General features: G+C 60.6%; 50 protein-coding genes and 1 tRNA gene (1 of these 51 only partly in view). 24 read left to right on the top strand and 27 right to left on the bottom strand.

Annotated elements, in window-relative coordinates; all coding sequences use genetic code 11:
• Positions 1 to 270 precede the first annotated feature (270 nt).
• Together ACHPFG_RS02685 and hutC are read right to left on the bottom strand one after the other, a co-directional pair.
• Complete coding sequence (locus ACHPFG_RS02685) at positions 271 to 831, bottom strand: HutD/Ves family protein (protein WP_431701542.1); 561 nt, start codon at positions 829 to 831, stop codon at positions 271 to 273.
• Positions 828 to 1538, bottom strand: a complete 711-nt coding sequence (hutC, locus tag ACHPFG_RS02680) for a histidine utilization repressor (protein ID WP_237683111.1) — start codon at positions 1536 to 1538, stop codon at positions 828 to 830. The genes ACHPFG_RS02685 and hutC overlap by 4 nt, the downstream gene beginning before the upstream one ends.
• Positions 1539 to 1685: 147 nt before the next feature.
• Here hutC and ACHPFG_RS02675 point away from each other — a divergent pair, with 147 nt between their 5' ends.
• Positions 1686 to 3050, top strand: coding sequence for a formimidoylglutamate deiminase (locus ACHPFG_RS02675; protein ID WP_340053389.1), 1365 nt, complete (start codon positions 1686 to 1688; stop codon positions 3048 to 3050).
• A gap of 54 nt (positions 3051 to 3104) precedes the next feature.
• Here ACHPFG_RS02675 and ACHPFG_RS02670 read toward each other — a convergent pair whose 3' ends face one another.
• The 6 genes from ACHPFG_RS02670 to ACHPFG_RS02645 all read right to left on the bottom strand — a co-directional run bounded on the left by ACHPFG_RS02670 (position 3105) and on the right by ACHPFG_RS02645 (position 12732).
• Positions 3105 to 3674: a lipocalin family protein gene (locus ACHPFG_RS02670; RefSeq protein ID WP_027605060.1), complete on the bottom strand. Its 570-nt coding sequence runs from the start codon at positions 3672 to 3674 to the stop codon at positions 3105 to 3107.
• Between the two features lie 30 nt (positions 3675 to 3704).
• Positions 3705 to 3959: a hypothetical protein gene (locus ACHPFG_RS02665; RefSeq protein WP_131696901.1), complete on the bottom strand. Its 255-nt coding sequence runs from the start codon at positions 3957 to 3959 to the stop codon at positions 3705 to 3707.
• A gap of 176 nt (positions 3960 to 4135) precedes the next feature.
• Positions 4136 to 5146 carry a class 1 fructose-bisphosphatase gene (locus ACHPFG_RS02660; RefSeq protein WP_131696902.1) on the bottom strand — a complete coding sequence of 337 codons (1011 nt, stop codon included), beginning with the start codon at positions 5144 to 5146 and terminating at the stop codon, positions 4136 to 4138.
• 110 nt (positions 5147 to 5256) lie between these two features.
• On the bottom strand, positions 5257 to 6609 hold the full coding sequence (locus ACHPFG_RS02655; RefSeq protein ID WP_431703430.1) for a DUF3999 domain-containing protein: 1353 nt from the start codon (positions 6607 to 6609) through the stop codon (positions 5257 to 5259).
• Positions 6609 to 10124, bottom strand: a complete 3516-nt coding sequence (locus ACHPFG_RS02650) for a DUF2339 domain-containing protein (RefSeq protein WP_431701541.1) — start codon at positions 10122 to 10124, stop codon at positions 6609 to 6611. The genes ACHPFG_RS02655 and ACHPFG_RS02650 overlap by 1 nt, the downstream gene beginning before the upstream one ends.
• A gap of 157 nt (positions 10125 to 10281) precedes the next feature.
• A complete protein-coding gene (locus tag ACHPFG_RS02645; protein WP_131696904.1) occupies positions 10282 to 12732 on the bottom strand; it encodes a glycogen/starch/alpha-glucan phosphorylase in 2451 nt (816 codons plus the stop codon).
• A 239-nt stretch (positions 12733 to 12971) separates the two neighbouring features.
• On the opposite strand from ACHPFG_RS02645, the gene ACHPFG_RS02640 reads away from it, so the two are divergent.
• Positions 12972 to 13406 carry a YkgJ family cysteine cluster protein gene (locus ACHPFG_RS02640; protein WP_024072902.1) on the top strand — a complete coding sequence of 145 codons (435 nt, stop codon included), beginning with the start codon at positions 12972 to 12974 and terminating at the stop codon, positions 13404 to 13406.
• Between the two features lie 187 nt (positions 13407 to 13593).
• On the opposite strand, the gene typA is transcribed toward ACHPFG_RS02640, so the two are convergent.
• Positions 13594 to 15414 carry a translational GTPase TypA gene (gene typA, locus ACHPFG_RS02635; protein WP_024072901.1) on the bottom strand — a complete coding sequence of 607 codons (1821 nt, stop codon included), beginning with the start codon at positions 15412 to 15414 and terminating at the stop codon, positions 13594 to 13596.
• Between the two features lie 139 nt (positions 15415 to 15553).
• A complete protein-coding gene (thiI, locus tag ACHPFG_RS02630; RefSeq protein ID WP_431701540.1) occupies positions 15554 to 17008 on the bottom strand; it encodes a tRNA uracil 4-sulfurtransferase ThiI in 1455 nt (484 codons plus the stop codon).
• 334 nt (positions 17009 to 17342) lie between these two features.
• Between thiI and glnA the strand changes: the two genes are divergently transcribed.
• From glnA to ntrC, 4 genes are all read left to right on the top strand, one after another.
• On the top strand, positions 17343 to 18749 hold the full coding sequence (gene glnA, locus ACHPFG_RS02625; RefSeq protein ID WP_024072899.1) for a glutamate--ammonia ligase: 1407 nt from the start codon (positions 17343 to 17345) through the stop codon (positions 18747 to 18749).
• A 111-nt stretch (positions 18750 to 18860) separates the two neighbouring features.
• Complete coding sequence (locus ACHPFG_RS02620) at positions 18861 to 19397, top strand: chorismate mutase (protein WP_145335877.1); 537 nt, start codon at positions 18861 to 18863, stop codon at positions 19395 to 19397.
• 311 nt (positions 19398 to 19708) lie between these two features.
• Positions 19709 to 20794, top strand: coding sequence for a nitrogen regulation protein NR(II) (glnL, locus tag ACHPFG_RS02615; protein ID WP_131696908.1), 1086 nt, complete (start codon positions 19709 to 19711; stop codon positions 20792 to 20794).
• Positions 20791 to 22227 (top strand): nitrogen regulation protein NR(I), encoded by a 1437-nt coding sequence (ntrC, locus tag ACHPFG_RS02610; RefSeq protein WP_027605069.1) that lies wholly within the window; start codon positions 20791 to 20793, stop codon positions 22225 to 22227. Before glnL ends, ntrC begins: the two co-directional genes overlap by 4 nt.
• 615 nt (positions 22228 to 22842) lie before the next feature.
• On the opposite strand, the gene ACHPFG_RS02605 is transcribed toward ntrC, so the two are convergent.
• Complete coding sequence (locus ACHPFG_RS02605; RefSeq protein ID WP_431701539.1) at positions 22843 to 23283, bottom strand: hypothetical protein; 441 nt, start codon at positions 23281 to 23283, stop codon at positions 22843 to 22845.
• Between ACHPFG_RS02605 and ACHPFG_RS02600 the strand changes: the two genes are divergently transcribed.
• On the top strand, positions 23282 to 23737 hold the full coding sequence (locus ACHPFG_RS02600; protein ID WP_010563141.1) for a tRNA (cytidine(34)-2'-O)-methyltransferase: 456 nt from the start codon (positions 23282 to 23284) through the stop codon (positions 23735 to 23737). The genes ACHPFG_RS02605 and ACHPFG_RS02600 overlap by 2 nt on opposite strands.
• A gap of 126 nt (positions 23738 to 23863) precedes the next feature.
• Here ACHPFG_RS02600 and secB read toward each other — a convergent pair whose 3' ends face one another.
• Genes secB through ACHPFG_RS02585 form a run of 3 tightly spaced genes read right to left on the bottom strand, consistent with a single transcriptional unit; the run spans position 23864 to position 25055 of the window.
• Positions 23864 to 24343, bottom strand: coding sequence for a protein-export chaperone SecB (gene secB / locus ACHPFG_RS02595; protein ID WP_014716520.1), 480 nt, complete (start codon positions 24341 to 24343; stop codon positions 23864 to 23866).
• Between the two features lie 42 nt (positions 24344 to 24385).
• Complete coding sequence (gene grxC / locus ACHPFG_RS02590; RefSeq protein WP_033896917.1) at positions 24386 to 24640, bottom strand: glutaredoxin 3; 255 nt, start codon at positions 24638 to 24640, stop codon at positions 24386 to 24388.
• A gap of 1 nt (position 24641) precedes the next feature.
• Complete coding sequence (locus ACHPFG_RS02585) at positions 24642 to 25055, bottom strand: rhodanese-like domain-containing protein (RefSeq protein WP_131696911.1); 414 nt, start codon at positions 25053 to 25055, stop codon at positions 24642 to 24644.
• 151 nt (positions 25056 to 25206) lie between these two features.
• Here ACHPFG_RS02585 and gpmI point away from each other — a divergent pair, with 151 nt between their 5' ends.
• From gpmI to ACHPFG_RS02565, 4 genes are all read left to right on the top strand, one after another.
• Positions 25207 to 26733 carry a 2,3-bisphosphoglycerate-independent phosphoglycerate mutase gene (gpmI, locus tag ACHPFG_RS02580; protein WP_131696912.1) on the top strand — a complete coding sequence of 509 codons (1527 nt, stop codon included), beginning with the start codon at positions 25207 to 25209 and terminating at the stop codon, positions 26731 to 26733.
• A gap of 249 nt (positions 26734 to 26982) precedes the next feature.
• Positions 26983 to 28278 (top strand): murein hydrolase activator EnvC family protein, encoded by a 1296-nt coding sequence (locus tag ACHPFG_RS02575; protein ID WP_065940745.1) that lies wholly within the window; start codon positions 26983 to 26985, stop codon positions 28276 to 28278.
• Positions 28279 to 28308: 30 nt separating this feature from the next.
• Entirely contained in the window at positions 28309 to 29625 is a 1317-nt protein-coding gene (locus ACHPFG_RS02570) for a S41 family peptidase (RefSeq protein WP_131696914.1), read from the top strand.
• Position 29626: 1 nt separating this feature from the next.
• Positions 29627 to 30406 carry a divergent polysaccharide deacetylase family protein gene (locus ACHPFG_RS02565; protein ID WP_431701538.1) on the top strand — a complete coding sequence of 260 codons (780 nt, stop codon included), beginning with the start codon at positions 29627 to 29629 and terminating at the stop codon, positions 30404 to 30406.
• On the opposite strand, the gene ACHPFG_RS02560 is transcribed toward ACHPFG_RS02565, so the two are convergent.
• The 7 genes from ACHPFG_RS02560 to ACHPFG_RS02530 form a co-directional block, all read right to left on the bottom strand.
• Entirely contained in the window at positions 30397 to 31155 is a 759-nt protein-coding gene (locus tag ACHPFG_RS02560) for a substrate-binding periplasmic protein (RefSeq protein WP_167655943.1), read from the bottom strand. The two genes, ACHPFG_RS02565 and ACHPFG_RS02560, sit on opposite strands and share 10 nt — an antisense overlap.
• Before the next feature lie 66 nt (positions 31156 to 31221).
• Entirely contained in the window at positions 31222 to 31992 is a 771-nt protein-coding gene (gene hisF / locus ACHPFG_RS02555; protein ID WP_003171107.1) for an imidazole glycerol phosphate synthase subunit HisF, read from the bottom strand.
• A 9-nt stretch (positions 31993 to 32001) separates the two neighbouring features.
• On the bottom strand, positions 32002 to 32739 hold the full coding sequence (gene hisA / locus ACHPFG_RS02550) for a 1-(5-phosphoribosyl)-5-[(5-phosphoribosylamino)methylideneamino]imidazole-4-carboxamide isomerase (RefSeq protein ID WP_407693535.1): 738 nt from the start codon (positions 32737 to 32739) through the stop codon (positions 32002 to 32004).
• A 38-nt stretch (positions 32740 to 32777) separates the two neighbouring features.
• Positions 32778 to 33035: a DUF2164 domain-containing protein gene (locus tag ACHPFG_RS02545; protein WP_010213888.1), complete on the bottom strand. Its 258-nt coding sequence runs from the start codon at positions 33033 to 33035 to the stop codon at positions 32778 to 32780.
• Entirely contained in the window at positions 33036 to 33674 is a 639-nt protein-coding gene (gene hisH, locus ACHPFG_RS02540; protein WP_131696918.1) for an imidazole glycerol phosphate synthase subunit HisH, read from the bottom strand.
• Positions 33674 to 34267, bottom strand: coding sequence for an imidazoleglycerol-phosphate dehydratase HisB (hisB, locus tag ACHPFG_RS02535; RefSeq protein ID WP_003218037.1), 594 nt, complete (start codon positions 34265 to 34267; stop codon positions 33674 to 33676). The genes hisH and hisB overlap by 1 nt, the downstream gene beginning before the upstream one ends.
• A 169-nt stretch (positions 34268 to 34436) precedes the next feature.
• Positions 34437 to 36098, bottom strand: coding sequence for an OFA family MFS transporter (locus tag ACHPFG_RS02530; RefSeq protein WP_431701537.1), 1662 nt, complete (start codon positions 36096 to 36098; stop codon positions 34437 to 34439).
• A gap of 325 nt (positions 36099 to 36423) precedes the next feature.
• Here ACHPFG_RS02530 and ACHPFG_RS02525 point away from each other — a divergent pair, with 325 nt between their 5' ends.
• From ACHPFG_RS02525 to ACHPFG_RS02510, 4 genes are all read left to right on the top strand, one after another.
• On the top strand, positions 36424 to 38634 hold the full coding sequence (locus ACHPFG_RS02525) for an AsmA family protein (RefSeq protein ID WP_431701536.1): 2211 nt from the start codon (positions 36424 to 36426) through the stop codon (positions 38632 to 38634).
• Entirely contained in the window at positions 38631 to 39698 is a 1068-nt protein-coding gene (gene mutY, locus ACHPFG_RS02520; RefSeq protein WP_431701535.1) for an A/G-specific adenine glycosylase, read from the top strand. Before ACHPFG_RS02525 ends, mutY begins: the two co-directional genes overlap by 4 nt.
• Positions 39695 to 39967, top strand: coding sequence for an oxidative damage protection protein (locus ACHPFG_RS02515; RefSeq protein WP_027605083.1), 273 nt, complete (start codon positions 39695 to 39697; stop codon positions 39965 to 39967). Before mutY ends, ACHPFG_RS02515 begins: the two co-directional genes overlap by 4 nt.
• A 103-nt stretch (positions 39968 to 40070) precedes the next feature.
• Positions 40071 to 40146, top strand: a tRNA-Phe gene (locus tag ACHPFG_RS02510).
• 121 nt (positions 40147 to 40267) lie between these two features.
• On the opposite strand, the gene ACHPFG_RS02505 is transcribed toward ACHPFG_RS02510, so the two are convergent.
• The gene (locus ACHPFG_RS02505) at positions 40268 to 41872 is read right to left on the bottom strand and encodes an ArnT family glycosyltransferase (protein WP_431701534.1); all 1605 of its coding nucleotides are present in this window, start codon (positions 41870 to 41872) and stop codon (positions 40268 to 40270) included.
• A gap of 85 nt (positions 41873 to 41957) precedes the next feature.
• Complete coding sequence (locus ACHPFG_RS02500; RefSeq protein ID WP_431701533.1) at positions 41958 to 42923, bottom strand: arsenic resistance protein; 966 nt, start codon at positions 42921 to 42923, stop codon at positions 41958 to 41960.
• A gap of 169 nt (positions 42924 to 43092) precedes the next feature.
• Here ACHPFG_RS02500 and ACHPFG_RS02495 point away from each other — a divergent pair, with 169 nt between their 5' ends.
• Positions 43093 to 44031 carry an alpha/beta hydrolase family protein gene (locus tag ACHPFG_RS02495; protein ID WP_431701532.1) on the top strand — a complete coding sequence of 313 codons (939 nt, stop codon included), beginning with the start codon at positions 43093 to 43095 and terminating at the stop codon, positions 44029 to 44031.
• 17 nt (positions 44032 to 44048) lie between these two features.
• Positions 44049 to 44462, top strand: a complete 414-nt coding sequence (locus ACHPFG_RS02490) for a hypothetical protein (RefSeq protein WP_259244530.1) — start codon at positions 44049 to 44051, stop codon at positions 44460 to 44462.
• Between the two features lie 140 nt (positions 44463 to 44602).
• Here ACHPFG_RS02490 and gabP read toward each other — a convergent pair whose 3' ends face one another.
• Entirely contained in the window at positions 44603 to 45994 is a 1392-nt protein-coding gene (gabP, locus tag ACHPFG_RS02485) for a GABA permease (RefSeq protein ID WP_431701531.1), read from the bottom strand.
• 556 nt (positions 45995 to 46550) lie between these two features.
• On the opposite strand from gabP, the gene ACHPFG_RS02480 reads away from it, so the two are divergent.
• From ACHPFG_RS02480 to ACHPFG_RS02460, 5 genes are all read left to right on the top strand, one after another.
• Positions 46551 to 47324: an ABC transporter ATP-binding protein gene (locus tag ACHPFG_RS02480; protein ID WP_431701530.1), complete on the top strand. Its 774-nt coding sequence runs from the start codon at positions 46551 to 46553 to the stop codon at positions 47322 to 47324.
• Between the two features lie 13 nt (positions 47325 to 47337).
• Positions 47338 to 48090, top strand: a complete 753-nt coding sequence (locus ACHPFG_RS02475) for an ABC transporter substrate-binding protein (protein ID WP_431701529.1) — start codon at positions 47338 to 47340, stop codon at positions 48088 to 48090.
• Positions 48091 to 48164: 74 nt separating this feature from the next.
• Positions 48165 to 48857: an ABC transporter permease gene (locus ACHPFG_RS02470; RefSeq protein WP_145335859.1), complete on the top strand. Its 693-nt coding sequence runs from the start codon at positions 48165 to 48167 to the stop codon at positions 48855 to 48857.
• Positions 48857 to 49546 (top strand): ABC transporter permease, encoded by a 690-nt coding sequence (locus ACHPFG_RS02465; protein WP_131696929.1) that lies wholly within the window; start codon positions 48857 to 48859, stop codon positions 49544 to 49546. Before ACHPFG_RS02470 ends, ACHPFG_RS02465 begins: the two co-directional genes overlap by 1 nt.
• A complete protein-coding gene (locus ACHPFG_RS02460; protein WP_431701528.1) occupies positions 49527 to 50714 on the top strand; it encodes a methyltransferase in 1188 nt (395 codons plus the stop codon). The genes ACHPFG_RS02465 and ACHPFG_RS02460 overlap by 20 nt, the downstream gene beginning before the upstream one ends.
• A gap of 241 nt (positions 50715 to 50955) precedes the next feature.
• Here ACHPFG_RS02460 and bcsQ read toward each other — a convergent pair whose 3' ends face one another.
• A complete protein-coding gene (gene bcsQ, locus ACHPFG_RS02455) occupies positions 50956 to 51915 on the bottom strand; it encodes a cellulose biosynthesis protein BcsQ (RefSeq protein WP_431701527.1) in 960 nt (319 codons plus the stop codon).
• A 290-nt stretch (positions 51916 to 52205) separates the two neighbouring features.
• Between bcsQ and lapG the strand changes: the two genes are divergently transcribed.
• Positions 52206 to 52898, top strand: coding sequence for a cysteine protease LapG (gene lapG / locus ACHPFG_RS02450; RefSeq protein WP_431703429.1), 693 nt, complete (start codon positions 52206 to 52208; stop codon positions 52896 to 52898).
• Between the two features lie 11 nt (positions 52899 to 52909).
• The gene (gene lapD / locus ACHPFG_RS02445; protein ID WP_431701526.1) at positions 52910 to 54868 is read left to right on the top strand and encodes a cyclic di-GMP receptor LapD; all 1959 of its coding nucleotides are present in this window, start codon (positions 52910 to 52912) and stop codon (positions 54866 to 54868) included.
• Positions 54869 to 54912: 44 nt separating this feature from the next.
• Here the strand turns inward: lapD and ACHPFG_RS02440 are convergent, their stop codons facing one another.
• Together ACHPFG_RS02440 and ACHPFG_RS02435 are read right to left on the bottom strand one after the other, a co-directional pair.
• Positions 54913 to 55251 (bottom strand): hypothetical protein, encoded by a 339-nt coding sequence (locus ACHPFG_RS02440; protein WP_017849960.1) that lies wholly within the window; start codon positions 55249 to 55251, stop codon positions 54913 to 54915.
• 123 nt (positions 55252 to 55374) lie between these two features.
• Positions 55375 to 57317, bottom strand: partial view of a retention module-containing protein gene (locus ACHPFG_RS02435; RefSeq protein ID WP_431701525.1) — the end only. It continues 12508 nt past the right edge of the window; 1943 of the gene's 14451 nt are visible here — the last part of the coding sequence; its start codon lies off the right edge, out of view — the gene reads right to left on this strand; its stop codon occupies positions 55375 to 55377.

Here is a 57317-nt window from a genome sequence, read left to right as displayed (position 1 = left end):
GGAAAGCGTGTGCGAGCCTCGGAAATTAAGGCTTCGAGGCATGATGAAATTTCTTACGAAGGCGTTTTGTAGCGCGGGAGGTTTGTCACCACAGTGCGGTTTTGCGCCACGCTGGGGCGTTCGGTAACAAATTGGTGCGGGAGCTGGAAACAGATCGCAAGAACAGTGAGAAACAAATGTGGGAGGGGGCTTGCTCCCGATTGCGGTGTGTCAGCCCAGGATATACCCACTGATCCACCGCTATCGGGAGCAAGCCCCCTCCCACATTTTTTAACCCTGCGGGGTCAGTTCGATGATGCAGCAGCGACCCGTGACGGAAATATCCAGCAGACCGCTGTTACCGTCCACTTGCAGGCAATCGTGATGGCCCAGTACCTCGTCCAGCACCTTCACTTCATCCGCCACGCTGAACACCAGCACCGTCTGCGCCGTGCTGAAAAACCGCTGCACACCATCCACCCACTGCAACCGCGCATGGTAACGCTGAGGCGAGTAGATCAGGTTGAAGTCGCGGATCGGCCCGGTAATCAGGCGGCATGACACCTGGCTGTCGCCCTTGAAGGCGAACGGTTGCAGCGGTAACAGTCCGCGCTGTTCCTCGCCATCCACGGTCAGCACCATGCCTGCGCCTTTGATCACGGTGATCACGCGCTGGTAGCCGGCGAAGGTGGAAAACCCGCCAGACTCACCGATATCGGCAATCGACAGGCGCCAGCCGAAACCTTCCAGGCCCTCGCCCGCATCGCGGGTGATTTCTTCGGTGCTGCCGCCGCCGTTTTTCCACGGCATGCGCACGTAATCGGCGGCGCGCCAGACTTTCACTGCACTCATTTACTGAACCGTCCTTCCAGGCTGTGGCGGGAACCGGGGTGGATCAAACGCGCGGCAGTCACCGGCTGACGGCCGGACCAGGTGCGTCGACGAATCAACAGGCACGGCTCGCTCGGCTCGATCTGCAGCAACTCGCACTCGGCAGCGTCGGCGAGAATCGCTTCGACCACGTGCTCGCCTTCGGTCAACGGCGCCACCTGGTTGAGATAGGCATAGGGGGTTTGCAGGGTGAAGTCCTGTTGCAGGTATTCCGGCGCGACCAGGGCGTTGACGAAACGGTCCTCGATTTGCACGGGAATATCGTTTTCGTAATGCACGATCAACGAGTGGAACACCCGCCCGCCTTCGCGCATTTCCAGGGCGACGGCGCGCTCGGAACCGGCGGCCTCTTCGCCCAGGTGGATGACGCGGCACGTATGCCGATGACCGCGGGAGGCGATCTCATCGGCAATGTTGTGCACTTCAAACAGCGCTGACTGGCTCTTGGGCTCGGCGACGAACGTGCCGACGCCTTGCATGCGCACCAGCAAACCTTCGGCGGTGAGCTCACGCAGGGCGCGATTGATGGTCATGCGGCTGAAGCCCAACTGGCTGACCAGTTCGCTTTCCGACGGTACACGGTAATGGGGTGGCCAGTTGCCGTTGAGGATCTGCTGGCTGATCATCTGTTTGACACGGGCGTACAAGGGCGCCGGACTTTCGTCCATGTGGGCAGCCAGTGAAGACTTGGCGGGCGGAGTCGGCACAGGGAATCCTTGCAGGGGGAAAAGATGCATAGATTGCCGGAGTTTACCGAGCAGGCAAACGTCTGTATATGTATATACAAATAAACACACGACCGGGGTGCTCTAATCATGTCCGCTTTCTTTGCCGAACGCGCGCTGCTGCCTAATGGATGGGCCAACGATGTACGTCTTGAAGTCAGCGCCGATGGCCTGCTGACACAGGTTGAGGCCAACGCCAGCGCAGACGGTGCCGAACGGCTCAGGGGCCCGGTGCTGGCGGGCATGCCGAACCTGCACTCCCACGCTTTCCAGCGCGCGATGGCAGGGTTGGCCGAAGTGGCCGGCAACCCGAATGACAGTTTCTGGACCTGGCGCGACCTGATGTACCGCATGGTCGGCAAGATCAGCCCGGAGCAACTGCAGGTGATCGCCCGCCAGCTGTACATCGAGATGCTCAAGGCCGGTTACACCTCGGTGGCCGAATTTCACTATGTGCATCATGACGTCAGCGGCCAGCCCTACGCCGACCGTACGGAACTGTCCCGGCAGATCAGCCAGGCGGCCGCCAGCAGCGGGATTGGCTTGACCTTGGTGCCCGTGCTCTACACCCACTCAGGTTTTGGTGGGCAGGCGCCGAACGAAGGCCAGCGACGGTTTATCAACAGCACCGAAAACTACCTGGACCTGCAGTCGCGCCTGCAACCGATCCTTGCGGCACAACCGGCGCAGCAACTGGGCTTGTGCTTCCACTCCCTGCGCGCGGTCACGCCACAACAAATCAATGAAGTCCTGGCTGCCAGTGACAAGACTTGCCCGGTGCATATCCACATTGCCGAACAGCAAAAGGAAGTCGACGACTGCCTGGCCTGGAGCGGAAAACGCCCATTGCAATGGCTGTATGACAATGTCGAGGTCGATGAGCGCTGGTGCCTGGTGCACGCCACCCATGCGGATCCTGAAGAAGTGACGCGCATGGCCAAGAGCCGCGCGATTGCCGGCTTGTGCCTGACCACCGAGGCGAACCTGGGCGACGGGATTTTCCCGGCCGTGGATTTCCTCGCCCAGGGCGGACGCCTGGGCATCGGTTCCGACAGCCATGTGTCACTGAGCGTGGTGGAAGAACTGCGCTGGCTGGAATACGGCCAACGCCTGCGCGATCAACGGCGCAACCGCTTGTATCGCAGCGACCAGCCGATGGTCGGCCGTACGTTGTTCGATGCGGCGCTGGACGGTGGCGCACAGGCGCTGGGACAGCCGATAGGTCGACTGGAAGTGGGCAAGCGTGCGGATTGGATCGTGCTGGACGGTAACGACCCTTACCTGGCGACAGCGACAGAAGACGGCATCCTCAATCGCTGGCTGTTTGCCGGCGGTGATCGGCAGGTGCGCGATGTGCTGGTCAACGGCAAGTGGGTAGTGCGCGATGGGCGGCACGCCGGCGAAGAAGAAAGCAGCCGGGCGTTTACGCAGGTCTTAAGAGAGTTACTCGGTTAAAAAATGTGGGAGGGGGCTTGCCCCTCCCACAATTGGATTTGTGGCGATCCAGAATTATTGCGAGGTCTTCGCCATCTGCTTATCCGACGTACGCCAGATCAAACGCGTGGTGTCATACCCTTGTTGCCGCGCCCTGCTCAACAGGTCTTCGCGGGTGTCCGCACTGACCGTCGGCGTGCGTGACAGGATCCACATATAGCGCCGGCTCGGGCTGCCGACGATGGCGGTCTTGTAGTCGTCGCTGACATACAGCACCCAGTAGTCGCCCTTGGCGACGCCAGGCAGCAGTGACGTAAACCAGTTATTGAATTCCACCCAGAGCTTGTCGGTCTTGCCAGGCACCTGCGGCGTGGCCGTGCCCTTGGCTTCTTCCCACTTCCACTCGGTGGTGAGACAGCGGTTGAATACCGACATATCGCCATCAGGCAGCAATGTGTAGCGGGCTTCGGATTGCGCGCAGTTGCGCTGGAAGTACATCGGCAATCGAGCCAACTCATACCAGGTGCCCTGGTAACGCTTGAGGTTGACGTTGCTCGCTGTCTTGGGTTGCAGATCATCGCCAGAATGGCTGGCGCAGCCCGCCAAAAACAGGCTGGCGCAAAGGAACAAAACAAAACGCATCATTCTTCTTCTCCCGCAGGCTCTCGCCCCGGTTTACTTCAGGCCTTGCCCGGAAAACATCAGAACTTTGTCACCGGCATATTGAACGCTGATAAAGCTGTTTTTATCGCCCCACGTGCAGCTGGACATGCCCAGTGCGCCTGAGCAATCGGTCGGCTTACCCAACAACGACTCGACTTCTGTCTTGGCCATGCCAGCCGACAATTTTTCGTAGTTTTCTTGATTGACCTTGCTGCAAGCGGCCAACAGCACGCAAAAAGCCAGCAAAGCGAGACGGCGTAACGACATGGAATAACTCCTGGAGGGACGAAGCAGCCTGGGTATCTGCCAGAAGCTTAGAAGGGAAAAGAGGTGTCTGGTTCCCGACGAACGAAAACAAAAAAGCCCCGAAAACGCTGAAACGTTTCGGGGCTTCTTTAAGGGTGAACCGGCTCACAACAATGCCGTTCACTTATCGCAGCAGGTTACTTCTTGTGGTAAGCGGTCACACGCTCAACTTCTTCCTTGGACCCCAGGAACACCGCCACACGCTGGTGCAAGCCGTCGGGCTGGATATCGAGAATGCGCTGGTGACCGTCGGTGGACGCACCACCCGCCTGTTCTACCAGGAAGGACATCGGGTTGGCTTCGTACATCAGGCGCAGTTTGCCCGGCTTGGACGGCTCGCGGCTGTCGCGTGGGTACATGAACAGGCCGCCACGGGTCAGGATACGGTGCACGTCGGCCACCATCGCGGCGACCCAACGCATGTTGAAGTTCTTCTTCAACGGGCCTTCTTCGCCTTCCATCAACTCGTTCACGTAGCGCTTGACCGGTTCTTCCCAGTGACGCTGGTTGGACATGTTGATCGCGAATTCCTGGGTGGAAGCCGGGATGGTGATGTCTTCATGGGTGAGGACGAAGCTGCCCATTTCACGGTCCAGGGTGAAGCCTTTGACGCCATCGCCCAAGGTCAGCACCAGCATGGTCTGTGGGCCGTAGATCGCGTAGCCGGCAGCGACCTGCTCGGTGCCTGGCTGCAGGAAGGCCTTTTCGTTCAGGGCTTCGTTCTGGCTCAGGTATTCGCTCGGGCAACGCAGTACCGAGAAGATGGTGCCAACCGGGGCGTTGATGTCGATGTTGGACGAACCGTCCAGTGGGTCGAACACCAGCAGGTAGGCGCCCTTCGGGTATTTGCCCGGGATCTGGTAGGCATTGTCCATTTCTTCGGACGCCATGCCGGCCAGGTGACCGCCCCATTCGTTGGCTTCGAGCAGGATCTCGTTGGAGATCACGTCGAGCTTCTTCTGGACTTCGCCCTGCACGTTTTCAGTGCCCATGCTGCCCAGGACACCACCCAATGCGCCTTTGGATACGGCGTGGCTGATTTCCTTGCAAGCACGCGCCACCACTTCGATAAGGAAGCGCAGATCGGCAGGCGTGTTGTTGCTGCGGGTCTGCTCAATCAAATAGCGACTCAAGGTAACGCGGGACATGGAAGGCTCCGATGAATGGGGGGGGCTAAAAACCCGCGCAGTTTAACGCGAGTCGGGGCGTATTTCCTCCTATCAGAGGATTAAAACCCAATAGAGTTCATGGACTTTATTTAACGTGCCACCGGCGGCTTGCGCAGCAAACTGTAGGCCATGGCTCCCAGTGCTGCCACGCCGAGCAGTAACACGGCCCAGAGTCCGAATGTTTTCCAGTTCGGCCCGCTGTCGACAGCCGCTGTGACCACCGGCGAAGTGACCACGACGGCCCCGGCCACCTTGGCCTGACCCATCGTGTTGAGGCGCTCGGCGTTGTAATCGGGGATCAGCGTCGACAGCGGCAGGTTCGCCGCCTTCGCCGAGGCATTCCCCAAAGCCAGCGTGAACGGTGGCTCGCCCCGCGCCAGGAACACCAACTGCGTGGCGCGCACCGCGAAGTGCAGGGCCGGCGCTTCGACGCCCAGGCCGCCGCCGCGCTCGTCGACCTGCAACTTGAGTTCGGTGACCGTCTGGCCGGGCAGCTGCAATTCGTCCTGCACCACGTCCTGGCCATTCTGGGTCAGGCGATACAGCAAACCATTGCTCAACGGCTGCCAGGCCTGATTGCCATCGCGTCGCCCCGCCAAGGTCACCGGCGCCAGCGTATTGGGCTGCTTCAACTCGATACGCAAGCGCTCGACACCCAGCCCGGTGGGCAGCTTCCAGCTGTACTCGCCCGCCTTGAGCCGCGCGCCCGAGAGCGGCTGCGACCATACCAGCGGCATCGGCAGGCTGCTGCTGGTTGCACTGGCCAACTTGGCCGAGGTCAGCAACGGCGCCGCTTGCCCCTTCCACACCAGGCGCAGGTAACGCGCGGATTGCCCCGGCAAGCTGACGTCATGCTGCTCGACCCGCTCGTCGGCAAACGACAAACGCGCCACTTGCCCATCCCCCCAGGATTCCCAGTGCTGCAAGTCATCACTGGCTTCAATGCTGAAGCGCTGGAAGCCCTCTTGCTCGCGACTCCAGTCCAGGCTCAACTGCTGCAACGGCGCCTTGATCCTACTGGCGTCGAGCACCCAGCCGCGCAGCACCTGCTTGCCCGGCTTCGGTGCGGTGGACGGTTTGATTTCCACCAGGGTGCCTTCGGCCGTGGTTTTCATCACGACACCGGGCAAGGTTGCCTGGGTGTCGGCGGCGTACAGCGGAAACCACTTCACGTCGGTGACTTCACGACGTTCGGTGCGTTGCGACGCTTGATGCGACAGCGCGTAGGCCTGGGGTTCACCGGCAGCGTTAAAAACGCGCACATCGCTGAGGTCAGCCTGGCGCGCATTCAGTTGCACGGCCAACGGCAACTCAAGGCGATACCAGGGGCCGTTGCCGCTGACGCTCAGCGGCACCTGGCTGCTGAAGTCGGCCGGCGTTTCCTGCGCCCACACCGAAAACGTCGTACACATGCCCAGCACGACCACGCTCAACTTACCGATCAAGAGGATGCTCCTTCAGTTTCCAACACAGGTTCGGCACGCTTGGGCGGCAGCGGCGCAAAGTAGCCCACCACCAGCAACAACCCGCCTACGCCGATAAACGACACGATCCGCGCCAGGCCGCCACGGTTGCTCAGCTCGACAAAGAACAGCTTGGCCACCACCACCGCGATCAGCGCCGCGCCGATCAGCCACACTTCGCGGCGATGGCGCAGGTGGCCGCCGATCATCAGGCCGAGGGCGATCAAGGTCCAGACAATCGACAGGCCCGCTTGCACCAACATCGACTCCAGCAACGCATCCAGATGGAACGGCACGCCGCCCCAGTGGTGTGCGGTGCGCATCACCAGGGCCGTAAAGAACGCGAACAACGAGATACCCGCAATGCCTTGGGCGATCAATTCAGCGCGTGGCCCTCGCTGCGGCGCCACGCTGCGCGACCACAGGTACACGCCCAGCAGCGCAAACAGCAAGCCCAGATCCAGCGGGTTGAGCAACGGCACATAGGGCAACGGCTTGGCCGTGCCGTCGCTGAAGGTATTCGCCAGCCAGAACCAGCCCAGCATCAGCACCGCCAATGGGAGTGCCGCCAGCACTCGATATTCCCGTGGATACGCCGACACCGGCCACGGCCAGTTGCGCGGTGCAGCAGCCAGCACCAGATACAGACTTGGCAGGATCGCCCAGCCCAACCAGCGCCAGGCGTTGTATTCGCTCGACAGCAACAACAGGCCGTAGCGCAGTTCCAGCGCCAATACACCGATCAACATCCAGCAACCCAACACATGAGCAACGCTCAGGACGTTGGCCGGCACCACCGTCGCCAAACGCCGCAGCGCGATGAAATGCACGCCAAATACCGCCAACCAGGCGAGCCAGCCGTACTGCGCCGCCGGGTGGTAATAGTGATGCGCGGACACCAGCAGCACCAGGCCCGCCGCCGGCATCAACAAGATGCACAACACGCCCAGCGATGCCCAGCGCAGCCGCGTCGCGAGCAGCGCCCAGATCGCCACGCTGACCGCCGCTATACCCAGCAGGAACGAGCCCTGGAGCTCGTCGGGAATAAACCGCAGCACTTCAGCGATCAGCGCCAACGCCCACCACGCCGCGCCCCACACCAGCAGCAGGTCAGACAGGCGTTGCAGCTTGAGTACGGCAAACACCGGCGCATGGGGCTCACGTTGCAAGCGCCAGGCACCGATCAAGGCGGCCAGGCCCAACACCATCGGCGTCCAGAAACCGCTATGCCCCAGTGGACGCAAACCCTCGCTGCTCAGAGGCCCGAGCAACTCCGGCACCGCCAGCAGGAACGACGCGCCGCCGATCACTTGCAGCAGTAACCCAAACACGAAACTGACGCGCTGTTGCAGGTACAGGCTCAACCAGATGATCAACAACCCACTGGCCGCCCACACACCACTGGCGCTTTCCCATGGCAGTACAAACAACACGGCGAGATTGATCAGCACCAACCCGGCCAACAGCACCACGGACAGCCCGCGCAACAGGCGCACATCGCTGCGTACCATGTCGTCACGCGCCGCCAGCAGCATGCCGCCGATCAACGCCAGGCCGATCAACGACGCGGTGAGCAGGCCGTTCCAGCCGGCGTTGAATACCGCTGCCGAGTCGCCGCCTTGCAAGCGCAGCAGGAACAACGCCCCGCCCAGCAGTTGCACGGCAAACGCCGTGAACAGGAAGGTGCGCGAGCCAATCCGCAAGCCGATAAACAGTGTCGCCAGACCCGCGAGCGCCCAACTGATGGCAACGCCTTGAGTCAGCAACAGCAGCGGCGCGAGCAAGTACACACAGATCAGGCCGAAGCTGGCCAGAACCGGCAGGCCCTTGCGCTCCCAGTCTGCCGCCTGCTCCAGCGTGGCCCTGCGCAGTTGGTCGAAGCTGAACAACAACGCCGCGCCCAACAACAGCGCCCCCAAGGGCGCCCCCTCCAGCAGCGTGTGTTCGCCGATGCGCAGTTCACTGAGAAACGCCAGCGCCGAGCCCAATTGCAGCAACAGGCCAAATGCCCGCGCCAACGGCCGCTGCTGACGCAAGCCGAGCCAGAAGATCCCGGCGCCCTCCACGGCCCAGGCGGCGGCGGTCCAGCGTGCATCAAGGCCCAGGGGAATCGCCAGGCTGGCAAAGATCACGCCCAAGGCCAGGCAGGTTTCCGCCAGCAGCAAGGCGCGCCCGCCACTGAGCACGCGGGCCAGGCTCATGTAGAGGATGCCCAGGCCCAGCGCGCTGAACGCAGCGGCGAACTCAAGGTGCTGGACCAGCGCGAATTGCAGGCCAAAACCCACCAGCGGCGGACCGAACAGCATGCTGCCGTCGACGTAATCGCCTTTGGATGCCGACCAGCGCAATAACGCATCACGGCCTTCGGGTGCATCGCCCATCTCCCGCAACTTGCGCCGGGCGAACAACAGGCCGATAGCCAGGTACATCAGGAAAAACAGGATCAGGAACGGCTCGGTACTCCACAGCAGTTCCGGCGCATAGGAACGCATGCCCCAGGCAAAGCCGATACCGAAGGTGCCGACAAAGCCGATCAGGTTGAGCAAGCGCCAGGCCTTGAACCACGCGATGGCAAGGATACCGGCGTTGAGCAGGGCAAAATAACTGAACAGCACGACGTGGTTGCCGGCGCCGGTCGACGTCAGGATCGGTGCCGCGAAGCCGCCGAGCGCTGCCGCACAGGCCAGTCCCAACGCATCCTGGGTAATCGCCAGGATCGCCGAGAACACCGTGACCGCTACCAGCAAGCCCAGCGCCGCGCTCGGGTCGATCAACGGGTGCAGGCGCATCGCGGCAAACACCGTCAGGTACAGCACCGCAATGCCGGTGCCTTGCAGCATCAAGCCGTAGTTGCTGTTGCGCAGCCGCAGCCACCAGCCAAGGCCCAGCAGGCCAAGGGCCGCTGCAGCAACCCCGGCGTAACGCAGCTCGATCGGCACCACCATGCCTTCGGTGGCGTAGCGCAGCAGGAAGGCCAGGCCGAGGAACAGCAGGACCACGCCGACACGCAGCACGGTGTTGCCACCAAACAGCCAATTGCGTGCGCCGCTGATGGCACGTTCGATCAGGTTGGGGCCACGGGGAGCGACAGGTTCTTGAGGCGGGCGTGGCGTCGGGGCAGGCGTCCAGACGTCATCCGGCAGTGGTTGGCTCGGTTCGGCGACCATCGCGACAGGCGCCAATTCAGCCGGCAGCTCCCACACCAGTTCAGGCGCCTTGGCGACAGGTGCCGGCTCAGGGACAGGTGTTTCGACAATGACAGGGCTCGTCGACGTGGGTATTTCCAGTTGCCGCAGGCGCTCACCCAGGGCGATCAGCGCCTTCTGCGTGGTTTCCAACTGAGCAGCCTGCTGCTGCGCCTGGGTCGCCAGCTTGGACAGGCGAATCGCCTGGCCAATGCCCAACCCCAACAGCGCACCGATGCCCGCATCGTAGAACGACTCATCGAGCGTCCAGCCGAGCACCAGGCCAATCAGCATGAAAATCCATTGCATGGTCGATATTCCCTAAGCAAACCGGCGCTCAGTATATCGACGCGGACCTAATGTGGGAGGGGGCTTGCTCCCGATAGCGGTGTACCAGTCGACATATCTGCAAACTGACACTCTGCTATCGGGAGCAAGCCCCCTCCCACATTTGCTATCGCAGTGTTTAGTCCAGGGCTTTCCAGATCTCGGTAGCGTACTCGCGGATCGTCCGGTCCGACGAGAACCAGCCCATCCGTGCGGTATTGAGCACCGCCGAACGCCACCACGCCTTGGAATCATGCCAATGCGCCTCGACCCGCGCCTGGGCATCCCAGTAGGAATCGAAATCGGCACAGACCAGGAATCGGTCGTAGTCGATCAACCCGTCGATCAAGCCCACATAGCGGCCCGGATCATCCGGCGAAAACACCCCGCCCCGAATCGCTTGCAGCACGTCGTTCAGACGATGGGACGCAGCAATGTCGGGCCCGGCGTTGAATTCACCGGCATGTTTACGCGCCTCGACCTGCTGCGCGCTGAGGCCGAAGATAAACATGTGATCGGCCCCTACGCGCTCGTGCATTTCCACATTGGCGCCGTCCATGGTGCCGATGGTCAGCGCGCCGTTGAGGCCGAACTTCATGTTACTGGTGCCCGATGCTTCAAAGCCGGCGGTGGAGATCTGCTCCGACAAGTCCGCCGCCGGGATGATGCTTTCCGCCAGGCTGACGTTGTAGTTGGGCAGGAACACCACCTTGAGCAAGCCGCGCACGGTCGGGTCGTTGTTGACGGTGCGCGCGATGTCGTTGGTCAGCTTGATGATCAACTTGGCCTGGTGATAACTGGCCGCCGCCTTGCCCGCGAAGATCTTCACCCGTGGCACCCAGTCGGTGCCCGGCTCGGCACGGATCGCCTGGTACAGCGCCACGGTGTGCAGCAGGTTCAGCAGTTGGCGCTTGTATTCGTGAATACGCTTGACCTGCACGTCGAACATCGCGGCCGGGTTCACCGAAATGCCCAGGCGCTCATGGATGATCTCGGCCAGTGCACGCTTACTGTGCAGGCGCTGGTCGGCGAAGGCTTTGCGGAAGGCCTGTTTCTCGGCGAAGGTTTCCAACTCGCCCAGGCGGGTTTCCATGTTGTCGAGAATGTCCGGGCCCAAGGCGTCCACCAGCATATCGGTGAGCTTGGGGTTCGCCTGGTACAGCCAGCGGCGGAAGGTAATGCCGTTGGTTTTGTTGTTGATGCGCTCGGGGTAGAGCTTGTGCAGTTCGGAGAACACTGTGCTGCGCATCAGTTGGGTGTGCAGGCCGGACACGCCGTTGACGCTGTGGGAGCCGAGGAACGCCAGGTTCCCCATGCGCACACGGCGGCCGTTGTCTTCTTCGATCAGGGAGACGGCGCGCAGCACGTCGAAGTCATGAATACCCTTGGCGCGCAGCGCATCGATGTGCTGGGCGTTGATCAGGTAGATGATCTGCATGTGCCGGGGCAGCATGCGTTCCATCAGGCCGACCGGCCAGGTTTCCAGGGCTTCGGGCAACAGGGTGTGGTTGGTGTACGACAGGGTTTCGACGGTGACATCCCACGCGGCTTCCCACGGAATGTCGTGCAGGTCGACCAACTGGCGCATCAACTCGGCCACGGCGATCGAGGGGTGGGTGTCGTTGAGCTGGATCGCCGCGTGTTCACCCAGGCTCAGGACCGAGCCGTGCATGTTCTTGTGGCGACGCAACAGGTCCTGCAAGGAGGCGGCGACGAAAAAGTATTCCTGGCGCAGGCGCAGTTCCTGCCCCGCTTCGGTGCTGTCCGCCGGGTAAAGCACTCGGGAGATGCTCTCGGCGCGGGCCACTTCGGCGACGGCGCCCAAATGGTCACCGGCGTTGAAGCGTTCCAGGTGCAGGTCTTCCACCGCACGGGCACGCCACAGACGCAAGGTATTCACGCTGGCACCGCGCCAACCGACCACCGGGGTGTCGTAGGCAACCGCGCGCACGGTTTCGTTGGGCGTCCACACCTGGATCTGCTTGCCGGAGGCATCCGGCAGGGTCTCGACGCTGCCGCCAAAGCCAATCGGGTAAATCACCTCGGCCCGTTCGAATTCCCACGGGTTGCCGAAATCCAGCCAGCGCTCGGTCTGCTCCTGCTGCCAGCCATCGACAATCGCCTGGCGGAACAAACCGTGCTCATAACGAATGCCATAGCCGTGGCCGGCGATGCCCAAGGTCGACATGCTTTCCATAAAGCACGCCGCCAGACGGCCCAGGCCGCCGTTGCCGAGCGCCGCGTCGGGCTCGAGCAGGCGGATGCGTTCGAGGTCCACACCGAGCTCAGACAGCGCTTCGCGAGCGATCTCCAGCACGCCGAGGTTGCTCAGGCTGTCGTAGAGCAGACGGCCGATAAGGAATTCCAGGGAGAGGTAATAAACCCGCTTCTGGCCTTTACGGTAGATACGCCGCGTGTGGTCCATCCAGTGGTCGACCATCTGGTCGCGGGCGGCCAGGGCAATGGCTTCGAACCAGTCGTGGTCGAAGGCATGGTCCGGGTCTTTGCCCACCGCGTAGGTGAGTTTGGTCAAGACAGCATCGCGGAATGCGGCTACCTCTGCTTCTCGTGCAAGCGGTTCCTGAGACATCGGTGCGACCTCGGGCGAGATTGAAGGAGTTGCTAGAGCCTAGTCGGTCTGACAGACGGTAGACGCTCTGGTTCGGCAGTTTTTTAACTCATTCACCTTTACAGGCATTTGATGCAGGGGTCGTGCCCGATCTGCCCATGTCCAAGCCTTTGAGCTGAAATACGCAAAATATTGTTCAAAAAAACACCAATCCCGGTATTATCGCGCGCCCGGATACAGCCCCACCTTTTGGAACCCCGATGAAGCCTCAACTGATCGCCGCCGCGGAACTCGACCGTCTCGAGACTTGGCAGAAATATTCCGCCCACATGTGCGGCGGCTGCGTGTCCAGCTGCTGCACACTGCCGGTTGAGGTGAAGATCAAGGACCTGATCCGCATTGGCATCGTCGATGAGTTCGAGCGCGGCGACCCGCCGAAGAACATCGCCAAGCGGTTGCAGAAGGAAGGCATCGTCGAGCGATACAACAACAAATCCGAGATTTTTACCCTGCAGCGCATGAGCAACAACGACTGCCTGTACCTGGATCGTAAGACGCGCTTCTGCACTATTTATGACAAGCGCCCGGATACCTGCCGCAACCACCCGAAAATCGGGCCGCGGCCGGGGTATTGCGCGTACAAGCCGAAGGAAGTGGTGCGCGAGACCAAATTCAAGACCCTCGATAAGTTCTGATTCGGGTTTTGTGGGGCTCTCAAGGGGCCCATCGGGGGCAAGCCCCCTCCCACATTGGAATGCATTTCAAATGTGGGAGGGGGCTTGCACCCCGATGAGGTTGGTACAGCCACCACCAAAACTGCAGACATAAAAAAACGCCCCCGGCCTTTCGACCGGGGGCGTTTTTCATTCAGCCTGAGTTAACTCAGTTCTTGGCTTTCTTGGCAGCGCGGGTACGCTCGCCTTCGTCCAGGATCTTCTTACGCAGGCGGATCGACTTCGGCGTCACTTCGCACAGCTCGTCGTCCTGGATGAATTCCAGGGCCTGTTCCAGGGTGAAGCGAACAGGTGGAACCAGGGCGATGGTTTCGTCTTTACCCGAAGCACGCATGTTGTCGAGCTTCTTGCCTTTGGTTGGGTTGACGCCCATGTCGTTGTCACGGCTGTTCAGGCCAACGATCTGACCGTTGTAGATCTCTTGACCGTGTTCAACGAACAGCTTGCCACGCGCCTGGAGGGTTTCCAGGGAGTAGGTCAGTGCCTTGCCGGTTTCTACCGAGACCAGAACACCGTTCTGACGGCCGGACATGTCGCCGGACTTCATGGTGTCGTAGCGATCAAAGATCGAGGTCAGGATGCCAGCACCGTTGGTCAGGGTCAGGAACTGGTTACGGAAACCAATCAGGCCACGAGCAGGGATGTTGTATTCCAAACGCACACGGCCTTTGCCATCCGGCACCATGTTGGTCAGGTCGCCCTTACGCAGGCCCATCTCTTCCATGACCTTGCCCTGGGATTCTTCAGGGGTGTCGATGGTGACGTTTTCGAACGGTTCCTGCTTCACGCCGTCAACAGTACGGATGATCACTTCAGGACGACCAACGCCCATTTCGAAGCCTTCGCGACGCATGGTTTCGATCAGTACCGAGAGGTGCAGCTCACCACGGCCGGAAACCTTGAACTTGTCAGCCGAGTCGCCTTCTTCAACGCGCAGTGCAACGTTGTACAGCAGCTCTTTGTCCAGACGTTCCTTAATGTTACGGGAAGTCACGAACTTGCCTTCTTTACCGCAGAAAGGCGAGTCGTTTACCTGGAAGGTCATGGAAACGGTTGGCTCGTCAACGGTTAGAGGCTTCATCGCCTCGACAGTGTCCGGCTGGCACAGGGTGTCGGAGATGAACAGCGAGTCCATACCGCTGACGCACACGATGTCGCCGGCGAAGGCTTCTTCAACGTCGATACGGTGCAGGCCGTGGTGACCCATCAGCTTCAGGATACGACCGTTACGCTTCTTGCCGTCGGCGCCGATAGCGACAACCGGGGTGTTCGGCTTGACGCTACCACGGGCGATACGGCCAACGCCGATAACACCCAGGAAGCTGTTGTAGTCCAGTGCCGAGATTTGCATCTGGAACGGACCGTCACGGTCAACCTTCGGTGGTGGAACGTGGTCAACGATCGCCTGGTACAGCGGGGTCATGTCTTCCGCCATGGCGGTGTGTTCCAGACCGGCAATACCGTTCAGGGCCGAGGCGTAGATCACTTGGAAATCAAGTTGCTCTTCGGTGGCGCCCAGGTTGTCGAACAGGTCGAAGATCTGGTCCAGAACCCAGTCCGGACGCGCGCCTGGACGGTCAACCTTGTTGATGCACACGATCGGACGCAGGCCGGCTTCGAAAGCCTTCTTGGTCACGAAACGGGTTTGCGGCATAGGGCCGTCTTGAGCGTCAACCAGCAGCAGAACGGAGTCAACCATCGACATTACGCGTTCTACTTCCCCGCCGAAGTCGGCGTGGCCCGGGGTGTCCACGATGTTGATGTGGTAGCCGTTCCAGTTGATAGCGGTGTTTTTAGCCAGGATGGTAATACCGCGCTCTTTTTCCTGGTCGTTGGAGTCCATCACGCGCTCGTCGTTGAGCTCGTTGCGCTCCAGGGTGCCGGATTGACGCAGGAGTTTGTCTACCAGGGTGGTTTTACCATGGTCAACGTGGGCAATGATGGCGATGTTACGTAGATTTTCGATCACTTGTGTATCTCGATCAGAGGATTCGGTGTGCTGACAGGTCGTGGCAGCGATTAACAGTAGAGTCAGGCCTTGCCGTTACAGCTTGACGGCAGAGTCGGGGGGCCGGTGACGCAGGCCACAGGCAAACAGCCCCGGGCTCTTAGCTCGGTCGATAAACGCGCACATTGGCATGCCCCTCACTGAGCAAATGGTGGGCATGCAGGCGACTCATCACGCCTTTGTCGCAATACAGCAGGTACTGACGGCTGTTATCCAGTTCCTTGAAACGCGCGTTCAATGCATAAAACGGCAGCGTTTGTACGTCGATGCCGGCGACTTCCAGCGGCTCATCTTCAGCGGCATCCGGGTGACGGATGTCGATGACGATCTGACCGGCCAGGGCTTCGCCAACTTCTTCGATCTGCACATCCTGGCCCAACTCGTCGATAACACGATCGATCGGGACCAGCTTGGCGTTCTGGAGCGCACGCTCCAGAACCGCCATATCAAACTGTTGTTCTTCGTACTCCACGCGGTTGCGCTTGGCGTGGGTCTTGGGGTTCACCGAAATGACCCCGCAGTATTCAGGCATGTGCCTGGCAAAGTCGGCGGTGCCGATTGCTTCTGCCAAGTCGATGATGTCCTGCTTGTGGCTGGCGATCAGCGGGCGCAATACCAGCTTCTCGGTCACGCAGTCGATCAACGACAGGTTCGGCAGCGTCTGGCTGGAAACCTGGGAAATCGCTTCACCGGTCACCAGTGCGTCGATCTGCAACTGATCGGCGATTCGGGACGCGGCGCGCAACATCATACGCTTCAAAACTACGCCCATATGACTGTTATCGACTTTACCGAGAATTTCGCCCAGCACTTCCTCGAACGGTACGCTCACAAATAGCACGCGCTGGGAGCTGCCGTACTTCTTCCAGATAAAGTGCGCAACTTCCATCACGCCCAATTCGTGTGCACGCCCGCCCAGGTTAAAGAAGCAGAAGTGGCTCATCAGGCCGCGGCGCATGATCTGGTAGGCCGCCACCGTGGAATCGAAACCGCCGGACATGAGGACCAGGGTCTGTTCCAGGGCGCCCAGCGGGTAGCCGCCGATGCTGTCGTGCTGACTGTGAATCACAAACAACCGTTGGTCGCGAATTTCCATGCGCACTTCAATTTGCGGCGCCTTGAGGGAAATCCCGGCGGCGCCGCACTCGCGACGCAGCTTGCTGCCGACGTATTTCTCGACGTCCATGGAGCTGAATGGGTGCTTGCCGGCACGCTTGCAGCGCACCGAAAAAATCTTGCCTTCAAGGCTGTCGCCGAAGTGCCGTTTGCATTTTTCGGTGATGTCGTCGAAGTCGCCCAGCGGGTACTCATCCACCTGCAGGAAATGCGCGATACCCGGCATGCAGCTCAGGCGCTCGGTCATGTCCTTCAAGGCTTTGGCGTCGGTCAGGCGGGTTTCCAGCTCGAGGTTGTCCCACACACCGTTCACCACCACAGCCGGGTCCAGATCGCGGAGCACGGCACGGATGTTCTTGGCCAACTGACGGATGAAACGCATCCGTACCGGTCGGCTCTTGATGGTGATCTCGGGGAAGACTTTAACGATTAATTTCATGGAAACAGCGCGCGCAGGGCCTGCCGAAAAAGGGGGGCGCGGATTATAGCGGAAATCGCTCAAGGTTTAACCAGTTAATATGCACAACACTCATCACGCACTAAAGAGGTGCATTTGCATCGCCAGGCGCTACATTTCAGTGCTCGAATTTCGGACTTTTGTCGCTATGTACCTTTTATAGGGCGTTTTTGGAGCAAAAAACCCATGTTGGCGCACTGGCATGCAATTTGCTCTCTTGTGAGGCAGGTTGCCATGGCGGACTATCCGCGCCGGCATCACCCACATTCTAAGGGCTAACTCCACTACCCCAGCCCGAAGCCACCCGGAGGACACTATGTCGAAGTCGGTTCAACTCATCAAAGATCATGACGTTAAATGGATTGATCTGCGCTTCACGGACACCAAAGGCACTCAGCACCACGTGACCATGCCGGCTCGCGACGCGCTGGATGATGCTTTCTTCGAAGAAGGCAAAATGTTCGACGGTTCCTCCATCGCTGGCTGGAAAGGCATCGAAGCTTCCGACATGATCCTGATGCCGGACGACAGCACTGCCGTCCTCGACCCGTTCACCGAAGACCCAACCCTGATCATCGTCTGCGACGTGATCGAGCCTTCGACCATGCAAGGCTACGACCGCGACCCACGTGCGATCGCCAAGCGTGCCGAGGAATACCTGAAGTCGACCGGTATCGGCGACACCGTATTCGTAGGCCCGGAACCAGAATTCTTCATCTTTGATTCGGTCAAGTTCAAGTCCGACATCTCCGGTTCCATGTTCAAGATTTTCTCCGAACAAGGTTCGTGGATGTCCGACCAGGACGTGGAAGGCGGCAACAAAGGCCACCGTCCAGGCATCAAAGGTGGCTACTTCCCAGTTCCGCCGTTCGACCACGACCACGAAATCCGTACCTCCATGTGCAACGCCATGGAAGAAATGGGCCTGGTCATCGAAGTTCACCACCACGAAGTGGCGACTGCCGGCCAGAACGAAATCGGTGTGAAATTCAACACCCTGGTTGCCAAGGCTGACGAAGTCCAGACCCTGAAGTACTGCGTACACAACGTGGCTGATGCCTACGGCCGTACCGCTACCTTCATGCCTAAGCCGCTGTACGGCGATAACGGTTCGGGTATGCACGTTCACCTGTCCATCGCTAAAGAAGGCAAGAACACCTTCGCTGGCGAAGGTTATGCCGGCCTGTCCGACACCGCCCTGTACTTCATCGGCGGCATCATCAAGCACGGTAAGGCCCTGAACGGCTTCACCAACCCGTCGACCAACTCCTACAAGCGTCTGGTCCCAGGTTTCGAAGCACCGGTAATGCTGGCCTACTCGGCTCGCAACCGTTCCGCCTCGATCCGTATTCCTTACGTGTCCAGCCCGCGCGCTCGCCGTATCGAAGCCCGCTTCCCGGATCCGGCAGCCAACCCATACCTGGCCTTCGCTGCCCTGGTCATGGCTGGCCTGGACGGTATCCAGAACAAGATCCACCCTGGCGACGCCGCCGACAAAAACTTGTACGACCTGCCGCCTGAAGAGGCCAAAGAGATCCCACAAGTGTGCGGCAGCCTGAAAGAAGCCCTGGAAGAGCTGGACAAGGGCCGTGCGTTCCTGACCAAAGGCGGCGTATTCAGCGACGACTTCATCGATGCCTACATCGAGCTGAAAAGCGAAGAAGAAATCAAAGTACGCACCTTCGTACACCCACTGGAATACGAGCTGTACTACAGCTGCTGATCCGGTAGCGCTGCTTGACGCAGCGTGAAGAAAAAGGCCTCCTTCGGGAGGTCTTTTTTTGCCCGGGAATTAACCCGAATCCCCCCACTCCCTCCCACAAGGAGATCAGCATTGAAACGTCGACTTGCGTTCGCTTTAGTGTTTTTCAGCGCCAGCGCATTGGCTGCGCCACCCACTCTTGAGCCGCTGCTCAACAGCATCGCCGAACGCCTGGAGATCGCCGACCAGGTGGCCCTGAGCAAATGGGACAGCAAAAAACCTGTAGAGGATAAGAAGCGCGAACAAGAGGTGATCGCCAGTGTCGTCGCCCAGGCGCCGAGCTACAAACTGGCCCCCGCCGCCGCCGAGCAATTTTTCTCGGCACAGATCGAGGCAAACAAGCTGGTGCAGTACACCCACTTGTCCGATTGGCAGTTCCAGGGCAAGGCACCCGACGACCCGCGCCCGGACCTGGTGAAGCAGATTCGCCCGCAACTGGATCAATTGCAAAAACGCCTGCTGCAACAACTGGCGGACTTCACCCCACAACGTACCGACCCGCAGTGCCCTCAATGGCTGGCCGAAGCAGTGCATGAGCCGCTGAACGACCCACTGCGGCAACTGGCGATGATCCGCGCTACGGCCGAGCTGTGTATCTACAAAGACTAAAACTGTAAACCCGATCCAAAAATGTGGGAGAGGGGCAACCCCTCCCAGATTTGATTTGTGTGATTTCGGCACTTCCTGAACAACCTTCACAAAACCGCACTATATTGGTGCGACATCCTGCACCCTTCCCAACGACTCACACCATTTTGGTTCGAAACTTCCCGATCAAGCTGGCAGAACGCCACAGTTTCGCGCCTTAAACCCCTATTTCAGGGGTTTAACGCTTCTTTTCGGAGCCTTGGTTTGTTTTTTGCATTTTCCTTGTATCAGCGTGTGCCTCAAGCCCGCGCCTTGCTCCAAAAGAGGTCCCGATGACCATCAGCGATGCACTGCACCGTTTGCTACTCGACAACCTGACCACCGCGACCATCCTGCTCAATGACGACCTGCGCCTTGAGTACATGAACCCGGCGGCGGAAATGCTCCTGGCCATCAGTGGCCAGCGCAGCCATGGGCAGTTCATCAGCGAATTGTTCACCGAGTCGGCCGAAGCCTTGAGTTCGTTGCGCCAAGCCGTGGAGCAGGCACATCCGTTCACCAAGCGTGAAGCGATGCTCACGGCACTGACCGGCCAGACGCTGACCGTCGACTACGCCGTGACCCCGATCCTGAGCAACGGCGCCACCCTGCTGCTGCTTGAAGTGCACCCCCGCGACCGCCTGCTGCGAATCACCAAGGAAGAAGCCCAGCTGTCCAAGCAGGAAACCAGCAAGATGCTGGTACGCGGCCTGGCCCATGAGATCAAGAACCCGCTGGGTGGCATTCGCGGCGCGGCGCAGTTGCTGGCGCGCGAGCTGCCGGACGAGCACCTCAAGGACTACACCAACGTCATCATCGAAGAGGCTGACCGCCTGCGTAACCTGGTGGACCGCATGCTCGGCTCCAACAAGCTGCCGTCGCTGGCGATGACCAACGTGCACGAAGTACTGGAGCGCGTCTGTCAGTTGGTCGAGGCCGAAAGCCAGGGTTGCATCACCTTGGTGCGCGACTACGACCCGAGCATTCCCGACGTATTGATCGACCGCGAGCAAATGATCCAGGCGGTGCTCAATATCGTACGCAATGCCATGCAGGCCATCAGCAGCCAGAACGAGTTGCGCCTGGGCCGCATCAGCCTGCGCACCCGCGCCCTGCGCCAGTTCACCATCGGCCACGTGCGCCATCGCCTGGTGACCAAGGTTGAGATCATCGACAACGGCCCAGGCATCCCTGCGGAACTTCAGGAAACCATCTTCTTTCCCATGGTCAGCGGCCGCCCGGACGGTACCGGGCTGGGCCTGGCCATTACCCAGAACATCATCAGCCAGCACCAGGGTCTGATCGAATGTGAGAGCCATCCCGGCCACACCACATTCTCGATCTTTCTGCCTCTGGAACAAGGAGCCTCATCGACATGAGCCGTAGTGAAACTGTGTGGATCGTCGATGACGACCGTTCTATCCGCTGGGTCCTCGAGAAAGCCTTGCAACAGGAAGGCATGACCACCCAGAGCTTCGACAGCGCCGACGGGGTGATGAGCCGCCTGGCGCGTCAGCAGCCCGACGTGATCATCTCCGACATCCGCATGCCCGGCGCCAGTGGCCTGGACCTGCTGGCGCGGATTCGCGAGCAGCACCCGCGCCTGCCGGTGATCATCATGACTGCGCACTCGGATCTGGACAGCGCTGTCGCGTCCTATCAGGGCGGTGCCTTCGAGTACCTGCCCAAGCCGTTTGACGTGGACGAGGCCGTGGCGCTGGTCAAGCGCGCCAACCAGCACGCCCAGGAACAGCAGAACCAGGAAGCCCCGCCGACCCTGACCCGCACCCCGGAAATCATCGGTGAAGCGCCGGCGATGCAGGAAGTGTTTCGCGCCATCGGTCGCTTGAGCCACTCCAACATTACCGTGCTGATCAACGGCGAGTCGGGCACCGGTAAAGAGTTGGTGGCCCACGCCCTGCACCGCCACAGCCCGCGCGCGGCCTCGCCGTTTATCGCGCTGAACATGGCGGCGATTCCCAAGGATCTGATGGAGTCCGAGCTGTTCGGCCATGAGAAAGGCGCGTTCACCGGCGCAGCCAACCTGCGTCGCGGGCGTTTCGAACAGGCGGACGGCGGCACGCTGTTCCTCGATGAAATCGGCGACATGCCGGCCGACACCCAGACCCGCTTGCTGCGCGTACTGGCGGACGGCGAGTTTTACCGCGTGGGCGGGCACACACCGGTCAAGGTCGATGTGCGCATCATCGCCGCGACTCACCAGAACCTGGAAACCCTGGTGCACGCAGGCAAGTTCCGTGAGGACTTGTTCCACCGTCTCAACGTGATCCGCATCCACATCCCACGGATGTCGGACCGCCGCGAAGATATTCCGACCCTCGCCCGCCACTTCCTCAGCCGCGCCGCCCAGGAGCTGGCCGTCGAGCCAAAGTTGCTGAAAAGCGAGACCGAGGAATACCTGAAAAACCTGCCGTGGCCCGGCAACGTGCGCCAGCTGGAGAACACCTGCCGCTGGATCACCGTGATGGCGTCCGGCCGCGAAGTGCACATCGGCGACCTGCCGCCGGAGCTGCTGAGCCTGCCGCAGGATTCAGCCCCTGTGACCAACTGGGAGCAGGCACTGCGCCAATGGGCCGACCAGGCCCTGGCACGCGGCCAGTCGAACCTGCTGGACAGCGCCGTGCCGGCGTTCGAGCGGATCATGATCGAAACGGCCCTGAAGCACACCGCCGGCCGCCGTCGCGATGCCGCCGTGTTGCTGGGTTGGGGTCGCAATACCCTGACGCGCAAGATCAAGGAGTTGGGCATGAAGGTCGATGGTGGTGATGACGATGAGGGCGACGACGCCTGATCTCCAATCTACCGAGGTCTAATGTGGGAAGGGGCTTGCTCCCGATGGCGGAGTGTCAGTCGATATCTATCTGACTGACACTCCGCCATCGGGAGCAAGCCCCCTCCCACATTTGGACCTCCACACAAACTCAGAATCGTGCACCGCTTCAATGCACCCTGTTCTAGCATCGCGCACACGTTCCAAGCCCGAAACAAGCGTTTTGTTAAGAAAATGCTGAACCTCGAAAACACCAAAGCCCCGTATTCCGGGGCTTTGCGCTTTCTGGAGAAATTTTTTTCCACAACTTAGCCACTCTGGCACGCGCCCTGCAATAACCCCAGTACAACCCAGTTTCGGGGACCTTGGTACAGGCAGGCCGAGAATCCCCTCTTTACACCCGGGGTGCTTGATGCGAACCGCGTCGCGCTCCACACCGCTTTCGGGAACCTCGGTACAGGCAGGCCGAGGACTCCCTCTTTAACACCGAAGCCTCTGGCTTCACCCCGTTTTGGGAGCCCTGGTACAGGCAGGCCGGGAACTCCCTTCTTTACACCCGGGGCTTATGTGGCTCAGCGCCCATAGCTCCAGCCCGTTTTGGGAACCTTGGTACAGGCAGGCCGGGGATTCCCTCTTTTATTGCTCTTGGAGATGGATCTCCAGCCGCCAGCGGCCATCGGCCTTCTCCCCTTTCCACTCCCCGCGCAACGGCCGAGCCGCCACCAGGTTCAGCAGCAAGCCCGCATCGGTCTTGCGCACGCGCCAGTTCACATCCTTGTCGTTGACCTTGAGCTGCCCACTGGCGGCCTTGCCTTGCGCGTCGAACAACAGCGCCACGGTGCCGTCGATGTGCTCACCGTGCAGCTTGGGTTCGCTGTTAAACCACACCACCACACCGTCCGCAGCCGTCTCTACCTGCTGCAACTCGACCGGGTCAGGAGTGGTCAGGCGACCGATCATCAGGCCCACCATCAGGCCGACAATCGCCAATGAGCCCATGACCCTCGGCATTAGCCTCGGCCTAGGGTCTTCTTCAGGGGTAGAATGCAGCGCATCTTTGCCTTCGGAGCCGTGCATGTTTCACGTCATCCTTTTTCAACCAGAAATTCCGCCGAATACCGGCAACGTTATCAGGCTGTGCGCCAACAGTGGCTGCCACCTGCATTTGATCGAGCCCCTGGGCTTCGACATGGACGACAAGCGTCTGCGCCGTGCCGGGCTGGACTACCACGAGTACGCCACCCTCCAGCGCCATGCCGACCTGGCCAGCTGCCTGGAAAGCCTCGGACACCCGCGCTTGTTCGCGTTCACCACCAAAGGCTCGCGGCCGTTTCATGATGCCAGCTTTGCCGAGGGCGACGCCTTCCTGTTCGGCCCGGAAAGCCGTGGCCTGCCAGCCGAGGTACTCGACGCCCTGCCCGACGGCCATCGGCTGCGCCTGCCGATGCGCGAAGGCTGCCGCAGCTTGAACCTGTCCAACACCGTCGCCGTTGCCGTCTACGAAGGCTGGCGCCAACTCGGCTTCAAATAGCACACATAACAAATGTGGGAGGGGGCTTGTCCCCGATGGCAGAGTGTCAGTCGACATCTACGTGACTGATCCACCGCTATCGGGAGCAAGCCCCCTCCCACATTGGGTTCTGCATCGGGTTCGAGATTACTGAACCGTCGGCGCGCCTTCCTGTTGCATGCGCTGCAGCTCTTGAGCGTACAGGGCATCGAAGTTCACCGGAGCCAGCATCAGCGCAGGGAACGAACCACGGGTGACCAGGCTGTCCAGGGTCTCGCGGGCATACGGGAACAGGATGTTCGGGCAGAACGCACCCAGGGTGTGGCTCATGGACGCTTCGTCCAGGCCCTGGATCAGGAAGATACCGGCCTGTTGCACTTCAGCGATGAAGGCCACTTCTTCGCCATTCTTGACGGTGACCGACAAGGTCAGCACGACTTCGTGGAAGTCGCCTTCCAGTGCCTTTTGACGGGTGTTCAGGTCCAGGGCAACGCTTGGAGTCCATTCCTGGCGGAAGATCGCCGGGCTTTTCGGCGCTTCGAACGACAGGTCACGCACATAGATACGCTGCAGCGAAAATTGTGGGCCTTGGGCTTCTGCTGCTTCGGTGTTCTGTTGGTCAGTCATCGCAGATCCTTCTTGATCTTGGGGTCTTTTAGGGGTTAGGAGTCAGACGAGCAGCAGCGCATCGAGTTTACCGGCGCGCTCCAGGGCAAACAGGTCGTCGCAACCACCGATGTGCCTGGCGCCGATCCAGATCTGCGGCACGGACGTGCGTCCCGCCTTCTGGGCCATTTCGGCACGCACCTGGGGCTTGCCATCGACCTTGATTTCTTCGAAGGCAACGCCCTTCTTCTCCAGCAGGGCCTTGGCCCGCATGCAGTAAGGGCACCAATCGCTGGAATATACGACGACCTGGCTCATATCACTTCACCAGCGGCAGGTTGTCGGCGCGCCAGCTGCTGATGCCACCGGACAGCTTGGCGGCGATAAAACCGGTCTTGAGCATTTCGCGGGCGTGGGTGCCGGCGTGCTGGCCCTGGGCGTCGACAAGGATGATGGTCTTGGCCTTGTGCTTTTCCAGCTCGGGCAGGCGCGCGATCAGCTTGTCCTGAGGGATGTTCAGGGCACCGACGATGTGGCCGGTGGCGAAATCTTTGGCTGGGCGGATATCCACCACAATGGCCTCATCCTTGTTGACCAGCGCGGTCAGCTCCGACGTGCTCAGGCTGCGGCCACCACGGCTCAATTCGTGAGCGATCAGCAGCGCCAGCAGGATGACGAAGGCACCCACGAGCAGATAGTGGGCAGTGGCAAATGCAATCAGGTGATCAACCATCAAGGAGGTTCCAGGGCGTTAAAATGGCGGTAAGTATACACAGCCGTCAGGGGGGGCCAACCCCCGTAAAGCGGTGACGTGGTCGGAACTTCGCTTTAAACTGCCACTCCCTTTTCAATTGCCTTCCTTTATTACCGCCGCGAGAGGATCTATGACTACCACGCCTAAACCTTTGGTCCTGATAATTCTCGATGGCTTCGGACACAGTGAAAGCCACCACGACAACGCGGTGTACGCGGCCAAGAAGCCGGTACTCGACCGTCTGACCGCGACGGTGCCCAACGGCTTGATCTCCGGCTCAGGCATGGACGTGGGCCTGCCGGACGGCCAGATGGGCAACTCGGAAGTCGGCCACATGAACCTCGGCGCCGGACGAGTGGTATATCAAGACTTCACTCGCGTGACCAAATCGATCCGCGATGGCGAGTTCTTCGAGAACCCGACTATCTGCGCAGCGGTAGATAAAGCAGTGGCCGCCGGCAAGGCCGTGCACTTCATGGGCCTGCTGTCCGACGGCGGCGTTCACAGTCACCAGGACCATCTGGTGGCGATGGCCGAGCTGGCCTTCAAGCGCGGCGCCGACAAGATCTACCTGCACGCCTTCCTCGATGGTCGCGACACCCCGCCAAAAAGCGCGCAATCCTCCATCGAGCTGCTGGACGCCACTTTCGCCGCCCTGGGCAAGGGCCGCATCGCCAGCCTGGTGGGCCGCTACTTCGCCATGGACCGCGACAACCGTTGGGACCGCGTATCCCAGGCCTACAACCTGATCGTCGACGGCCAGGCCGAATTCCACGCCGCCACCGCCCAGGAAGGCCTGGAAGCTGCCTACGCCCGTGGCGAGAGCGATGAATTCGTCAAGGCCACCACCATCGGCGAGCCGGTAAAGGTCGAAGACGGAGACGCAGTGGTGTTCATGAACTTCCGCGCCGACCGTGCCCGCGAGCTGAGCCGTGTGTTTGTCGAAGACGGTTTCAAAGAATTCGAGCGTGCGCGCCAGCCAAAAGTCCAGTACGTCGGCCTGACCCAATACGCCGCCAGCATCCCGGCCCCCGCTGCCTTTGCTGCCGGCAGCCTGGACAACGTGCTGGGCGACTACCTGGCCAAGAACGGCAAGACCCAGCTGCGTATTGCCGAAACCGAGAAATACGCCCACGTGACCTTCTTCTTCTCCGGCGGGCGTGAAGAACCGTTCCCTGGCGAAGAGCGCATCCTGATCCCGTCGCCAAAAGTCGCCACCTACGACCTGCAGCCGGAAATGAGCGCGCCGGAAGTCACCGACAAAATCGTCGACGCCATCGACCACCAGCGCTACGACGTGATCGTGGTCAACTACGCCAACGGTGACATGGTGGGCCACAGCGGCAACCTGGAAGCTGCGACCAAGGCCGTGGAATGCCTTGACCTGTGCGTCGGCCGCATCGTCGACGCCCTGGAAAAAGTCGGCGGCGAGGCGCTGATCACCGCCGACCACGGCAACTGCGAGCAGATGTCCGACGAATCCACAGGCCAGGCCCACACCGCCCACACGACCGAGCCGGTGCCGTTCATCTACGTCGGCAAGCGCGACTTCAAAGTGCGTGATGGCGGCGTGCTGGCGGATGTGGCGCCGACCATGTTGATGCTGATGGGGTTGGAGAAGCCGAAAGAGATGACCGGGACCTCAATTCTGGTCTGATCCAAACAACAGTGTGGGAGGGGGCTTGCCCCCCGATAGCAGTGGGTCAGCCAACACCTATTCAGCTGACACACCGCAATCGGGGGGCAAGCCCCCTCCCACATTGGATCTCCGGCGTTTGGTAGATGTCTTTTTGCCATACCGCCACCACTCGGCACCTATCTTGCCTTCCAGTCCGAATTGGGCGTTTTTTTTGCGGCGCTTGGCGGGCATACTAGGCCGTCCCTTTCCCTGGTGTCGCCCGCCTCTATGCTTCGCGCCTTGATTACCCTTGCTCTTGTCTGCCTGCTCCAACCGGCGTTTGCCGACGAGCGTGCACAAACTCAACAACAGTTGGACGCTACGCGTCAGGACATTACCGAGCTGAAAAAACTGCTCGGCAAGCTCCAGGAAGAAAAATCCGGGGTGCAGAAAGACCTGCGCGGCACGGAAACCGAAATGGGCAAGCTGGAGAAGCAGGTCCAGGAGCTGCAAAAAGAACTAAAGAAGAGCGAGTCGGAACTGGAGCGACTCGACGCTGAGAAAAAAAAACTCCAGAGCGCACGCGTTGAACAGCAACGCTTGATCGCAATCCAGGCCCGCGCCGCCTACCAGAGCGGCCGCCAGGAATACCTCAAGCTGTTGCTAAACCAGCAGAACCCGGAAAAATTCGCGCGCACCCTGACCTACTATGACTACCTGAGCAAAGCCCGCCTGGAGCAATTGAAAAGCTTCAACGAGACCCTGCGCCAGTTGGCCAACGTCGAACAGGAAATCGCCAACCAGCAATCGCAGCTGGAGGACCAGAAAGCCAGCCTCAACGCCCAGCGCGACGAGCTGGACAAGGTCCGCAAGGAGCGCCAGCTGGCCCTGGCCAAGCTCAATGACGACGTGAAGGCCCGCGACGCCAAGCTCCAGGCCCGCGAGCAAGACCAGGCCGACCTGGCCAAAGTGCTCAAGACCATTGAAGAAACCCTGGCACGCCAGGCACGTGAGGCCGAAGAAGCGCGACAGAAAGCGCTGATCGCCCAGCAGGAAGCCGAAAAAAAGCGCCAGCGTGAGGCCGAACTGGCAGCCACCACCGATGCCCCGGCGCCCCGCAAACCGGCGCATGCCGCTCCTGGCCCGCTGGTTTCCAGTGCTGGCGAGTCCTTCGGCGGGCCTTTTGCTTCAGCGCGCGGCAAACTTCCATGGCCAGTTGATGGTCGACTACTGGCACGCTTTGGGGAAACCCGTGGCGATGACACCCGCGCCAAGTGGGATGGGGTGATGATCAGCGCCTCTGCCGGCAGCCAGGTCCATGCCGTACATGGTGGGCGCGTGGTGTTTGCCGATTGGCTGCGGGGCGCCGGTTTGTTGGTGATTCTCGACCACGGTAATGGCTATTTAAGCCTTTATGGCCACAATCAGACGTTACTCAAGTCGGCAGGTGATGTTGTAAAAGCCGGTGAATCCATCTCCACTGTCGGTAACAGTGGCGGCCAGGACACCCCAGCGCTGTACTTCGCTATTCGTCAGCAGGGTCGCCCGAGCGATCCCGCACAATGGTGCCGGTCCCAAGGATAGGGTCGCATCTACATTAGGAGTTCGTTCGACATGCTGCATTTGTCCCGCCTCACTTCGCTGGCCCTGACGATCGCCCTGGTGATCGGCGCGCCTCTGGCTTTTGCCGACCAGGCCGCCCCGGCTGCACCCGCCGCCACGGCCGCGACCACCAAGGCGCCGTTGCCGCTGGACGAGCTGCGCACCTTTGCCGAGGTCATGGACCGGATCAAGGCAGCCTATGTCGAACCTGTAGACGACAAGACCCTGCTGGAAAATGCCATCAAGGGCATGCTCAGCAACCTCGATCCGCACTCCGCCTACCTCGGCCCGGAAGATTTCGCCGAGCTGCAGGAAAGCACCAGCGGCGAATTCGGCGGCCTGGGCATTGAAGTCGGCGCCGAGGACGGCAATATCAAGGTGGTCTCGCCAATCGATGACACCCCGGCGTCCAAGGCCGGCATCCAGGCCGGTGACTTTATCGTCAAGATCAACGGCCAGCCGACCCGTGGCCAGACCATGACCGAAGCCGTCGACAAGATGCGCGGCAAGATCGGCCAGAAAATCACCCTGACCCTGGTGCGCGACGGCGGCAACCCGTTTGACGTGACGCTCACCCGCGCAACCATCGTGGTCAAGAGCGTGAAGAGCCAGCTGCTGGAATCGGGCTACGGTTACATCCGCATCACCCAATTCCAGGTCAAGACCGGCGACGAAGTGGCCAAGGCCCTGGCCAAGCTGCGCAAGGACAACGGCAAGAAACTCAGCGGCATCGTGCTCGACCTGCGTAACAACCCAGGCGGCGTCCTGCAGTCGGCGGTGGAAGTGGTCGACCACTTCATCACCAAGGGCCTGATCGTCTACACCAAGGGTCGTATCGCCAACTCCGAGCTGCGCTTCTCGGCCACCGGCAACGACCTCAGCGAAAACGTACCCTTGGCTGTGCTGATTAACGGCGGCAGCGCCTCGGCGTCGGAAATCGTCGCCGGCGCCCTGCAAGACCAGAAACGCGGCGTGCTGATGGGCACCACCAGCTTCGGCAAAGGCTCGGTGCAGACCGTGTTGCCGCTGAACAACGAGCGTGCGCTGAAGATCACCACCGCGCTGTACTACACGCCGAACGGCCGCTCGATCCAGGCCCAGGGCATCGTGCCGGACATCGAAGTGCGCAAGGCCAAGATCACCAACGAAATCGACAGCGAGTACTACAAGGAAGCGGATCTGCAAGGTCACCTGGGCAATGGCAACGGCGGTGCCGACCAGCCAACCGGCAGCAGCAAGAAAGCCAAGCCGATGCCGCAGGACGACGATTACCAGCTGGCCCAGGCGCTGAGCCTGCTCAAGGGCTTGAGCATTACACGCAGTCGTTGATATGCGTGTTGCCCTGATCATCGCTGTGCTATGCAGCCTGGCAGGGGTCGCCCACGCGGCCCCTGCCAGCGAATCCCACAAAGCCTACCTGACCCTCATCATCGACGACCTGGGGCAAAACCTGACCCGGGATCGTCGCGTGCTGGCCCTGCCTGGGCCGGTGACCACGGCGGTCATGCCCGACACGCCCCACGCCGCCGAATTCGCCCGCGAAGCGCACAAGGCCGGCAAGATCGTGATCCTGCACATGCCCATGGACCCCGCCACCGGCCCGTTCGCCTGGCACCCCGAGCTGCCTATCGAAGAGTTGGGCAAACGCCTGGACGCGGCCTTCAACGCCGTGCCCTATACCGCCGGTATCAACAACCACATGGGCAGCCGCATGACCGCGCAACCGGCCGCCATGGCCTGGCTGATGGCCGAGTTGCAACGGCGCAACAAGTTCTTCGTCGACAGCCGCACCAGCGCGCAGACCGTAGCCGCTGCCGAAGCGCAGAAGATTGGCCTGGCGCATGTTTCGCGGGATGTGTTCCTCGATGACGAACGCACCGAAGCGGCGATCACCACGCAACTGCAAACCGCGATCAAACTGGCGCACAAACAGGGTTCGGCGGTGATGATCGGCCACCCTTACCCACAAACCCTGGCAGTGCTGGAGCGCGAGTTGCCCAAGCTCAAGGCCCAGGGCATCGACTGGATAGATATCAAGTTGATGATCAGTGTGCGCAGCAATCAAGCCATGGCTGGGCACGGCAAGAACGGCACCTACCGCTACAAATAGTTCGCCATGATCTGTTCCACCCGCCCTTCAGAGCGCAACTGATCCAACGCCGCCTGCAGCTTGGCTACCGTCTCATCCGGCACATCCTTGTTCAGCGCCAGGTACAACTGGGCACTGTTGAACCGCAGCACGGTCTTGAGCCCCGTCACACCGACCTGACGCGCAAGATAACGCCCGGCCGGGTCGCCGGTGGCCCACAGGTCGATCTGGCCATCCATAAGCTTTTGCGCGTTGTCCTGGTCGCGCAACACCACCACCGGGTTAAGGCCCTGCTTCTCCAGGGTCTCGGCGATGGCGTCGCCTTTATAGGCGCCGATCCTGTAGCGCCGCGCGTGCTCCAGGTCATCGAGCTGGATCTTGCTGTCGGCTTTGGCCAGCAGCACCCAATCATCCGGGCCGATGGGGCCGACCCACTTGAACAGCGCTTCACGATCCGGCAGACGCGCCATCACGAACACGCCATAGCCGGGCTTCTCCAGGGCGAGTTTGTAGATTCGCTCCCAGGGGAAACGCAGGGTGAGATTGTAGGAAATGCCGGCACGCTTGAAGGTCTCGCGCACGATGTCCACGGCGATGCCTTCGATGTTCTCGTCCTTGGCGAAGTTCTTACCGTTCCTGGCCATGTTGTAGGGCGGGAAATTTTCCGTCAGCAACACCAGGGAGGCGTCAGACGGTTCCTCTGTGCAATGGGCCGAGCCGGCCAGGAGAATGGACGTGCTGGCGACAGCAAGAAGCAGTTGTTTGAACATGAAGGCTACCGGAATCCATGGCAAGCGCAGAGAGTGCCGCGCGCCTGCCATGGTGTCCAGCAACGTTTAGCGAACGACGATACCGCGCGCCGCCATGTAGGCCTTGGCCTCAGGAACGGTGTATTCGCCAAAGTGAAAAATACTCGCCGCCAGCACCGCGCTGGCATGGCCTTCGATCACGCCGTCGGCCAGGTGTTGCAGGTTACCGACACCGCCTGAGGCGATCACCGGAATACCCAGCGCATCGCTGATAGCGCGGGTCACCCCCAGGTCGAAGCCGTTCTTCATGCCGTCCTGGTCCATGCTGGTCAGCAGGATTTCCCCGGCGCCCAGGCCTTCCATCTTCATCGCCCACTCCACCGCGTCCAGGCCGGTCGGTTTGCGACCGCCGTGGGTGAAGATCTCCCAGCGCGGGGTTTCGCCCGGGCCGGAGACTTTCTTGGCGTCGATGGCTACCACGATGCATTGCGAGCCGAAGTGCTGCGCGGCTTCGCCGACGAACTCCGGGTTGAACACCGCAGCGGTATTGATCGAGACCTTGTCCGCACCGGCATTGAGCAGGTTGCGGATGTCTTGCACGGTGCGCACGCCACCGCCCACGGTCAGCGGGATAAACACCTGGCTGGCCATGCGCTCGACGGTATGCAGCGTGGTGTCGCGGCCGTCGACGCTGGCGGTGATGTCGAGAAAGGTAATCTCGTCGGCACCTTGCTCATCGTAGCGACGGGCGATTTCCACCGGGTCGCCGGCGTCACGGATGTTCTCGAACTTGACGCCCTTGACCACGCGACCGTTGTCGACGTCCAGGCAAGGGATGATGCGTTTGGCCAGCGCCATGGTCAGTCCTCAGCCGTTGTAGGCATCGCAGTAAGCCTGGGCTTCGGCGACGTCCAGGGTACCTTCGTAGATCGCACGGCCGGTGATGGCGCCGATGATCCCTGGCGCCTTGGCGTCCAGCAGCGACTTGATGTCGCCCAGGTTGTGAATACCGCCGGAAGCGATCACCGGGATCCTGGTCGCAGCGGCCAGCGCAGCGGTGAACGGCACGTTGCAGCCCTGCATCATGCCGTCTTTGGCGATGTCGGTATAAACGATGGCGGACACGCCGTCGGCTTCGAACTGCCTGGCCAGGTCGATGACTTGCACGGTGCTGATTTCAGCCCAGCCGTCGGTGGCGACGAAACCGTCTTTAGCGTCCAGGCCCACGATCACTTTGCCCGGGAACGCGCGGCAGGCTTCGGCGACGAAGGCCGGGTCTTTCACGGCCTTGGTGCCGATGATCACGTAGCTCACGCCGGCCTTGACGTAATGCTCGATGGTTTCCAGCGAGCGGATACCGCCGCCGATCTGGATCGGCAGGTTCGGGTAGCGCCTGGCGATCGCGGTGACCACCTCGCCGTTGACCGGCTGGCCTTCGAAGGCGCCGTTCAAGTCCACCAGATGCAGACGACGGCAGCCCCCTTCCACCCATTTGGCAGCCATGCTCACCGGGTCATCGGAGAACACGGTGGAATCTTCCATACGGCCTTGGCGCAGACGTACGCAGGCGCCGTCCTTGAGATCGATAGCGGGGATAATCAGCATCTGGCAAACCTTATTCGATATTCAGCAATGCTTGGAAATCAGGGTTTCTCAAGCGACCACAGGTCGCTTTCGATGCTTTCGAACCTTTCTTTAAGGAGCGTCTGCGTATCGAAAATCGCCCTGTTGTAATAATGCGGAGCCACTTCGGTGGTGAACAGCTCAAGAATCTCGGCGACCTCGAACGAGCCCAGCTTGAGCTCGAAGCGGTCTTCCATGAAGCGCTTGATCTTGAGGGTAGCCTCACTCTCCTGTTCGGGCGTGAGGTTCAAGATTGGCTGCTTCGGCTTCCTGGCCATTTACCAGCGCCCGTCCCAGGCGGCGAAGTTCTGCAGCAATTGCAGGCCATGGGTATGGCTCTTCTCCGGGTGGAACTGCACGGCAAACCGCGAACCTTCGGCCAACGCTGCGGCGAAGTCGACGCCGTAGTGCCCGCCCCCCACCACCTGGCCCGGTTTACCGGCGGCGATGTAGTAGCTGTGCACGAAGTAGAAACGCGCCATGTCCGGCACTTCGTGCCACAGCGGGTGATCCACGGTCTGGCGGACTTCGTTCCAGCCCATGTGCGGGACTTTCAGGTGTTCGCCGTCTTCATGCAGGTCTTTGCCGAAGAACTTCACTTTGCCCGGGAACAGGCCGATGCAGTCAACGCCGTCGTTCTCTTCACTGCTGTCGAGCAGGGCTTGCATGCCCACGCAGATGCCGAGGAACGGGCGATCCTGGCTGACTTCGCGCACCAGGCTGTCAAAGCCCAGGCGGCGAATTTCGGCCATGCAATCGCGAATTGCACCTACACCGGGGAACACCACGCGGTCGGCTTCGCGAATCACGTTGGCATCGCTGGTGATCAGCACCTTGCCGGCCCCTACGTGCTCGAGGGCCTTGGCCACCGAGTGCAGGTTACCCATGCCGTAATCGATAACCGCGACCGTCTGCATTACAGGACGCCCTTGGTCGAGGGCATTTGCCCGGCCATGCGGTCATCCAGCTCCACGGCCATGCGCAGCGCGCGGCCGAAAGCCTTGAACACGGTTTCGATCTGGTGGTGGGTGTTGGTGCCGCGCAGGTTGTCGATGTGCAGGCTGACGAGTGCGTGGTTGACGAAGCCCTGGAAGAATTCCTGGAACAGGTCGACATCGAAGCCGCCCACGGTGGCGCGGGTGTACGGCACGTGCATCTGCAGGCCTGGGCGGCCGGAGAAGTCGATGACCACACGCGACAGCGCTTCGTCCAACGGGACATAGGCGTGGCCGTAGCGACGGATGCCTTTTTTGTCGCCGATAGCCTTGGCAAACGCCTGGCCGAGGGTGATGCCTACGTCTTCCACCGTGTGGTGGTCGTCGATATGCAGGTCGCCCTTGCTGACGATATCCAGGTCGATCAGCCCGTGACGGGCGATCTGGTCCAGCATGTGCTCAAGAAAAGGTACACCGATATCAAATCGGGCCTTTCCGGTGCCATCCAGGTTGATCGAGGCTTTGATCTGGGTTTCCAGAGTGTCGCGCTCGACGGACGCCTTACGTTCGGCCATCACCAGCTCCGCAAAATCATTGGGCGAAAAAGGCAGCCATTATAGGGGCGCGGGCGCTAAACAGAAACATCGAAGGGGATAAGACTGACGAGTTGAAGAGGGGAGTGTCGGGGATAGACATGTGTATACAAGCGGGCGCTCCAGGATGGTGCGCCCGCTTGCAGTCAACTTAGTGGAACAGTACCGCCGTCTTCTGCAGGGTCACCCACACACCCCACGCCAACGGAATACCCACCACCAACCAGGCGGCGATCGCCAATGGCACGGTGCCGGACGCGGCTTTCCACTCCAGGGAAGTGGTGGCATCAGCCCCTTTGTCATGGCCCAGCGCTTGCTCTGCGGCAAGTTCTGCATCGGTCATGAAGTACTTGTCGGCCACCGGGCGGACCAGCATGTTGCAAATAAAGCCCAGCACCAGCAGACCCGCGAGGATATACAAGGTGATGTCATAGGCCGCAGCACGGTCGACGCCGATGCTCAGTTGATATTCACGCAGGTAGTTCACCAGCACCGGGCCCAATACGCCCGCGGCTGCCCATGCGGTCAGCAGGCGACCGTGGATCGCGCCGACCATCTGGGTACCGAACAGGTCGGCCAGGTAGGCCGGGACGGTCGCAAAACCACCGCCGTACATCGACAGGATGATGCAGAACGCCGCGACGAACAGCGCCACGTTGCCCAGGTGCCCCAGGTTCGGGATCAGCGCATACAGGGCAAAGCCCAGGGCGAAGAACACGAAGTAGGTGTTTTTACGCCCCAGGTAGTCGGAGAACGACGCCCAGAAGAACCGGCCACCGATGTTGAACAGGCTCAACAAACCGGTGAAGCCCGCAGCGATGGCAGCAATCGACGCCAATTGCCCGGCGTCCAACTGGCCAAACGGCACATCAACACCCAGCAGCTTGCCACCGAACACTTCCTGCAGCAGCGGCGAAGCCATGCCGAGGATGCCGATACCGGCCGATACGTTCAGGCACAGCACCAGCCATACGAGGCGGAATTGCGGGGTTTTCCACGCCACATTCACGTGCACGTGACGGTGAGTGATCATCGCGTTACTGGCTTTTTTCGCCGGCGCGGTCCAGCCCTCAGGCTTCCAGCCGGTCGGTGGGACACGGTAGGACAGCGCGCCGCCGATCATGAACACGAAGTAGATCGCGGCCATCACCAGGAAACTCTGCCATACGCCCACGCTGGTCGGCGAAGCGAAGTGCCCCATCAGCGCAGCAGCCAGCGGGGCGCCCACCATTGCGCCGCCGCCGAAGCCCATGATCGCCATGCCGGTAGCCATGCCGCGCTTGTCCGGGAACCACTTGATCAGGGTCGATACGGGCGAGATATACCCCAGGCCCAGGCCGATACCGCCAATGACCCCGGAGCCGATCCACATCAGCCAGATCTGGTGGGTATAGATACCCAATGCCGAGATCAGCAGGCCGCCGCACCAGCACAGAGCCGACACAACACCGGCCTTACGTGGTCCGGCATGTTCCAGCCAGCCGCCCCAGATCGCTGCCGAGCAGCCCAGGAAGATGAAGAACAGGGTGTAGATCCAGCCCAGCATGGAGATGGGCCAGTCGCATTGTGACGAGAAGACTTGGGCAATGAAGCTCATGTCCGGTGCGCAGGCGACCGGCTTGGTGATACCCAGCGCCTTGGACAGCGGCAGCCAGAACACCGAGAAGCCGTAGGCCATGCCGATGCACAGGTGGATGGCCAGGGCGGCCGGTGGAACCAGCCAGCGGTTGAACCCGGGCTTGGCGATAATGCGCTCCTTGGACAGGAACGCAGGCTGTGCGGCGGTAGTGTCGGCCACAGTGCTAGTGCTCATTGATGTATCCCCCAGTTATTAGTATGCGTTCGTCAGGCGCTCTCTCCCTCGGCCTTGCACGCAAAGCGTGGCCGTTTTTGTAGAGTGAAGCTCCATTTTGGCGCGACGATAAGTCGCAGAAGGCGAACGAACGGCCGAAGATTAGCATTAGCGAGTGACAGAAAAACCAAAATGACATCATCTTTTTGCGATTTTTCGGTTTTATTGACGTCAAAAACCCGTTTTCGCCGCCATGGATACAATGTAACGATCGGTGACCTGACGCAGGCCGTCGGGCGTTATACTCTGCGGCTAAATTTTGAAATCGACATACAAGGACTCGCCCATGAAAGCGTTCGGCAAAATCCTGGGTCTGGTACTTCTCGGGCTGTTGCTGATCATTGTGGCTCTGGGCTTTGCCCTGACCCATCTCTTCGATCCCAACGACTATAAAGACGAGATTCGCCAGATTGCCCGCGACAAGGCCCACATCGAGCTGACGCTCAATGGCGATATCGGTTGGAGCCTGTTCCCCTGGCTCGGCCTTGAACTGCACGAGGCCAGCGTGGCGACCCTGACCACGCCGACCCAACCCTTCGCCGACCTGCAAATGCTCGGCCTGTCGGTGCGCGTGCTGCCGCTGCTGCGTCGCGAGGTGCAGATGAGCGATGTGCGTGTCGAAGGCCTGAACCTGCGCCTCAACCGCGACAAGCAGGGCCATGGCAACTGGGAAGACATCGGCAAGAACGCGCCGGTGGCAACTGCCGGAACCCCCGCGCCAGCGCAAGCGCCTGCTGAGCCCGAAGCGGAAAAACCGTCAAAGCCGATCCGCCTGGATATCGACAGCCTGACGGTCAACAACGCCCGCGTCGAATACAACGATGAACAGACCGGCAAGCAATTCAGCGCCGAAAGTATCCAGCTGAGCACCGGCGCCGTGCACGAAGGTGCGAGCATCCCGGTGAAACTCACCGCCTTCTTCGGCAGCAACCAGCCGGTGATGCGCGTCAAGACCGAACTCAACGGCAACCTGCGTATCGAGCGCGCGCTCAAGCGCTACCAGTTCGAAGACATGAAAGTTACCGGCGAAGCCACGGGCGAGCCGCTGCAAGGCAAGACCGTGACCTTCTCCACCCAGGGCCAGTTACTGGTGGACCAGGCGGCCAATATCGCCGAATGGACCAACCTGAAACTCTCGGCCAACCAACTGCGCGCCCTGGGCGAGCTGAAGGTCAACGACCTGGACAAGACCCCGCAGCTCAGCGGCGCGCTGTCCATCGCCCAGTTTGACCTGGCCAAGTTCCTCGACAGCGTCGGCAACCCGCTGCCGCCCATGGCCGAGGGCAGCCTGAGCAAGGTCGAGTTGGTCAGCCGCCTCCAGGGCACCCCGACCAGCCTGGCGCTGGAAGACCTGAACCTGAAACTCGATGGCAGCACCTTCACCGGCCGCGTCGCCGTGGACGACTTTGCCAAGCAAGCGCTACGCGTGCAGCTCAAGGGCGATACCTTCAACGCCGACAACTACCTGCCGGCCAAGTCCGAATCCGCCAAGGGCGCAACCGCCGCCCGCCAGGCCGAAGTGCAGAACAGCGAAGCCGGCGCCATGGCGGCCGGGGGCACCACTCCACTGCCGGAAGCACCGACCAAAGGCGCCTGGAGCACGGACAAACTGCTGCCACTGGCCCACCTGCGCAAGCTGGATGTCAATGCCGACCTCGCCTTCGGCCAACTGACCCTGAGTAAATTGCCGATCCAGAATGCCGTGCTGAAGGCGTCCGGCGTCGACGGCCAACTCAAGCTCGACACCCTGAGCGGCGGGCTCTACAACGGCACCTTCCAGGCCAACGGCAGCCTGGACGTACGCCAGGATATTCCGCTGCTGGCCCTGCAAAGCCGGATCAAGCAGGTACCGGTCGAACGTATCCTGCAGGCCCAGGGACAAACGCCACCGGTGAAAGGCCAGGTCACCCTCGACAGCAACCTCAGCGGCCGCGGCAACAGCCAGAAAGCCCTGATCGACAGCCTCAACGGTACCGCCAGCTTTGTGATCAACAACGGCGTGCTGCTCAACGCCAACCTCGAGCAGCAACTGTGCACCGGTATCGCCCTGCTCAACCGCAAGACCTTGAGCGGCGAACAGCGCGGTAAGGACACACCGTTCCAGGAGTTGAAGGGCAACCTGACCTTCCGTAATGGCGTCGCCAACAACCCCGACCTGAAAGTGCGCATCCCAGGGCTGGCGGTCAACGGCAACGGTGACGTCGACCTGCGCGTACTGGGTATGGATTACCGCGTCGGCATCATCGTCGAAGGCGACCAGCGCGAAGTACCGGACCCGGCCTGCGAAGTCGGCGCCAACTTCCAGGGCATCGAAGTGCCGCTGCGCTGCCGTGGCCCGCTGGAACTCGGCGCCAAAGCCTGTCGCCTGGACAAGGACGGCCTGAGCCAGGTCGCGATCAAGGCGGCCGGCAACAAGCTCAGCGAGAAGCTGGAAGAGAAGCTCGACAAGGTCAACCCGCAGCTCAAAGATGCTTTGAAAGGCCTGTTCAAACGATGAGAAACGAGCAGTTTTCAACGGCGGTGCTGGACTGGTACGACCGCCACGGCCGCCATGACCTGCCCTGGCAACAGGGCATCACGCCTTACCGGGTGTGGGTCTCGGAGATCATGCTGCAACAGACCCAGGTCAGCACCGTACTCAATTACTTCGACCGCTTCATGGCCTCGCTGCCAACGGTCGAAGCCCTCGCCGCCGCGCCGGAAGACGAGGTGCTGCACCTGTGGACCGGCCTGGGCTATTACACTCGAGCACGCAACCTGCAAAAGACCGCGAAGATCATCGTGGCCGAGTACGGCGGCGAATTTCCCAGGGATGTAGAAAAGCTCACTGAGTTGCCCGGCATTGGCCTGTCTACCGCCGGCGCGATTGCCAGCCTGAGCATGGGCCTGCGCGCGCCGATCCTCGACGGCAACGTCAAGCGCGTGCTGGCACGCTTTACCGCGCAAGAAGGCTACCCAGGCGAACCGAAGGTGGCCAAGCAGCTGTGGGCCACCGCAGAACGCTTCACCCCCCATGATCGCGTTAATGCCTATACCCAGGCGATGATGGACATGGGCGCCACCCTCTGCACGCGCAGCAAGCCCAGCTGCCTGCTGTGCCCGCTGGAAAAAAACTGCGAAGCCCATATGCTCGGCCTGGAGACCCGCTACCCGATCCCCAAGCCGCGCAAGACCATCCCGCAGAAGCGCACGCTGATGCCGCTGCTGGCCAATGCCGAAGGGGCGATTCTGCTTTACCGTCGCCCTTCCACGGGCCTGTGGGGGGGGTTGTGGAGCCTGCCCGAGCTGGACGGCCTGCAAGACCTCGAACACCTGGCCAACCAGCACGCGCTCGAACTGGGCAAGCACCAGGCACTGCCAGGGCTGATCCACACTTTCAGTCATTTCCAACTGGCCATCGAACCCTGGCTGGTCCAGGTCGAGGAAACCGCCCATCACGTGGCCGAGGCCGACTGGCTCTGGTATAACCTCGCCACCCCGCCGCGCCTGGGCCTTGCCGCCCCGGTAAAGAAACTGCTGAAGCGCGCGTCCGATGTATTGAACGCAGGAGAGTCGTCATGACCCGCACCGTAATGTGCCGCAAGTACAACGAAGAATTGCCAGGCCTGGAACGCCCTCCGTACCCAGGTGCGAAGGGCCAGGACATTTTCGATCACATCTCCGCTCAGGCATGGGGCGACTGGCTGAAACACCAGACGCTGCTGATCAATGAAAAACGCCTGAACATGATGAACGCCGAAGACCGTAAATACCTGTCAGGCGAAATGGACAAGTTCTTTTCCGGCGAGGATTACGCCAAGGCCGACGGCTACGTGCCACCTGCTCAATAATTGATCAAAAACCGGGGTCGGCACGTAAGCGACGGTAATAATTAAATATTTTTTGAAAACTTGCTTGACGACCCCCTGAAAAACCCGTTTAATGCGCCCCGTTGCCCAGATAGCTCAGTCGGTAGAGCAGGGGATTGAAAATCCCCGTGTCGGCGGTTCGATTCCGTCTCTGGGCACCACTATTTAGTTTCAGGTGGTGCAAATGTCATCTGAAACACACAAAAAACCCGCCTGGTGCGGGTTTTTTGTTGCCTGCAGTTTGAGCTATCCAAATCGTAATTTTGAGATGAAGCGGCTGATTCATTCCAGCCGAAACACCATCAGTGGGTTGTCATTCAAACGCCCTTCAAAACTTGGCGCCTGATGCTCCAGAGGCGTGTCCTTGAGCAATGCGGTTTCCTTACGCGCCACAATGACCCACGACGGTCGCGGTAACGCGCTCAATCGTTCGATGTCTGCAGCGCTGATAAACGACGGCTGCTCGTCATGATCCAGATTCATCATGTAGCGCACCGCCCAGGTGTCCCTGCCGAGATTCAGGAACACCAGTGGCCCAGGCTGCAATACGCGAAGTGCTTCCACCTGACGGACGAATTGCCGAGTGTCGAACTGCAAATCCTTGGCGGGCTCCACCACCGTCACCAGCACCAGCCACTGTGCAGCCAGCGCGAATACGCTGAGCCACACCAGCCGCTCAATGCGTCGCCAGGCAATCAGCGCCGCCACTTGCAGCACCACCAGCGCGCTAATCAACAACGGCAACGAGACGCCAGGCCAGTAACCGTGTTTCTGCCACCCATGCCGGCAGACAAACACGACAACCACGCACAACGCCGGTAGCGCTGCGACAAGCCCCTCATAGCATCGACGCACCCCGGCGAGCCAGCCTCGCGCCTGGAGCAGCCCATAGGCAGCGACAGCGGCAAACATCGGCACCATGGGCAGAATGTAATAGGCGCGTTTGAAGTGCGGCACCGACAACCCGATCAAGATCATCAAGCCGCAGGCACCGAGCCGCATCACCAGTTGCACAGGGTCATCGAACCGTTCACTCCAGCGATGACGAAGCGCAACCAATGTGGCCAACGCCAACGGGACCACAGGGAAATAGCGGTACAAACTCAGCTGGAAATAGAAATAGAACGGCTCGCCGGCTTCATCGAGGCGCCCGCCCACTTGCATCTTGAACACCTCATCTGCAAACGCATCGCCACCGCTGATACGCGCCAGCTTCACCAGCAGCCACCAACATGCCGCCAGCAACACCAGGCCCACGATTCCGTGAGCTAAAACCTGCTTGACCCGCTCGCCGGGACGACCCAGCGCCCAATACACGCACACCACGCCACAGACTTCGATCAAGCCCAATGGCCCGCGTATCGCGAACCCCAGGATGAACAGCGGGAACACCGCGAGCTGGCGCCATCGCGAGCCGAGGCGCTCACCGCTGTGCAGCAGGTAGAAACTGCCCACACAAAGCAAAGCCACCATCTGGTCCAGGCAGACCGAGCGCGACTTTTCCAGCAGTTGGGTGGTGAGCAACGTCAGTAGCACCGTGAGCAGCGCCCATGGGCGACTCGCCGGGACCAGCAAGCGGTAGATCAAGGCCACGACCCCGGCGGATGCAAGGGCAGTGGGCAGCACATTGGCCAGGTGGTTGGGCGCCCCGAACAGCCGGGCAAATACGTAACTGAAGAAGGTCGCGGTACCGGGGTAGTCCGCGTAGGGCTGCCCATAGGTGGTGGGGAAAAGACTCGCACCATGGCGAAACATTTCCTGCAGGAACAGCGCCCAGCGCCCGTCAAAGCCCTGGGGTTGCTGGTCCCAGATACCCAGCGTGAACAGCAACAGCGCGAACAGGAAAATGCCCAGGGACTCCAGGCGGAAACGGTTGCAGTGATCCATGGGTTGGCCTGTCAGGTAGGGAACGCCGACCTAGGGTGCCGAACGTATCCCTAATAGCGGCTGAACAAACCTGAACATTCACATTTCACCGACCTGCAGGCCACACCAGCCTCGGGATCAGGCGCACGTAGATCAACTCGCCCACCAATTCGACCAGGGTTTGCAGGATCACCGCCGTCGCCGCCAGCCCACGCACATCGTCGGGCAAGGCCAGCGCCAGGGGCAGCACCACCAGCGAATTCCGTGTCGACGCGCTGAACGTCACTGCCCGGGCCGTAACCGCCGGCAGCGCGAACAACCGCGACGCCAGCGTCCCCATTAACGGCGCCAGCACCAGAAAGCCGATATACACCGGGATCAACGGCAGCATCAGGCTGATGTCACGTACCACCGAAGTGATCTGCGAACCGATCACCACGAACAACACCCCCGCCATCGCCGGCACCGGCCACCATGCCCAGGCATTGTTCCAGGCATTGATAAGCGCCGATCTGCGCGCCAGGGATGCAGTGATCACCGCCAGCACCATCGGCACCACAATCAACAATACAAACGCCTCTATAAACGGCCCCACCGCTACCACCACCCCGGACTGCGCCCCCAGCATCAACCCCAGGTACACCGGCAACAGCAGCAACTGCAGCAACAACAGCACCGGCGTCGCCGCCAGCATCAAGCGTGAATCGCCTTTACCGATATGGGTAAACACCACCACGTAGTCGATACACGGCGTCAGCAACACCAGCAATGCGCCCACAAGTAACGCCGGGCGCTCCACCAGGCCACGGGTCAACACCCACACCAGCAACGGCACGAGGATGAAATTGGCCAACAGCAACGCCGACAGAAAGCGCTTGTGACTCAAGCTCTGGCGCAGATCCAGAAAAGGGATTTGCAGGAACATCGCATACATCAACACCGCAATGGCGGGCGTGACCAGCACGCCGAGGCCATGGGCCAACGAAGGCGCGAGCAGGCCGAAAGCGGCAGCCAGGAGGACAGCGGCGAAGTAGAGGGGGATCTGGTTGTGTTCGAGGGTGTCGCGGGTCATGGTCGAGCTCAGATCAATCGAAAGATCGTCAGCCTATGCACCCAAAGGGCCAAGGTCGAGCATCATGGCCATCTTCACCCCCATGGCGCGCTAGATTTGTTAATTTCGGTTGCCTATAAAAAGCGCGTGAGCCTCCAGGTACCACAAAGCGCACGGATCGAGCGGACCTATGAACCTGCCAACCCGCCCCACCCAAGAAGCATTCCTCGAATCCGCCGCAGACGGCCACCCCCTCGGCGGCTTCACCTGGCGCCACCCGCGCACCGACCTTGAACGCCCGGTCGTCATCATCAACGCCGCCACCTCCGTGCGCTGCCGCCACTACTCACGTTTCGCCGATTACCTGTTCGCCAACGGCTTCGACGTGATCACCTACGACTATCGCGGCATCGGCGAGTCGCGCAGCGGTTCGTTGCGCGGTTTCAAGGCGTCGTGGTCGGATTGGGGCACGCTGGATTTCGAAGCGATCCTGCTGCGGGCACAGCGGGAGTTTCCAGGCCAACCGATTGATGTGGTCGGCCACAGTTTTGGCGGCTGTGCGGCGGGGCTGGGTGCATCCGGCGCGGTGATCCGGCGAATCGTGACCGTGGGCGCGCAGTTCGCTTACTGGCGCGATTACGCAGCCGTCGGACGCTGGCAGATGTTTGCCAAATGGCATGTGGTAATGCCGTTGGTCACGGCACTCTGTGGGTATTTTCCCGGCAAGCGCTTGGGTTGGCTGGAGGATACGCCGGCAGGCGTGGTGCGCGACTGGAGCACACCAACGCCCAGGTATGAGACGCGACCCAGCGGGCGTGCCCTGGCCGACGTGCCATTCAGTCGTGTGAAGGCGCAGGTGCTGGCGATCAGCATCACCGACGACCCGTTCGGCACCGTGGCGGCGATTGAGCGATTGCTGGGCTATTTCGCAAACAGCGAGCGCACCCATCTGCGCATCGCCCCGGAAGATATCGGCGAAAAACAGGTCGGACATTTCGCGTTCTTTCGCAGCGAGTATCAGGATCGGTTGTGGCCGATTGCATTGGCATGGCTTGAACACGGCCAATTAACGGCGGATACCCTTGGGATTTCCCTCAACCTGCGCTTCAATACCCCACCCAGATCCTGACCCAAGGACGTGAGCCCATGGCCTCGCCGAACAAACAGCAAAAACGTGCCCACCGGGCCAAGGCCAAGGCCAAGCAGAACCGCACCCAACGCGCCGTCGCGAGCAAGCCGGATGCATTTTCCGGCGATGACGACCGAATTGACCTTGAGTCGGTGGATTTGACCGAGCTATTCGTCGAGATGCGCACCGCCGGCGAGACCAGCCAGCAGGCCCTCTGCGCGGTATTCCTGGCCCACCCCCTGCTCGCGCTGGTGCTGGAGCAGGAAGGCGAAGAAGAAGCCACCGACTTTATCCTGGCGGCACTGATCGAGTATCGGCAGTGGGCCACGGACAGCGACGATGAAACCGCCGCACTGGCGTGGATAGAGTCGCCGCAGTTCCAGGCCGATTACGTCGCCGCATCCCAGGCGCTCACCAACTCCCAAGACTGACGCAAAACAAAATGTGGGAGGGGGCTTGCCCGCGATAGCGTGGTATCAGTCAATTAGATGTCGACTGACGCACCGCTATCGGGGGCAAGCCCCCTCCCACATTTGAACTGCGGCGCAATCAAGCACCGCATTCCATCACATCAATTCAGCACCGCAGCGCCTGCTCTCTGCGCCTTGCGACGGCTCGACACAAACAACCCCGCCGCCACCACCAGCAAGCTCAAGACCCCAGTCGCGATGATCTCGACCCGGTGCGCTTCCTGGAACAGCATGATGGTCAACGTGCCGACGATGAACACCATCACCGCGTAGGTCAGCCCTGGAAACAGCCACATCTTGAAGACAATTTTCTCGCCCGCAGCCACGCGTTTCTGGCGCATGCGCAGTTGCGACACCGCAATCACCAGGTACACCAGCAGCGCGATGGCGCCGGAGCTGGCCAGCAGGAATTCGAATACCGCAGCCGGTGCCACGTAGTTGGCAAATACCGCCAGGAACGCAGCGCCAGTGGACAGCAACACCGCCCAGTAAGGCGTGCCGCTCTTGTTGGTGCGCTTGGACACGGCCGGTGCATCGCCGCGGCGGCCCAGGGAGAACAGCATGCGCGAAGCGGTGTACAGCGCCGAGTTCAGGCAGCTGGTCACGGCAACCAAGACCACCAGGTCGACGATCAGCTTGGCGTTCGGAATACCCATGCGTTCCAGCACGGTCTGGTAGGAACCTACGGCCGCCAGGGTTGGATCATTCCAAGGCACCAGGGACACGACGATGAAGATCGACAACAGGTAGAACAAGCCAATCCGCCAGATCACCGAGTTGGTGGCCTTGGTGATTTGCTGGCCCGGGTTCTTCGATTCGGCCGCAGCGATGGTGACGATCTCGGTGCCCATGAAGGAGAACATGGTGGTCAGGATCGCCGCCAGTACTGCGCCCATGCCGTTGGGCATAAAGCCTTGGGTGTCAAAGAGGTGAGAAACGCCGCTGACCTGGCTGGTCGGCAGGAAGCCGAAAATCGCCGCCAGGCCGAGGATCACAAAACCTACGATCGCCACGACCTTGATCAACGCAAACCAGAACTCGAACTCACCGTAGTTCTTCACGCTGAACAGGTTGGTGGCCGTCAGCAGCAGGGTGATGATCAGCGTGAAGGCCCAGATGGCCACATTCGGGAACCAGGCGTGGAGAATGGTCGCGGCGGCGTTGGCTTCCAACGGAATCACCAGCACCCAGAACCACCAGTACAGCCAGCCGATAGTAAAACCGGCCCAGTGACCGATCGCACGGTCGGCATAGGTGGAGAACGAACCGGTGTCCGGCGACGCCACGGCCATTTCGGCCAGCATGCGCATCACCAATACCACCAGCGTACCCGCTGCGGCATACGCCAGCAGGACCGCAGGGCCGGCGGCAGCAATCGCGTGGCCGGAGCCGACAAACAAACCGGCACCAATGACGCCGGCAATCGACAGCATGGTGACGTGACGCGGTTTGAGCCCCTGTTCGAGGTCATTGGAGCTTTGCGTACTACTCATTGACACACCTTTGCGAGGAATTGCGAAAACGGTCCGCCCGGCCTGGGCTCTTCCTCGTGAAAAGAAACCAACAGGGCGTTCTTTATTTTTTACGCAAGATTTGCGCCAAAATGTTACAAGACCGCGATTGACGCGGCCTGTAGGACGATTCAACAGTCATCGCAAGTCATTGAGAACAATGGCATTTAGCTATAGCGTTACCGTGCGACTCACTTTCAACACGAACAAACGCACCAAAAGCACACACAAAAAGTACACGGCGCGCCATAAAGGGGCCGATAGGTACCGTTTGCCCGTTTAACCCTTCCAACACCCGTCCAAAGCTGGCACCATCGCGCCCTTTTTTACGCGAAGCCTGCGGGATTCACGGGTTCAAACGGTTGTTCGGTTGTTGATGGCGCGACACCCTGCTGTACCGATGCGACACCCTGCCGCACACCGCCCGTTTACCGCCCGCCGCGCTGTTGGCCGCCATCAAGACGCTATGCTAGCTTGGCGCCTCGCCAGGAAGGCGGCCCAACAGCGAAGATCGCAATGAACACAATGAGGACCCCACATGGCCGAGGCCACGCCCGCGCTTGAAATCCGCAACTTGCATAAACGCTATGGTGAGCTGGAGGTACTCAAAGGTATCTCGCTGACCGCTCGCGACGGCGATGTGATCTCGATCCTGGGTTCCTCCGGTTCCGGCAAGTCCACGTTCCTGCGCTGCATCAACCTGCTGGAAAACCCGCACCAGGGCCAGATCCTCGTGGCCGGCGAAGAACTCAAGCTCAAGGCCGCGAAAAACGGCGAGCTGACGGCCGCCGACGGCAAGCAGATCAACCGCCTGCGTAGCGAAATCGGTTTTGTGTTTCAAAACTTTAACCTGTGGCCACACATGAGCATCCTCGACAACATCATCGAGGCCCCTCGTCGCGTGCTCGGCCAGAGCAAGGCCGAGGCAATAGACGTGGCCGAAGCCCTGCTGGACAAGGTCGGCATCGCCGACAAGCGCCACGCCTACCCCGCGCAATTGTCCGGCGGCCAGCAACAACGGGCCGCCATCGCGCGCACCCTGGCGATGCAGCCCAAGGTCATCCTGTTCGACGAGCCCACTTCAGCCCTTGACCCGGAAATGGTCCAGGAAGTACTTAATGTGATCCGCGCGCTGGCCGAAGAAGGCCGCACCATGCTGCTGGTCACCCACGAAATGGGCTTCGCCCGTCAGGTCTCCAGTGAAGTGGTGTTCCTCCACCAGGGCCTGATCGAAGAGCAAGGATCGCCACAGCAGGTGTTTGAAAACCCGCTTTCGGCGCGCTGCAAACAATTCATGTCCAGCAACCGCTAACGGAGCAACATGCATGCAGAACTATAAAAAATTCCTTCTGGCCGCGGCCGTCTCGATGGCGTTCAGCGCCACGGCCATGGCAGAAACCTTGACCATGGGGATCGAAGCGGCCTACCCGCCGTTCAACAATAAAGACGCCAGCGGCAACGTGGTCGGCTTCGACAAAGACATCGGCGACGCCCTGTGCGCGAAGATGAAAGTCGAGAAGTGCGACGTGTATGTGTCCGACTGGGACGGCATCATCCCGGCCCTGAATGCCAAGAAATTCGACTTCCTGGTGTCCTCGCTGTCGATCACCGACGAGCGCAAGCAAGCCGTCGACTTCACCGATCCGTACTACTCCAACAAGCTGCAGTTCATCGCGCCTAAAGCCACCGCAGACTTCAAGACCGACGCCGGCTACCTGAAGGGCAAGGTCATCGGCGCACAGCGCGCAACGCTGGCCGGCACGTACCTGGAAGACAAGCTGCCTGACACCGAAGCCAAGCTCTACGACACCCAGGAAAACGCCTACCTCGACCTGACGTCCGGCCGCCTCGACGGCATCCTCGCCGACAAGTACGTGCAGTACGAATGGCTCAAGAGCAAAGACGGCCAGGTCTACGAGTTCAAGGGCGACCCGGTTGTAGAGAGCGACAAGATCGGGATCGCCGTACGCAAGGGCGACCCCCTGCGCGAGCGCCTGAACAAAGCCCTGGCAGAGATCAAGGCAGACGGCACCTACAAGAAGATCAACGACAAGTACTTCCCGTTCAGCATCGAATGATCTGAACGGCCTGCCCGGCGCGCGCCTTTGAGCGCGCCGGCTTTCAGCAATGCCTGCCGCGATATGAAAACACCATGAATTTCGATCTCTACGGATTCGGCCCGGCGCTCGCTGCCGGCGCGCTGATGACCGTCAAACTGGCGCTCACGGCATTATGCCTGGGGCTGGTACTCGGCCTCGCCGGTGCCCTGGCCAAGACTTCCCCCTACAAGCCGTTGCAATGGCTGGGCGGTACTTACTCGACAATCGTTCGCGGTGTGCCGGAACTGCTGTGGGTGCTGCTGATTTACTTCGGCACGATCAACGCCATGCGCTCACTGGGTGAGTTGCTCGACATTCCCGACCTGTCCCTCAGCGCCTTTGCCGCTGGCGTGATCGCGCTGGGCCTGTGTTTCGGCGCCTACGCCACGGAAGTGCTGCGGGGCGCGATCATCTCCATTCCCAAAGGCCACCGCGAAGCGGGTGTGGCGCTGGGCCTGTCGAAGTTTCGTATCTTTACCCGGTTGATCATGCCGCAGATGTGGCGCATCGCCCTGCCGGGGCTGGGCAATCTGTTCCTGATCCTGATGAAAGATACCGCGCTGGTCACGGTCATCGGCCTCGAAGAAATCATGCGCCATGCGCAGATCGCCGTAACCGTCACTAAACAGCCTTTCACCTTCTATATGGTCGCCGCGTTCATCTACCTGGCCCTGACGTCGCTGTCGATGGTGGCTATGCACTTCCTGGAACAACGCGCCGCCCGCGGCTTCGTGAGGACGACGTAATGGAATGGGAAGTCATCATCAAGTGGCTGCCGAAGTTTATCCAGGGCGCCATCCTGACCCTGGAACTGGTAAGCATCGCTGTGATCCTCGGCCTGATCCTGGCCATCCCGCTGGGCATCGCGCGCTCGTCCAGGCACCTGTCTGTGCGCGCCCTGCCCTACGCCTACATCTTTTTCTTTCGCGGTACGCCGCTGCTGGTGCAATTGTTCCTGGTCTATTACGGCCTGGCTCAATTCGAAAGCATCCGCTCAAGCTTCATGTGGACGTACCTGCGCGACCCATTCTGGTGTGCCACCGCCACCATGACGCTGCACACCGCCGCATATATCGCCGAGATCCTGCGGGGCGCCATCCAGGCGATCCCTCCCGGCGAAATCGAAGCAGCCCGTGCGTTGGGCATGTCCAGGCCCAAGACGCTGTTCTACATCATCCTGCCCCGGGCCGCGCGCATCGGATTGCCGGCCTACAGCAACGAAGTCATCCTGATGCTCAAGGCCAGCTCGCTGGCGAGCACCGTGACCCTGCTGGAGCTGACCGGCATGGCCAGGACGATCATCGCGCGCAACTACCTGACCGTGGAGATGTTCTTCACCGCCGGCGTGTTCTACCTGCTGATCTCCTTCCTGCTGGTGCGCGGCTTCAAACTGCTGGAACGCTGGCTGCGCGTCGATGCCTGCCAGGGACGTTGAAGCCCGCTTCAAGGCGCTGGATGCGTTTCTGATCGAGCACCAAGGGCTGTGGCGACCACGGCCCTTTATTCATCGGCAATTGCCTTGGGAAACCGAGCATCCGGAACTGGCCCGGTGGCTGCGTCAACGCTCGTTGTCCGACGCAGAAACCAGCCATAACCACCCCCACACCCTACCGGCGCCAGCGCCTTTTCCCACACTGGCCCGCGAAGCCTTGCGTCTCAGTGCTGTGGATAAGTTACCGACGCATCCCCTGCACCCCGCCGCGCGCCGCCTGAATGTCGATGTACCCGGGCGCAAATGGCAGCAAATCGAAGCCTTCGGTGCCGCGCTGGTCTTTGCGCAAACACCCCGGCATTGGCTGGACTGGTGCGCCGGCAAGGGCCACCTCGGCCGCCGCCTGCTGCACACCGGCCAACAGCTGACCTGCCTGGAATACGACCCGGCGCTGATCGCGGCAGGCCAGGCCTTGAGCGACCAGCATGGATTGCCCGTCACCCATCGCCTGCAAGACGTGATGGCCGATGTGGCGCTCGGCCCCGAACACACGCCTGTCGCTCTGCACGCCTGCGGTGACCTGCACGTGCGTCTGCTGCAAGTAGCCAGTGCCGTCGGCTGCAAACAGCTGGCGCTGGCGCCCTGCTGCTATAACCGCATCAACGCGGCGACTTACCAGCCGCTTTCCAATGCGGGCCGTGCTTCACGTTTGCAACTATCGGTTGATGACCTTGGCCTGCCGCTGAGCGAAACCGTCACCGCGGGTAAACGCGTGCGCCGGCAACGGGACATGTCGATGGCCCGACGCCTGGGTTTCGATCAGTTACAACGCCAGTTACGCAACTGCGACGACTACCTGCCCACACCGTCCCTGCCCGCCAGCTGGCTGGACAAATCCTTCGCCGACTACTGCCAGGCGTTGGCAAGCCTCAAAGGGTTATCCACAGGTGAACAGGATTGGGCGGCGCTGGAGGCGCACGGCTGGCAGCGGTTGGCCGAGGTCAGGAACCTGGAGTTGGTGCGTGGGCTGTTTCGGCGCCCACTTGAAGTGTGGCTGGTACTGGATCGGGCACTGTTTCTTACCGAACGTGGCTACACGGTCGAAGTGGGCAGCTTCTGCGAAACTGCACTGACACCACGCAACTTGATGGTGCTTGCCGAGCGCAATTAAGGGGCAACATTGTCGCACCCCAACCTGTGGATAACTCTGTTGATGAAATCATTACAGAGCCTGTAGCCATCAGCGCTACAGGCAAAAAGCCACGCTGTTCATTTTTTGTTCACAGAATAAAACGCACGTAAAACAGGCAGTTGCGGCGTGTTGAGAACGGCTGCACAAAACGGCAGTTTCGTGACACCCGCACCACACCGATTGTGCATAAGCATCTGGCGTTAAGCGTATAAACCGCGATTTACGAGCGCTTTTTACGAGCGATCAATAATCGGCTAAGTTCGCTGATATCGTCACCGGCCATGCTCTGGACCGAGTTATCCAGCGGGTCGGCTGCAAAGGCCAGGGCTTCGCTGATCGCCGGATCACGGTGAACGACTTCCAACGGGTATTCGCCTCGACGCAGCTTGAACGCATCGAGCATATCCAGGTTAAACGCCGAGTTTTCGTCCAGTTGATTGATCACAAGGTGACAACGGGGTGGGCTTTCACCCTCAAGATGGGGCGCCAGCAGTGCGTCCAATTGATCCAGCGTGCCGAGGCATGCGGCATTTGGTTGGGCGACGACCAGCACAATGTCGGCCACGCTCAACGCCTGATGGAGATAAACATTGTTCCCTGCGGGGGTATCGACGATCACCGTATGCCCTTCACTCAGCCCCAGTGCCGACAAGCGCTGAGCCAGCCACTTCGGCTCGCGGGTCAGCCAACGTTGCAGGTTGTCCTTCTGCTGGGTGTCGATGTCGCCAAAGGGGATTACCTGACATCCGGCGAAACCCGATTGCAGGATGCTCTGCCAGGGCGTGTTGAGCAGGCTGCTACGGCCCAGGCCAGGCAGCTCATGGTCGACACCAAAGTGCTGGCGCAAGGCGTTCTGGGGATCCAGGTCCACCGCCACGACCGATTCACCGAGACGCTGCAGGCCGCTGCTCAGAGCCGTCGCCAAGGTGCTGCGACCCACGCCACCATTGACCGACACCAACGCCACTATGGTCGGGCATAGCGCGCTCAATGGCTCATCTTGCGGATGTTCATGGGGGTGAGTCCCATGGGCACTTATGCGCGAACCATCCTTGAGGTTTACCCGAGTGCCATCATCGAACGGAATGCTGCCAAAAAAGTGCAAACGCGCATTTCTTCCCGTGGGATCCCGGGAAACGTTCTTGCCGAACAAGGCGAATAGATCATCAGTGCGGCTCATAGCTGGAGCTCCTTCACGGCGCCATATAAAGACGCGAAAGGTCGGCAAGGTAAGGCTTCACCGAAGGTCTTTTTGTAGGCGTTTTCGTTGCCACATTCTGTGACAGCACTAAGGAAGTGTCATTATTTTGATGAAATCACTCCGGTACTTTCAGACGAGCGGAAAAAAGCCAATTTAATGACGGACATTTACTACAATTCAATGGCGGTGATTTCATCGTGCCATTGTTTTTTAGCCAGTATCACCGCACCATTGCCGCACCTTCAATGCTGCAAGCTTGGGTAATCGCAGTGGCGATACGCTTTAAACTCCCTCGAATTCTGTACGGTCTTGCCATCACGCTGTTGCTGGGCGGCGGCCTGCTGGGCGATTTACTCGCCGATTGGGATTTCAGCCAAATCAGCCGCCGCGCCGAGTCGCTGTATGGGCCGCTGGGCGCCGGGCGTCAGCGCATCGATGCCTGGCAACAATTGCTATCGACGCAAAAGCAGGTGAGTGAGACCGAGCAGCTCAACGTGGTGAATTTGTTCTTCAACCGCCAGTTGCGCTACCAGGAAGACATCGACCTGTGGCACGAGATTGACTATTGGGCGACCCCCATTCAATCCCTGTGGAAAGGCGCCGGCGACTGTGAAGACTACGCCATCGCCAAATACTTCAGCCTGCGGCACTTGGGCGTACCGGCCGAGAAGCTGCGCATAACCTACGTCAAGGCCTTGCGCCAGAATCGTGCGCATATGGTGCTGACATACTATGCAAGCCCCGAAGCCATGCCGTTGGTGCTGGACAGCCTGATGGACCCCATTCTACCTGCCAGCCAACGTCCAGACCTGCTGCCTGTTTATGCGTTTAACGGCGAAGGGCTGTGGCTGCCGGGCGCTGCGGGCAACAAAAAAGTCGGTGATACCAAGCGCCTGTCACGCTGGCAGGATGTCTTGAAGAAAATGACCGCAGAAGGGTTTCCGGCCAGTTCGGATAATTAACAGGAGCTACGATGTCACTGTTCAAACAATTGCTGATCGCTATCTGCGTGTTCCTGGTGGTCGCGTTCAGCGGTAGCTTCATCGTCAGCCTGGAGAGTTCGCGTACCCAGTACGTCAACCAACTGCGCTCCCACGCCCAGGATGCGGCCACTGCGCTGGCACTGTCACTGACGCCGAACATCGACGACCCGGCGATGACCGAACTGATGGTCAGCTCGATCTTCGACAGTGGCTACTACGCGAGCATCCGCGTGATAGACCTGAGCAATAACCAAGTGCTGGTGGAACGTGCCGCCGAGCCGGACGCCAGCAGCGTGCCAGCCTGGTTCGTGAAGATGATCGGCCTGGCGCCGGCCGGCGGCGATGCCATCGTCAGCCGTGGCTGGCAGCAGGCGGCACGGGTTGAAGTGGTCAGTCACCCGATGTTTGCCCTGGCAAAACTCTGGCAAAGCGCGCTGGGCAGCCTGGGCTGGCTGCTGATCTGCGGTGCTGTGAGTGCGGTGCTCGGCGCGCTGTTGCTGCGCCGCCAGCTGAAGCCGTTGGACTATATGGTGGAGCAATCCCACGCCATTGCGCGTCGCGAATTCCTCAGCTTGCCCGATCTGCCCCGCACCCCCGAATTGCGCCGTGTCGTGCAGGCCATGAACCAGATGGTGGAGAAGCTCAAGGCGTTGTTCCACGAGCAGACCGAACGCAGCGAGAAGCTGCGAGTGGAGTCCTACCAGGACAGCCTGACCGGGCTGGCCAACCGGCGTTATTTCGAAATGCAGCTCAACTCGCGGGTCAGCAACCTGGAGGAAGCCAGTTCAGGCTACCTGCTGATCTTGCGGGTCAACGACCTGGGCGGTCTCAACCAGCGCCTGGGCGGGCAACGCACCGACCAACTGCTGCAAGCCGTCAGCCAGCAACTGGTGCGTACCTGTGCCAAGTACCCGGAAACCCATAACCTGATCACCCGCAGCCGTGGCGGCGAGTTCGCGGTGCTTGCCCCCGGCCTGGTGCGTCACGAAGCGGTGCAACTGGCCCAGGCGCTGGAAATCATCCTGCAGAGCCTGCACGAAACCGGCGCCACGGACATGTCGATCGTGGCCTACATCGGGCTTGCACCCTACAAACCCGGCGATGCCTCGGCAGACCTGCTGATGCTGGCCGACCAGGCCCTGGCCCAGGCTGAAGCCGGTGGCGGCCAAACCTGGGTATGCCTGGAGCACCAGACCCCGGGCACCGTCAGCGACGACCCGCACAGCTGGCACACCCTGCTCGACGATGCCCTGAACCAGGGGCGCTTCCGCTTGTTTTTTCAACCGGTGGTCAGTAGCCGCGATACCCGTCAGGTGCTGCACTACAAGGTGCTCTCACGCCTACTCGACAACCAGGACCAGACCATTGCGGCGGGGCACTTCCTGCCCTGGCTGGAGCGCTTCGGCTGGACGGCACGGCTTGACCAACTGATGCTCGACCTGGTGATCAAACACCTGGCAGAGCACAACCAATCGGTGGCATTGAACCTCTCGGCGGCGACCCTGAATGACCCGCAAGCCCTGGAGCGGATGTTCGAGCGATTGGCGCAACATCCCGCACTCGGCGCGCGCCTGACGCTGGAGATCGGCGAAGAGCAAGTGCCCGAGCAACTCCAATTGGAGCGTCTCACCCGGCGCATGCGTAGCCTGGGATACAGCCTTGGCCTGCAACGTTTCGGCGGGCGTTTCAGCATGATCGGCAACTTGGCGAAACTGGGCCTGGCGTACCTCAAAATCGACGGCAGCTATATCCGAGCCATTGATCAGGAAAGCCACAAGCGCTTTTTTATCGAGGCGATCCAGCGTGCCGCCCACAGCATTGACTTGCCGTTGATTGCCGAGCGCGTGGAAACCGAAGGTGAGTTACGCGTGATTCGCGAGATGGGTATTGAAGGGGTGCAAGGCCAACTGGTCGGTGAGCCCTCACCGTGGAAGTGGAGCGACGAATAATCATGCCTCCTTGACGCTCATGCCGTTAAGGAGGTGCGCTCGCCTCAGATCAAACCGCTTTCATCGTCATTGATCAGCTCACTCAACCCGCCCAGCGCCGTCCGTGCTTGGGTACGCTCCATCACCTTGACCTGCGCGGCGGGCGGCAAGTCCGTGATGCGGATCACGCCCTTGGCCGTCAGCACCTGAATCAAGTCATCGAGCACCCGAATCATCTCGGAGTCGCTCTGTTGGAGCTGTTTGAGGCTGTTGTCGATCACATCCGTGGCAAACCACGCCTGAATGTCCTGATGATCCGCCGGTAGAGTCCCGGTGGATTCGGCGAAAGCCTGCGCCTCGACGCGGACCAAAGCGTTGTATTGATCGCGTTGCACGTAGAACATCAGCGTTCTCCCAATAAAAAATCCCTGCAGGCGCCGCACCTGGCTCCCACAGAGATTACACACATTTTCCCAAAGCTGGTGCCCGTGGAGCACCAATCCCGAAAGATTGGCGCTCCAGGGTGATCAGTCGTGATGCTTGACTGTCAGGTCACCACCGGCGATCAGGTTGTTGATCGCGGCACTGCCATTGCCCCAGTTAACGCCATCGACCTTGATCGTGACATCGGCCGTGCCACCCGCCGTGAACGAACCGGTGCTGCTGACACTCAGCGTCGAGCCTGACGAGTCGGTGGTCAACTTCAGGTAGCTGGACAGGTTGGCGTCGTTACTGCCTTGCAGCAAATCGGACAGGTCCAACTTATCGCCTTCGCCGTGCTTGAAGTCGGTGATGGTATCGACGCCAGTCCCGGTGTTGGTATCCCCTTTGAGCCACACGAAGGTATCCGCCCCCGCGCCGCCGGTAAGGGTGTCGTTGCCCTTGCCGCCTACCAGGATGTCGTTACCCGCACCGCCGGAGAGCACATCGTTACCGCCTTGGCCGAACAGAATGTCGTCGCCGACGTTGCCGATCAGTTTGTCAGCACCATCGCTAGTACCGTAGATGTTCGACGCGCTGGCCAATGCGCCGACATCGGCGACGTGCTCGCTGATGAACTGGTGCAAGGTGCGGTCGTCGATGTGGTCGACGGTTGTGGACAGTTTGTCGGCCGCGAACGCCTTGAGTGCAGCACTGCCTTCAAGGTTGTTGTAGCTGATCAGGTCGCCGAACAGGATGTCGTTACCCGAACCACCGGTGAGGGTGTCGGCGCCGGTATCGGCCGCGTGGCCGGTGATGGCATCCGCCAGCTTCGCAGTGTCGATCGTGGCGACGCTATGATCGGTATCAAACTGCCTGAGCACAGTGCTATCAATGTTCGAGCCCAAACCGATGGCCTCGACGACAACCTTGCCTGGAACCGCGTTGACCAGATCGGAGTAGGCCGACTGGGCGTTGCTCATGGCGGTGCTGGAGTTGTTATAGACCGACGCGACGTCAAAACCGCCGCTGCTGTTGGCCACCACGGTGCCTTCGAGGTTTTTATTACCCCAACCATCGTAGGAATAGACCTTGCCGTCGCCATCGACAATCACCTGCGTCCTGCCGTTGATTGTCGTTGTGACCGAGTTGGTCTGACCCAAGACGTAATTGGCGCTATTGACGATGCTATCAAAGTAAACATTCGAGCCGAACCAACTGGTCGAGCCCAGGAGAGGGTTACCCTGAATGGCGGTGTACATGTTCGGCTCACCGTCGGTAATGAAGTACGTCAGGTTTTTCGCACCCACGTTGCTCGTAGCTTCGTCGCCTTTGAACCAGTTGGTGGCGGCGTTGAACGCATCCTGATAGTTGGTCATGTCGCTCGACTTTGACGTCATCTGAGTCAACACAGCCTGCAAGGCAGCTTTAGCGGCATCCTTATCGGCAAGGTTGACCGAGACCTGCGCTTCGACCCGAGTATCGAAGTCGACCAACAGTACCTTCACAACACCCGAGTCGCTTTTACCGGCATTGCTGATCAAGGTATCGAACACGGTCTCAAGCTGCGCCTTGATCGACTTCATCGCACTGGTGCCGATACTGCCCGAGGTATCGACGATGAAGGCAATGTTGTAGTTGCTGCCCGCATTGACGATACCGCCTTTGTCGCCGACCACCACGTTGTTGGCCGAGGTGCTGCTCAGGTCGATGACATCAGCAGCACCGCCGCCTTCAGTCACCACATAAGCCTGTGGCGCAACGGTAATGGTGCTGGTCGCCACCGACGAACTCAGGCTGTCAGAACCTTCGTTGTCCTTCACCGAGATCTCGACGGTGCGATCACCCGTAGTCGGATACTTGCTGGTGCTGGAGTACTGGAACGACTCAAGCAGCGACTTGTAGGTGGCCGAGTCAGCCGCACCCGACAGGGTCAGGACGATTTTGCCACTGACGTCAGTACCGACGCTGGTCAGGGTGACGCCTTTGTAAGTACCGCCCACTGTCACCAGGTTCGAGCTGAGTTGGTCGCCCGCGCTGGCGTTTTTCA

This window comes from Pseudomonas sp. BR20, assembly GCF_050780135.1.
Taxonomy (GTDB): domain Bacteria; phylum Pseudomonadota; class Gammaproteobacteria; order Pseudomonadales; family Pseudomonadaceae; genus Aquipseudomonas.
The sequence above is the reverse complement of the archived record's forward strand: the minus strand, read 5'-3'. Positions and strand labels throughout refer to the sequence as shown.

Coding starts and splice junctions, on each gene's coding strand:
- ACHPFG_RS02685 (WP_431701542.1), bottom strand. CDS start 831: ATGAGTGCAGTGAAAGTCTGGCGCGCCGCCGATTACGTGCGCATGCCG.
- hutC (WP_237683111.1), bottom strand. CDS start 1,538: ATGGACGAAAGTCCGGCGCCCTTGTACGCCCGTGTCAAACAGATGATC.
- ACHPFG_RS02675 (WP_340053389.1), top strand. CDS start 1,686: ATGTCCGCTTTCTTTGCCGAACGCGCGCTGCTGCCTAATGGATGGGCC.
- ACHPFG_RS02670 (WP_027605060.1), bottom strand. CDS start 3,674: ATGATGCGTTTTGTTTTGTTCCTTTGCGCCAGCCTGTTTTTGGCGGGC.
- ACHPFG_RS02665 (WP_131696901.1), bottom strand. CDS start 3,959: ATGTCGTTACGCCGTCTCGCTTTGCTGGCTTTTTGCGTGCTGTTGGCC.
- ACHPFG_RS02660 (WP_131696902.1), bottom strand. CDS start 5,146: ATGTCCCGCGTTACCTTGAGTCGCTATTTGATTGAGCAGACCCGCAGC.
- ACHPFG_RS02650 (WP_431701541.1), bottom strand. CDS start 10,124: ATGCAATGGATTTTCATGCTGATTGGCCTGGTGCTCGGCTGGACGCTC.
- ACHPFG_RS02645 (WP_131696904.1), bottom strand. CDS start 12,732: ATGTCTCAGGAACCGCTTGCACGAGAAGCAGAGGTAGCCGCATTCCGC.
- ACHPFG_RS02640 (WP_024072902.1), top strand. CDS start 12,972: ATGAAGCCTCAACTGATCGCCGCCGCGGAACTCGACCGTCTCGAGACT.
- thiI (WP_431701540.1), bottom strand. CDS start 17,008: ATGAAATTAATCGTTAAAGTCTTCCCCGAGATCACCATCAAGAGCCGA.
- glnA (WP_024072899.1), top strand. CDS start 17,343: ATGTCGAAGTCGGTTCAACTCATCAAAGATCATGACGTTAAATGGATT.
- glnL (WP_131696908.1), top strand. CDS start 19,709: ATGACCATCAGCGATGCACTGCACCGTTTGCTACTCGACAACCTGACC.
- ntrC (WP_027605069.1), top strand. CDS start 20,791: ATGAGCCGTAGTGAAACTGTGTGGATCGTCGATGACGACCGTTCTATC.
- ACHPFG_RS02600 (WP_010563141.1), top strand. CDS start 23,282: ATGTTTCACGTCATCCTTTTTCAACCAGAAATTCCGCCGAATACCGGC.
- ACHPFG_RS02605 (WP_431701539.1), bottom strand. CDS start 23,283: ATGCACGGCTCCGAAGGCAAAGATGCGCTGCATTCTACCCCTGAAGAA.
- secB (WP_014716520.1), bottom strand. CDS start 24,343: ATGACTGACCAACAGAACACCGAAGCAGCAGAAGCCCAAGGCCCACAA.
- grxC (WP_033896917.1), bottom strand. CDS start 24,640: ATGAGCCAGGTCGTCGTATATTCCAGCGATTGGTGCCCTTACTGCATG.
- ACHPFG_RS02585 (WP_131696911.1), bottom strand. CDS start 25,055: ATGGTTGATCACCTGATTGCATTTGCCACTGCCCACTATCTGCTCGTG.
- gpmI (WP_131696912.1), top strand. CDS start 25,207: ATGACTACCACGCCTAAACCTTTGGTCCTGATAATTCTCGATGGCTTC.
- ACHPFG_RS02575 (WP_065940745.1), top strand. CDS start 26,983: ATGCTTCGCGCCTTGATTACCCTTGCTCTTGTCTGCCTGCTCCAACCG.
- ACHPFG_RS02570 (WP_131696914.1), top strand. CDS start 28,309: ATGCTGCATTTGTCCCGCCTCACTTCGCTGGCCCTGACGATCGCCCTG.
- ACHPFG_RS02565 (WP_431701538.1), top strand. CDS start 29,627: ATGCGTGTTGCCCTGATCATCGCTGTGCTATGCAGCCTGGCAGGGGTC.
- ACHPFG_RS02560 (WP_167655943.1), bottom strand. CDS start 31,155: ATGTTCAAACAACTGCTTCTTGCTGTCGCCAGCACGTCCATTCTCCTG.
- hisF (WP_003171107.1), bottom strand. CDS start 31,992: ATGGCGCTGGCCAAACGCATCATCCCTTGCCTGGACGTCGACAACGGT.
- hisA (WP_407693535.1), bottom strand. CDS start 32,739: ATGCTGATTATCCCCGCTATCGATCTCAAGGACGGCGCCTGCGTACGT.
- ACHPFG_RS02545 (WP_010213888.1), bottom strand. CDS start 33,035: ATGGCCAGGAAGCCGAAGCAGCCAATCTTGAACCTCACGCCCGAACAG.
- hisH (WP_131696918.1), bottom strand. CDS start 33,674: ATGCAGACGGTCGCGGTTATCGATTACGGCATGGGTAACCTGCACTCG.
- hisB (WP_003218037.1), bottom strand. CDS start 34,267: ATGGCCGAACGTAAGGCGTCCGTCGAGCGCGACACTCTGGAAACCCAG.
- ACHPFG_RS02530 (WP_431701537.1), bottom strand. CDS start 36,098: ATGAGCACTAGCACTGTGGCCGACACTACCGCCGCACAGCCTGCGTTC.
- ACHPFG_RS02525 (WP_431701536.1), top strand. CDS start 36,424: ATGAAAGCGTTCGGCAAAATCCTGGGTCTGGTACTTCTCGGGCTGTTG.
- mutY (WP_431701535.1), top strand. CDS start 38,631: ATGAGAAACGAGCAGTTTTCAACGGCGGTGCTGGACTGGTACGACCGC.
- ACHPFG_RS02515 (WP_027605083.1), top strand. CDS start 39,695: ATGACCCGCACCGTAATGTGCCGCAAGTACAACGAAGAATTGCCAGGC.
- ACHPFG_RS02505 (WP_431701534.1), bottom strand. CDS start 41,872: ATGGATCACTGCAACCGTTTCCGCCTGGAGTCCCTGGGCATTTTCCTG.
- ACHPFG_RS02500 (WP_431701533.1), bottom strand. CDS start 42,923: ATGACCCGCGACACCCTCGAACACAACCAGATCCCCCTCTACTTCGCC.
- ACHPFG_RS02495 (WP_431701532.1), top strand. CDS start 43,093: ATGAACCTGCCAACCCGCCCCACCCAAGAAGCATTCCTCGAATCCGCC.
- ACHPFG_RS02490 (WP_259244530.1), top strand. CDS start 44,049: ATGGCCTCGCCGAACAAACAGCAAAAACGTGCCCACCGGGCCAAGGCC.
- gabP (WP_431701531.1), bottom strand. CDS start 45,994: ATGAGTAGTACGCAAAGCTCCAATGACCTCGAACAGGGGCTCAAACCG.
- ACHPFG_RS02480 (WP_431701530.1), top strand. CDS start 46,551: ATGGCCGAGGCCACGCCCGCGCTTGAAATCCGCAACTTGCATAAACGC.
- ACHPFG_RS02475 (WP_431701529.1), top strand. CDS start 47,338: ATGCAGAACTATAAAAAATTCCTTCTGGCCGCGGCCGTCTCGATGGCG.
- ACHPFG_RS02470 (WP_145335859.1), top strand. CDS start 48,165: ATGAATTTCGATCTCTACGGATTCGGCCCGGCGCTCGCTGCCGGCGCG.
- ACHPFG_RS02465 (WP_131696929.1), top strand. CDS start 48,857: ATGGAATGGGAAGTCATCATCAAGTGGCTGCCGAAGTTTATCCAGGGC.
- ACHPFG_RS02460 (WP_431701528.1), top strand. CDS start 49,527: ATGCCTGCCAGGGACGTTGAAGCCCGCTTCAAGGCGCTGGATGCGTTT.
- bcsQ (WP_431701527.1), bottom strand. CDS start 51,915: ATGAGCCGCACTGATGATCTATTCGCCTTGTTCGGCAAGAACGTTTCC.
- lapD (WP_431701526.1), top strand. CDS start 52,910: ATGTCACTGTTCAAACAATTGCTGATCGCTATCTGCGTGTTCCTGGTG.
- ACHPFG_RS02440 (WP_017849960.1), bottom strand. CDS start 55,251: ATGTTCTACGTGCAACGCGATCAATACAACGCTTTGGTCCGCGTCGAG.